Annotated in this window: 50 protein-coding genes and 4 tRNA genes (2 of these 54 cut by a window edge); 26 read left to right on the top strand and 28 right to left on the bottom strand. The window is 59.7% G+C overall.

Translation table 11 applies throughout. The features are described from left to right. The 3 genes from A7J50_RS18075 to ctlX all read right to left on the bottom strand — a co-directional run. On the bottom strand, window positions 1–167 hold the 5' portion of the coding sequence (locus A7J50_RS18075) for an ABC transporter substrate-binding protein (protein WP_064453043.1). Its footprint begins 613 nt before the window's first position; the window shows 167 of its 780 coding nt (coding positions 1–167); it begins with the start codon at window positions 165–167; its stop codon lies off the left edge, out of view. A gap of 255 nt (window positions 168–422) precedes the next feature. Beyond that, window positions 423–1,469 (bottom strand): ornithine cyclodeaminase, encoded by a 1,047-nt coding sequence (locus A7J50_RS18070; protein WP_064453042.1) that lies wholly within the window; start codon window positions 1,467–1,469, stop codon window positions 423–425. 11 nt (window positions 1,470–1,480) lie between these two features. Then, window positions 1,481–2,407, bottom strand: coding sequence for a citrulline utilization hydrolase CtlX (gene ctlX / locus A7J50_RS18065; RefSeq protein WP_064453041.1), 927 nt, complete (start codon window positions 2,405–2,407; stop codon window positions 1,481–1,483). Window positions 2,408–2,694: 287 nt separating this feature from the next. Between ctlX and A7J50_RS30825 the strand changes: the two genes are divergently transcribed. Next, complete coding sequence (locus tag A7J50_RS30825) at window positions 2,695–3,588, top strand: GNAT family acetyltransferase (RefSeq protein WP_082895916.1); 894 nt, start codon at window positions 2,695–2,697, stop codon at window positions 3,586–3,588. A gap of 127 nt (window positions 3,589–3,715) precedes the next feature. Here the strand turns inward: A7J50_RS30825 and A7J50_RS18055 are convergent, their stop codons facing one another. From A7J50_RS18055 to A7J50_RS18035, 5 genes are all read right to left on the bottom strand, one after another. Beyond that, window positions 3,716–4,735: a branched-chain amino acid aminotransferase gene (locus A7J50_RS18055; protein ID WP_064453040.1), complete on the bottom strand. Its 1,020-nt coding sequence runs from the start codon at window positions 4,733–4,735 to the stop codon at window positions 3,716–3,718. A 225-nt stretch (window positions 4,736–4,960) separates the two neighbouring features. Continuing rightward, window positions 4,961–6,340 carry a dihydrolipoyl dehydrogenase gene (gene lpdA, locus A7J50_RS18050; protein ID WP_064453039.1) on the bottom strand — a complete coding sequence of 460 codons (1,380 nt, stop codon included), beginning with the start codon at window positions 6,338–6,340 and terminating at the stop codon, window positions 4,961–4,963. A gap of 3 nt (window positions 6,341–6,343) precedes the next feature. Continuing rightward, on the bottom strand, window positions 6,344–7,603 hold the full coding sequence (locus tag A7J50_RS18045; protein WP_064453038.1) for a dihydrolipoamide acetyltransferase family protein: 1,260 nt from the start codon (window positions 7,601–7,603) through the stop codon (window positions 6,344–6,346). Beyond that, window positions 7,604–8,662, bottom strand: a complete 1,059-nt coding sequence (locus A7J50_RS18040) for an alpha-ketoacid dehydrogenase subunit beta (protein ID WP_064453037.1) — start codon at window positions 8,660–8,662, stop codon at window positions 7,604–7,606. It abuts the gene before it with no gap. A gap of 1 nt (window position 8,663) precedes the next feature. Continuing rightward, window positions 8,664–9,899 carry a 3-methyl-2-oxobutanoate dehydrogenase (2-methylpropanoyl-transferring) subunit alpha gene (locus tag A7J50_RS18035; protein WP_064453036.1) on the bottom strand — a complete coding sequence of 412 codons (1,236 nt, stop codon included), beginning with the start codon at window positions 9,897–9,899 and terminating at the stop codon, window positions 8,664–8,666. Between the two features lie 194 nt (window positions 9,900–10,093). Between A7J50_RS18035 and A7J50_RS18030 the strand changes: the two genes are divergently transcribed. The 4 genes from A7J50_RS18030 (at window position 10,094) to A7J50_RS18020 (ending at window position 14,016) form a co-directional block, all read left to right on the top strand. Further along, window positions 10,094–10,576 (top strand): Lrp/AsnC family transcriptional regulator, encoded by a 483-nt coding sequence (locus A7J50_RS18030; protein WP_064453035.1) that lies wholly within the window; start codon window positions 10,094–10,096, stop codon window positions 10,574–10,576. Window positions 10,577–10,738: 162 nt separating this feature from the next. Next, window positions 10,739–10,966: a hypothetical protein gene (locus tag A7J50_RS31415; RefSeq protein WP_084375795.1), complete on the top strand. Its 228-nt coding sequence runs from the start codon at window positions 10,739–10,741 to the stop codon at window positions 10,964–10,966. A gap of 184 nt (window positions 10,967–11,150) precedes the next feature. Continuing rightward, a complete protein-coding gene (locus tag A7J50_RS18025; RefSeq protein ID WP_064453034.1) occupies window positions 11,151–12,776 on the top strand; it encodes a methyl-accepting chemotaxis protein in 1,626 nt (541 codons plus the stop codon). A gap of 25 nt (window positions 12,777–12,801) precedes the next feature. Next, a complete protein-coding gene (locus A7J50_RS18020) occupies window positions 12,802–14,016 on the top strand; it encodes an HD-GYP domain-containing protein (protein ID WP_064453033.1) in 1,215 nt (404 codons plus the stop codon). 4 nt (window positions 14,017–14,020) lie between these two features. On the opposite strand, the gene A7J50_RS18015 is transcribed toward A7J50_RS18020, so the two are convergent. Next, on the bottom strand, window positions 14,021–14,884 hold the full coding sequence (locus A7J50_RS18015; protein WP_064453032.1) for an MBL fold metallo-hydrolase: 864 nt from the start codon (window positions 14,882–14,884) through the stop codon (window positions 14,021–14,023). Between the two features lie 109 nt (window positions 14,885–14,993). On the opposite strand from A7J50_RS18015, the gene A7J50_RS18010 reads away from it, so the two are divergent. From A7J50_RS18010 to A7J50_RS17990, 5 genes are all read left to right on the top strand, one after another. Next, a complete protein-coding gene (locus A7J50_RS18010) occupies window positions 14,994–15,329 on the top strand; it encodes an ArsR/SmtB family transcription factor (protein WP_053256978.1) in 336 nt (111 codons plus the stop codon). A gap of 51 nt (window positions 15,330–15,380) precedes the next feature. Beyond that, the gene (locus A7J50_RS18005) at window positions 15,381–16,625 is read left to right on the top strand and encodes an NAD(P)/FAD-dependent oxidoreductase (RefSeq protein WP_064453031.1); all 1,245 of its coding nucleotides are present in this window, start codon (window positions 15,381–15,383) and stop codon (window positions 16,623–16,625) included. Then, a complete protein-coding gene (locus tag A7J50_RS18000; protein ID WP_064453030.1) occupies window positions 16,626–17,438 on the top strand; it encodes a sulfite exporter TauE/SafE family protein in 813 nt (270 codons plus the stop codon). 198 nt (window positions 17,439–17,636) lie between these two features. Continuing rightward, a complete protein-coding gene (locus tag A7J50_RS17995; protein WP_064453029.1) occupies window positions 17,637–19,283 on the top strand; it encodes an MFS transporter in 1,647 nt (548 codons plus the stop codon). After that, the gene (locus A7J50_RS17990; RefSeq protein ID WP_064453028.1) at window positions 19,280–20,434 is read left to right on the top strand and encodes an HlyD family secretion protein; all 1,155 of its coding nucleotides are present in this window, start codon (window positions 19,280–19,282) and stop codon (window positions 20,432–20,434) included. Before A7J50_RS17995 ends, A7J50_RS17990 begins: the two co-directional genes overlap by 4 nt. 54 nt (window positions 20,435–20,488) lie before the next feature. Here A7J50_RS17990 and A7J50_RS17985 read toward each other — a convergent pair whose 3' ends face one another. The 8 genes from A7J50_RS17985 to A7J50_RS17950 form a co-directional block, all read right to left on the bottom strand. Continuing rightward, window positions 20,489–21,379, bottom strand: coding sequence for an aldose 1-epimerase (locus A7J50_RS17985; protein ID WP_156526290.1), 891 nt, complete (start codon window positions 21,377–21,379; stop codon window positions 20,489–20,491). Between the two features lie 14 nt (window positions 21,380–21,393). Further along, window positions 21,394–22,269: an SMP-30/gluconolactonase/LRE family protein gene (locus tag A7J50_RS17980; RefSeq protein ID WP_064453027.1), complete on the bottom strand. Its 876-nt coding sequence runs from the start codon at window positions 22,267–22,269 to the stop codon at window positions 21,394–21,396. Window positions 22,270–22,299: 30 nt separating this feature from the next. Beyond that, window positions 22,300–23,124, bottom strand: a complete 825-nt coding sequence (locus A7J50_RS17975; RefSeq protein WP_064453026.1) for an NAD-dependent epimerase/dehydratase family protein — start codon at window positions 23,122–23,124, stop codon at window positions 22,300–22,302. A gap of 194 nt (window positions 23,125–23,318) precedes the next feature. Continuing rightward, entirely contained in the window at window positions 23,319–24,581 is a 1,263-nt protein-coding gene (locus tag A7J50_RS17970; protein ID WP_064453025.1) for an OprD family porin, read from the bottom strand. A 184-nt stretch (window positions 24,582–24,765) separates the two neighbouring features. Next, on the bottom strand, window positions 24,766–25,623 hold the full coding sequence (copD, locus tag A7J50_RS17965; protein WP_064453024.1) for a copper homeostasis membrane protein CopD: 858 nt from the start codon (window positions 25,621–25,623) through the stop codon (window positions 24,766–24,768). A 3-nt stretch (window positions 25,624–25,626) separates the two neighbouring features. Next, on the bottom strand, window positions 25,627–25,992 hold the full coding sequence (gene copC / locus A7J50_RS17960) for a copper homeostasis periplasmic binding protein CopC (RefSeq protein WP_064453023.1): 366 nt from the start codon (window positions 25,990–25,992) through the stop codon (window positions 25,627–25,629). Continuing rightward, window positions 25,986–26,453 (bottom strand): GNAT family N-acetyltransferase, encoded by a 468-nt coding sequence (locus A7J50_RS17955; protein ID WP_064453022.1) that lies wholly within the window; start codon window positions 26,451–26,453, stop codon window positions 25,986–25,988. Before A7J50_RS17955 ends, copC begins: the two co-directional genes overlap by 7 nt. 157 nt (window positions 26,454–26,610) lie before the next feature. Continuing rightward, entirely contained in the window at window positions 26,611–27,474 is an 864-nt protein-coding gene (locus A7J50_RS17950) for a sensor domain-containing diguanylate cyclase (protein ID WP_064453021.1), read from the bottom strand. A gap of 348 nt (window positions 27,475–27,822) precedes the next feature. Between A7J50_RS17950 and A7J50_RS17945 the strand changes: the two genes are divergently transcribed. Beyond that, window positions 27,823–28,443, top strand: coding sequence for a TetR/AcrR family transcriptional regulator (locus A7J50_RS17945; protein ID WP_064453020.1), 621 nt, complete (start codon window positions 27,823–27,825; stop codon window positions 28,441–28,443). 121 nt (window positions 28,444–28,564) lie between these two features. Here A7J50_RS17945 and preA read toward each other — a convergent pair whose 3' ends face one another. From preA to hydA, 3 genes are all read right to left on the bottom strand, one after another. Continuing rightward, window positions 28,565–29,839, bottom strand: coding sequence for an NAD-dependent dihydropyrimidine dehydrogenase subunit PreA (preA, locus tag A7J50_RS17940; RefSeq protein ID WP_064453019.1), 1,275 nt, complete (start codon window positions 29,837–29,839; stop codon window positions 28,565–28,567). After that, complete coding sequence (locus tag A7J50_RS17935) at window positions 29,839–31,206, bottom strand: NAD(P)-dependent oxidoreductase (protein WP_064453018.1); 1,368 nt, start codon at window positions 31,204–31,206, stop codon at window positions 29,839–29,841. Before A7J50_RS17935 ends, preA begins: the two co-directional genes overlap by 1 nt. A gap of 147 nt (window positions 31,207–31,353) precedes the next feature. After that, window positions 31,354–32,793: a dihydropyrimidinase gene (gene hydA / locus A7J50_RS17930; RefSeq protein ID WP_064453017.1), complete on the bottom strand. Its 1,440-nt coding sequence runs from the start codon at window positions 32,791–32,793 to the stop codon at window positions 31,354–31,356. A gap of 601 nt (window positions 32,794–33,394) precedes the next feature. Here hydA and A7J50_RS17925 point away from each other — a divergent pair. Continuing rightward, the gene (locus A7J50_RS17925) at window positions 33,395–34,882 is read left to right on the top strand and encodes an NCS1 family nucleobase:cation symporter-1 (protein ID WP_064453016.1); all 1,488 of its coding nucleotides are present in this window, start codon (window positions 33,395–33,397) and stop codon (window positions 34,880–34,882) included. 176 nt (window positions 34,883–35,058) lie between these two features. Then, window positions 35,059–36,342: a Zn-dependent hydrolase gene (locus A7J50_RS17920; protein WP_064453015.1), complete on the top strand. Its 1,284-nt coding sequence runs from the start codon at window positions 35,059–35,061 to the stop codon at window positions 36,340–36,342. A gap of 437 nt (window positions 36,343–36,779) precedes the next feature. Here the strand turns inward: A7J50_RS17920 and A7J50_RS17915 are convergent, their stop codons facing one another. The 4 genes from A7J50_RS17915 to A7J50_RS17900 form a co-directional block, all read right to left on the bottom strand. Further along, entirely contained in the window at window positions 36,780–37,238 is a 459-nt protein-coding gene (locus A7J50_RS17915; RefSeq protein WP_064453014.1) for an REP-associated tyrosine transposase, read from the bottom strand. Between the two features lie 194 nt (window positions 37,239–37,432). Continuing rightward, complete coding sequence (locus A7J50_RS17910) at window positions 37,433–38,851, bottom strand: efflux transporter outer membrane subunit (RefSeq protein ID WP_064453013.1); 1,419 nt, start codon at window positions 38,849–38,851, stop codon at window positions 37,433–37,435. Then, entirely contained in the window at window positions 38,835–40,001 is a 1,167-nt protein-coding gene (locus tag A7J50_RS17905; RefSeq protein WP_064453012.1) for an efflux RND transporter periplasmic adaptor subunit, read from the bottom strand. Before A7J50_RS17905 ends, A7J50_RS17910 begins: the two co-directional genes overlap by 17 nt. Next, on the bottom strand, window positions 39,991–43,212 hold the full coding sequence (locus tag A7J50_RS17900) for an efflux RND transporter permease subunit (RefSeq protein ID WP_064453011.1): 3,222 nt from the start codon (window positions 43,210–43,212) through the stop codon (window positions 39,991–39,993). Before A7J50_RS17900 ends, A7J50_RS17905 begins: the two co-directional genes overlap by 11 nt. 215 nt (window positions 43,213–43,427) lie before the next feature. Between A7J50_RS17900 and A7J50_RS17895 the strand changes: the two genes are divergently transcribed. Beyond that, the gene (locus A7J50_RS17895) at window positions 43,428–43,847 is read left to right on the top strand and encodes a hypothetical protein (RefSeq protein ID WP_064453010.1); all 420 of its coding nucleotides are present in this window, start codon (window positions 43,428–43,430) and stop codon (window positions 43,845–43,847) included. Here A7J50_RS17895 and A7J50_RS31680 read toward each other — a convergent pair. Further along, entirely contained in the window at window positions 43,844–44,005 is a 162-nt protein-coding gene (locus A7J50_RS31680) for a hypothetical protein (RefSeq protein ID WP_167353706.1), read from the bottom strand. The genes A7J50_RS17895 and A7J50_RS31680 overlap by 4 nt on opposite strands. Window positions 44,006–44,202: 197 nt before the next feature. On the opposite strand from A7J50_RS31680, the gene A7J50_RS17890 reads away from it, so the two are divergent. Continuing rightward, window positions 44,203–44,865 carry a peptidase C39 family protein gene (locus A7J50_RS17890; RefSeq protein WP_064453009.1) on the top strand — a complete coding sequence of 221 codons (663 nt, stop codon included), beginning with the start codon at window positions 44,203–44,205 and terminating at the stop codon, window positions 44,863–44,865. Window positions 44,866–45,001: 136 nt separating this feature from the next. On the opposite strand, the gene pbpG is transcribed toward A7J50_RS17890, so the two are convergent. Both pbpG and folD read right to left on the bottom strand, forming a co-directional pair. After that, a complete protein-coding gene (gene pbpG / locus A7J50_RS17885) occupies window positions 45,002–45,925 on the bottom strand; it encodes a D-alanyl-D-alanine endopeptidase (RefSeq protein WP_064453008.1) in 924 nt (307 codons plus the stop codon). 207 nt (window positions 45,926–46,132) lie between these two features. Next, window positions 46,133–46,987, bottom strand: a complete 855-nt coding sequence (folD, locus tag A7J50_RS17880) for a bifunctional methylenetetrahydrofolate dehydrogenase/methenyltetrahydrofolate cyclohydrolase FolD (RefSeq protein ID WP_064453007.1) — start codon at window positions 46,985–46,987, stop codon at window positions 46,133–46,135. Between the two features lie 275 nt (window positions 46,988–47,262). Between folD and A7J50_RS17875 the strand changes: the two genes are divergently transcribed. The 4 genes from A7J50_RS17875 (at window position 47,263) to A7J50_RS17860 (ending at window position 47,741) form a co-directional block, all read left to right on the top strand. Continuing rightward, window positions 47,263–47,339: transfer RNA gene (locus A7J50_RS17875), tRNA-Arg, on the top strand. Window positions 47,340–47,371: 32 nt separating this feature from the next. Next, window positions 47,372–47,447: transfer RNA gene (locus tag A7J50_RS17870), tRNA-His, on the top strand. Between the two features lie 56 nt (window positions 47,448–47,503). Then, a tRNA-Leu gene (locus tag A7J50_RS17865) sits at window positions 47,504–47,588 on the top strand. A 77-nt stretch (window positions 47,589–47,665) separates the two neighbouring features. Next, window positions 47,666–47,741, top strand: a tRNA-His gene (locus tag A7J50_RS17860). A gap of 3 nt (window positions 47,742–47,744) precedes the next feature. Here the strand turns inward: A7J50_RS17860 and A7J50_RS31410 are convergent. Next, window positions 47,745–48,062, bottom strand: coding sequence for a hypothetical protein (locus A7J50_RS31410; RefSeq protein WP_156526289.1), 318 nt, complete (start codon window positions 48,060–48,062; stop codon window positions 47,745–47,747). A gap of 246 nt (window positions 48,063–48,308) precedes the next feature. Here A7J50_RS31410 and tig point away from each other — a divergent pair, with 246 nt between their 5' ends. From tig to A7J50_RS17825, 7 genes are all read left to right on the top strand, one after another. After that, on the top strand, window positions 48,309–49,619 hold the full coding sequence (gene tig / locus A7J50_RS17855) for a trigger factor (protein WP_064453006.1): 1,311 nt from the start codon (window positions 48,309–48,311) through the stop codon (window positions 49,617–49,619). Window positions 49,620–49,710: 91 nt separating this feature from the next. Beyond that, entirely contained in the window at window positions 49,711–50,346 is a 636-nt protein-coding gene (clpP, locus tag A7J50_RS17850; RefSeq protein ID WP_003238276.1) for an ATP-dependent Clp endopeptidase proteolytic subunit ClpP, read from the top strand. 112 nt (window positions 50,347–50,458) lie between these two features. Then, entirely contained in the window at window positions 50,459–51,742 is a 1,284-nt protein-coding gene (clpX, locus tag A7J50_RS17845; protein ID WP_017136464.1) for an ATP-dependent Clp protease ATP-binding subunit ClpX, read from the top strand. 191 nt (window positions 51,743–51,933) lie between these two features. Continuing rightward, on the top strand, window positions 51,934–54,330 hold the full coding sequence (lon, locus tag A7J50_RS17840; RefSeq protein WP_064453005.1) for an endopeptidase La: 2,397 nt from the start codon (window positions 51,934–51,936) through the stop codon (window positions 54,328–54,330). A 148-nt stretch (window positions 54,331–54,478) separates the two neighbouring features. Next, a complete protein-coding gene (locus tag A7J50_RS17835) occupies window positions 54,479–54,751 on the top strand; it encodes an HU family DNA-binding protein (protein WP_003174819.1) in 273 nt (90 codons plus the stop codon). 231 nt (window positions 54,752–54,982) lie between these two features. After that, entirely contained in the window at window positions 54,983–56,857 is a 1,875-nt protein-coding gene (locus A7J50_RS17830; protein WP_064453004.1) for a SurA N-terminal domain-containing protein, read from the top strand. Window positions 56,858–57,019: 162 nt separating this feature from the next. Continuing rightward, on the top strand, window positions 57,020–57,410 hold the 5' end (the start) of the coding sequence (locus A7J50_RS17825; protein ID WP_064453003.1) for a DUF2242 domain-containing protein. It continues 416 nt past the right edge of the window; only the first 391 of its 807 coding nucleotides appear in the window; the start codon lies at window positions 57,020–57,022; its stop codon lies off the right edge, out of view.

The raw sequence follows: 57,410 nt of genomic DNA, 5'->3' as shown, positions 1-57,410 counted from the left end.
CCCAACTCGATATCAAAGCCTTGCAGGCTGCCGTCGGCGGCCACGGATTCGAAGGGCGGGTATTCGGGGAATACGCCGAAGCGGATTTCTTTCCAGTCCTGGGCGTGGGCGGCGCTGGCGCACAGAGGCAACAGCAATGCAGCGAAGAGTGATCGCAGTGGAGTCATGGGGCGTCCCTATATTTTGTAATTGATGTCAGGGCAGTGAAAGGGTGCAGCGTGCATTCATTTGCTGACTCTTTGGTCGGGCTCAGAATGCTTCATGGTGGTGCGTTTTTTGTGTCGTTTATCCGGTGCATAAAGCGCGAATTGCGCTGTTAAAAAGCGCAATGCAGCGGAATCGGCTGCTGCACGCGCAAAATCGGCTTTTTGCGGGTGAGGTTCTGGCCTGCCATCGGCGCAAAGCGGCAGACCAGAGCGGTCTCAGGCGCGCTTTTTCTGCTGTGCGCGCGGCTGTTGGGCCAAGCGTGCAAACAAGTCTTTCGGGTCGGCCAGGTCCGGCACCAGTTCGAGTGTGCTGCCCACATCCAACGCGTTGGCCACATCGAACACATAGCGCAGTGCCGAATAATCTTCGATGGCAAAACCCACCGAGTCGAACAGCGTGACCTGGCGTGCGTTTTCGCGACCCGGCTTCTGGCCGTTGAGGACCTGCCACAACTCGGTGACCGGCGAATCTTCCGGCATGTGCTGGATTTCACCTTCGATGCGGCTTTGCGGTTCGTACTCGACGATCACGCGGGCGCGTTCGACGATACGTCGGTCCAGCTCGGTCTTGCCGGGGCAGTCGCCGCCCACGGCATTCAGGTGCATGCCGGGTTCGATCATGTCGTCGGTGAGGATGGTCGCGTAGGCCTTGTCGGCGGTGACGGTGGTGACGATGTCCGCGCCTTTCACCGCTTCGGCAACGCTGCCGGCCACGATCACTGTGATTGCCGGGAAGGCCTTGAGGTTGGCAGCCAGCTTGGCGGTGGCCTTGGCGTCGATGTCGAACAGGCGGATTTCGTTGATGCCGAGCATGGCGTGGAAGGCCAGGGCCTGGAACTCGCTTTGCGAGCCGTTGCCGATCAGCGCCATGCTGCGGCTGTTGTCGCGCGCCAGGTAGCGAGCGACCAACGCTGAAGTGGCCGCAGTGCGGATGGCGGTGGTCAGGGTCATTTCCGCCAGCAGTACTGGTTTGCCGGTGTCCACGTCGCCCAGCGCGCCGAAGGCCATCACCGTGAGCATGCCGGCCAGGGTGTTCTTGGGGTGGCCGTTGACATATTTGAAGGCGTACAGCGCGGCGTCGGACACCGGCATCAGCTCGATCACGCCATCCGGCGAGTGGTTGGCCAGGCGCGCGCATTTTTCGAAGTCCTGCCAGCGCAGGTAGTCGGCGCGGATGTATTCGGCCATTTCGGTGATGCAGGTTTGCAGGCCTTTTTGCGAGACCAGGTAGCTGAGATCGTTGACGTCGATATAACGGGTCATGGCAAGACTCCTTATTGAAATGAGGGGCGGGCGGGCAGGTGCACTTCCGCCAACATGCAGCGGGCACTGCCGCCGCCGATGCGTTCGATGTTGTCGATGTTCACCACCACCGGCCGCGTGTGGCGTTCCACCTGTTGGCGCTGATTCGGTTGCAGGGCGCCCCAGGCGCTGGCGGACATCACCAGCAACGGCTGGCCCTCGCGGTCGTGGACTTCGAGCATGTTGCCGGCGAAGGCTTCGAGCTGGTTGAAGTCAAGGGCGAGGATGTCTTTGCCGGTGTCGCGCAGTGAGCGTTCCAGGCCCAGGCGTTCGCTGGCGTCGGGCAGGGCTTGCAGGCACACCACCGAGAGGTCGCGGCCGACGCTCATCATCACATTGCTGTGGTAGATCGGCGCGTGATGGCGGTCGACGGCGTGGAACACACAGAGTTGATAGTCGAGGTGTTCGGCGAACTGGCGCAGGGCGTCCTGGTGCGTGCGCCCGGAGTGGCAGGCGTAGCTGATGCGGTGCTGGCGGTCGAGCACCATGCTGCCGGTGCCTTCGAGGAAGATGTTCTGTTGTTCGAGGTGGCTGAGGTCGATGGTGTGGTGGATCGCAAAGCGCTGCTCCAGCACTTGCAGCACGCCTTTGCTGCGCTCCAAGCGTCGGTTCTGGCCTTCCATCGGGTACAGCACCAGGCTGCCGTCGGCGTGGCTGCTCCACCAGTTGTTGGGGAAGATCGAGTCGGGCGTGTGAGGCGCGGGAGTGTCCTGCACCACCAGCACTTCGACGCCGTGTTGGCGCAGGGTGTCGACGTAGCCGTCGAACTCCTCCAGCGCTTTCTGCTGCGCGCTGAGTGGGTCGAGGGGCGGGCGTTGGAAGCGGTTGTTGATCGCGGTGTCCGGGTTGAAGGCAAAGCGCGCCGGGCGAATCATCAGGACAGTGTTTGTTGTTTGCATGGGTGCACGGGTCCATGGGGGCTGAGCTGTGGGAGTATTTTGTGCGTTGTGGTGGGGGAATCCCGGCTGAAACAGAGGGGCGGCTCAGCCGGGAAAGCTGAAAAGTAGGGTGGGGCAGCCGAATCGGCTGGAGAGGCTGGAATGAGGTCAAACTGTGGGAGCGGGCTTGCTCGCGAAGGCGGTGGGTCAGGTTCAGATGCATTGACAGGAAGACTGCATTCGCGAGCAAGCCCGCTCCCACATTGGTATTGTTGCGTCTGTTGTAACGCCGTCAGCCAGGAGGAATCATGTCTACCGCCGTTCGTCTCGCCCAGGCAGCCGATGCCGAGGGGATCAGCCAGGTCATCCTGGCAGCCTTGCACAGCAGCAATGCGCGGGATTACCCGGCGGATGTGATTGCTCGGGTCGCGAGTAATTTTACGCCTGACGCTGTGCTGGCTTTGCTCCAGCGGCGGGTGGTGCTGGTGGCGATTCAGGATCAGGTGATCGTCGCCACTGCTGCCCTTGACGGCAATGTGGTGCGCTCGGTGTTCGTCAACCCGGCGCTGCAAGGGCAGGGCATCGGGCGGCTGCTGATGATCGAAATCGAACTGCGTGCCCGCGAAGCCGGGGTGACGGTCTTGAACGTGCCGTCTTCGCTGACGGCCGAGCCGTTCTATACCAAGCTGGGGTTCCACACGGTGCGCGATGTCTATCACGGCAACGAGCGCACGCTGGTGATGGAGAAGGCGTTGCTATCCCGCCATCCCATTGGGCCGTATCGCGACCGTCAGCACCGTGCGCAGGTGGTGGCCTTGTGGCAGGAGGCGTTTGGGTATGACACCGCGCACAACCTGCCGACGTTGGCGATTGATAAGAAACTGGCGGTCAACGATGGGTTGTTCTTTGTGGCGACGGATAAAAAAGCCGTGATCGGCAGCATTCTCGCCGGCTACGACGGGCATCGTGGCTGGCTGTATTCGGTGGCGGTGCACAGCGATTATCGGCGGCAGGGTTTGGGCGCGTCGTTGGTGCGGCATGCCGAGCAGGCGTTGACGGCGCTGGGGTGTATGAAGATCAATTTGCAGATTACGGGCGGGAATGACGCGGTGGTGGGGTTTTACGAGGCGTTGGGGTATGGGGTGGAGCCGAGGATTAGTATGGGGAAGAAGATTGGCGTGAATATCCCGACTCAATCTTGAAAACACTGTAGATCAAATGTGGGAGCGGGCTTGCTCGCGAATGCGCAGTGTCAGTCACCTGATTCAGTGCTGACAGACCGTATTCGCGAGCAAGCCCGCTCCTACATTGGGTTATGCGTGTGGGCTGTTAGACCTTGACGATCCAGCCTTCCGGCGCTTCAACGTCGCCGGTCTGCACACCGGTCAGCTCTTTGTAGAGCTTCTGGGTGATCGGGCCCACTTCGGTTTCGCTGTGGAATACGTGCAGTTTGCCGTTGTACTGGATACCGCCGATCGGCGAGATCACCGCAGCAGTGCCGCAGGCACCGGCTTCCTTGAACTGGTCCAGTTTGTCGATGAAGACTTCACCCTCGACCACTGTCAGACCCAGGCGCGACTGGGCCAGTTCGATCAGCGACAGGCGGGTGATGCCTGGCAGCACCGAAGGCGACTTCGGCGTGATGAACTGGTTGTCGTGGGTGATCCCGAAGAAGTTGGCCGAACCGACTTCTTCGATTTTCGAATGGGTCATCGGGTCCAGGTAGATTGCATCGGCGAAACCGGATTTCTTCGCTTCGGCACCCGGCATCAGGCTGGCAGCGTAGTTGCCACCCACCTTGGCGGCACCGGTGCCCTGTGGCGCGGCGCGGTCGAAGGTGGAAATCTGGAAGTTGTGTGGCACCAGGCCGCCCTTGAAGTAGGCGCCGACCGGGATTGCGAAGACCGAGAAGATGAACTCCGGCGCGGTACGCACGCCGATGTTGTCACCGGTGCCGATGACGAACGGGCGCAGGTACAGCGCGCCGCCGCTGCCGTACGGCGGGATGAACCGCTCGTTGGCCTTGACCACTTGCTTGCAAGCGTCGATGAACGCGTCGGTCGGCACGTGCGGCATCAGCAGGCGGGCACAGCTGCGCTGCATGCGCGCGGCGTTCTGGTCAGGACGGAACAGGTTGATCGAACCGTCCTTGCAGCGGTAGGCCTTGAGGCCTTCAAAGCACTGCTGGCCATAGTGCAGGGCAGTGGAGCCCTCGCTGATGTGCAGCACGTTGTCGTCGGTCAGGGTGCCGGCTTGCCATTCGCCGTTTTTCCAGACCTGGAGAAACCGCTTGTCGGTCTTGATGTAGTCAAAACCCAGCTTGTCCCAATTGATGCTTTCGTTACCCATGACACCCTCTATCTCTGGTCAACCGCCTGGTCGAAGACAGGCTTGTCGGTTTTTTTCTGGATGGGCGCAACAATACTTCATTCTTGGCCGGTGTGGGAGCGGGTGGGCGGGCCATTCAGCAGGTGTGTTGGCTGATCCACCGCTATCGCAGGCAAGCCAGCTGCCACCTTTGGAATGTATTCCTCTGTGGGAGTCGGGCTTGCCCGCGATGGCCTCACCGCGGTTTTAAAGGTGCAGCGCGTGACCCAAGGCCCTTAAAGCAGCTTCCTGCACAGCTTCGCCGAGGGTCGGGTGGGCGTGGATGGTGCCTGCCACGTCTTCCAGGCGCGCGCCCATTTCCAGGCTCAGGCCGAAGGCCGTGGACAGTTCCGACACACCCACGCCTACGGCCTGCCAGCCGACAATCAGGTGGTTGTCACGTCGCGCGACCACACGCACGAAGCCGGTTTTAGACTCCAGCGTCATTGCCCGGCCATTGGCCGCAAACGGGAAGCTCGACACGATACAGTCCAGGCCCGCCGCCTTGGCTTCGTCCGGGGTCTTGCCGACCACCACCAGTTCCGGGTCGGTAAAGCACACCGCCGGGATGGCCGCCGGGTTGAATTCGCGGGATTTACCGCTGATCAGTTCGGCAACCATTTCACCCTGGGCCATGGCCCGGTGCGCCAACATCGGCTCGCCGCTTACGTCGCCGATGGCATACACGTTGCGCATGCTGGTCTGGCAACGGCTGTCGATCTTGATCGCCGAACCGTTCATCTCCAGGTTCAGCGCTTCGAGGTTCCAGCCCTGGGTGTTGGGTTTGCGACCCACGGCCATCAGCACCTGATCCGTCTCCAGCGACAGGGTGTCGCCATTCGGGTCACGCACTTGCAGGCTGTTGTTCTCAAAACCGGTCACGCTGTGCTTGAGGTACAGCTTGACGCCCAACTGCTTGAGGGATTCTGCCACGGGCAGTGTCAGCTCGCCGTCGTAAGCGGGCAGGATACGTTCCTGCGCCTCGACCACACTGACCTCGGCACCGAGCTTGCGGTAGGCAATGCCCAGCTCCAGGCCAATATAGCCGCCACCCACCACAACCAGTCGCTTGGGGACGCGGGTGGGCGCCAGCGCTTCGGTAGAGGAGATGATCGGCCCGCCAATTGGCAGCATCGGCAAGTTGACGCTTTTCGAACCGGTGGCCAGCAGCAGGTGTTCGCATTGGATGCGCTGGTCGCCGACGTCGACGGTTTTGCCGTCCACTACTTTGGCCCAGCCGTGGATCACCTGCACTTTGTGCTTCTTCAGCAGCGCGGCAACGCCGGTGGTCAATCGGTCGACGATGCCATCTTTCCATTCCACGCTTTTGCGGATGTCCAGGGTCGGCACATCCACTTCGATGCCCAACTGTGAGCCCTGGCTATGGTGCACGGTTTGCTGGAACTGCTCGGCCACATGGATCAACGCCTTGGACGGAATGCAGCCGATATTCAGGCACGTGCCGCCCAGCGCCTGGCCTTCTACCAAAATGGTCGGGATACCCAGTTGACCCGCCCGAATCGCGGCCACATAACCACCAGGGCCGCCGCCGATAATCAGCAGCGTCGTGTTCAATGTCTGAGACATGCCTTACTCCAAAAACAGGCTGGCGGGTTGTTCGAGCAGGCCGCGAATGGCCTGGATGAATTGCGCCGCGTCCATGCCGTCGACCACGCGGTGATCGAAGGAACTGGAGAGGTTCATCATCTTGCGCACCACGATTTGGCCTTTGATGACCATTGGCCGCTCGACAATGCGGTTGACGCCGACAATCGCCACTTCCGGCAGGTTCAGCACGGGAGTGCTGACGATGCCGCCCAGCGCGCCGAGGCTGGTCAAGGTAATGGTGGAGCCGGACAGCTCATCACGGCTGGCTTTGCCATTGCGTGCAGCGGTGGCCAAACGTGCGATTTCCTCGGCATTGCGCCACAGGCTGCGTGCTTCGGCGTGGCGCACCACCGGCACCATCAAGCCCACGTCGCTCTGGGTGGCGACGCCTACATGCACCGCGCCGAGGCGGGTGATGACCTGGTTTTCGTCGTCGTAACGCGCGTTGATCTGTGGGAAATCGCGCAGCGCCACGACCATGGCGCGCACGATGAATGGCAGCAGGGTCAGCTTGCCGCGTGTAGCGCCATGTTTCTCATTGAGGTGCACGCGCAGCTCGTCGAGGGCGGTGACGTCGATTTCTTCCACGTAGCTGAAATGCGCGGCGCGGCGGGTGGCGTCCTGCATACGCTGGGCGATCTTGCGGCGCATGCCGATCACCGGGATCTGTTCTTCGCTGTTGCGTTCGGCGTAAGGGTTGCTCGCCGCAGACGATTTTGCCGGACCCTGAAGCAAGTAAGCCTCCAGGTCTTCGTGCAAAATGCGGCCCGCCGGGCCAGTGCCCTGGACCAGACGCAGCTGAATCCCGGCATCCAGCGCATGCTTGCGCACGGCAGGGGAGGCCAGTGGGCGTTCGTCGGCTTCGCGGGCCATAGGTGCTTGAGTCGCCACGACCGGCGCGGGTTTACTGGCGGCTGGCGCAGGCTTGGCTTCCGCCACCGGCGCCGGTACCGCTTTTACCGGTTCAGCCACTGCCGGCGCCTCTTTTGCATTGCCCGCGCCTTCCACTTCGATGCTGATCAAAATACTGCCCACGGCCATGACTTCACCCGGCGCGCCGCCGAGGGAAATCACTTTGCCGTGCACCGGCGAGGGAATGTCCACCATCGCCTTGTCGGTCATCACATCCGCGAGCACCTGGTCTTCAACCACCAGGTCGCCAACCTTCACGTGCCATACCGACAGTTCAACTTCTGCGATGCCTTCGCCAATGTCCGGCATCTTGATAACGTGCGTGCCCATTCAGACCTCCATAACCCGTTTCAACGCCGCGCCCACTCGGGACGGCCCTGGGAAATACGCCCACTCTTGCGCGTGCGGGTAGGGTGTGTCCCAACCAGTGACGCGTTCGATCGGCGCTTCCAGGTGGTGGAAGCAATGCTCTTGCACCAGCGCTACCAGCTCGGCACCAAAGCCGCAGGTGCGGGTGGCTTCATGCACCACCACGCAACGACCGGTCTTCTTCACCGACTTGACGATGGTTTCCAGGTCGAGCGGCCACAGGCTACGCAGGTCGATGACTTCGGCGTCGATGCCGGTTTCTTCGGCGGCCACTTGCGACACATACACCGTGGTGCCGTAGGTCAGCACGGTGACGGCCGAGCCGGGGCGCACGATAGCGGCGACGTCCAGCGGCACGGTGTAGTAACCGTCCGGCACTTGTGCTAGCGGGTGTTTCGACCACGACGTGACCGGGCGATCGTGGTGGCCATCGAACGGGCCGTTGTACAAGCGCTTGGGCTCGAGGAAGATCACCGGGTCATCGTTTTCGATGGAGGCGATCAGCAGGCCCTTGGCGTCATACGGGTTGGACGGCATTACCGTGCGCAGGCCGCAGACTTGAGTGAACACCGCTTCGATACTCTGGCTGTGGGTCTGGCCGCCGTAAATGCCGCCGCCGCAAGGCATGCGCATGGTCAGCGGGGCAGTGAACTGGCCGGCCGAACGATAACGCAGGCGCGCCGCTTCCGAGATGATCTGGTCGGTGGCGGGGTACACGTAGTCGGCGAACTGGATTTCCGCGACCGGGCGCAGGCCGTAGGCACCCATGCCCACGGCCACGCCGACGATGCCGCTTTCCGAGATCGGCGCGTCGAAGACCCGCGAGCTGCCGTACTTGTTCTGCAACCCTTCGGTGCAACGGAACACGCCGCCGAAGTATCCGACGTCCTGGCCGAAGACCACCACATTGTCGTCACGCTCAAGCATCACATCCATGGCCGAGCGCAGGGCCTGGATCATGGTCATGGTGGTGGTGGTCATGGCGGTTTCCAGTTCAATGCTGTTGTTGTGATCGTTCATGTCAGATCCCCAACTCTTGACGCTGGCGCTTCAAGTGCTCCGGCATCTCTTTATAGACGTCTTCGAACATGGTCGCGGCGCTTGGAATCTGGCCACCGGCCAGGGTGCCGTACTGTTCGGCTTCTTTTTGTGCCGCAATGACTTCGGCTTCAAGTTCGGCACTGACCGCCGCGTGTTCCTCTTCGGACCACTGGCCAATCTTGATCAGGTGCTGCTTGAGACGGGCAATCGGGTCGCCTAACGGGAAGTGGCTCCAGTCATCGGCGGGGCGATATTTGGAAGGGTCATCGGAGGTGGAGTGTGGACCGGCGCGGTAGGTGACCCACTCGATCAGGGTTGGCCCGAGGTTGCGGCGCGCGCGCTCGGCAGCCCAGGCTGAGGCGGCGTACACCGCGATAAAATCGTTGCCGTCCACACGCAGGGAGGCGATACCGCAGCCGACGCCGCGTCCGGCGAAGGTGGTGGCTTCACCGCCGGCGATGGCCTGGAAGGTGGAGATGGCCCACTGGTTGTTGACCACGTTGAGAATCACCGGCGCACGGTAGACGTGGGCGAAGGTGAGGGCGGTGTGAAAGTCGGATTCGGCGGTGGCGCCGTCGCCAATCCAGGCCGAGGCGATCTTGGTATCACCCTTGATCGCCGAGGCCATGCCCCAGCCCACGCCCTGTACGAATTGGGTGGCAAGGTTGCCGGAAATCGTGAAGAAACCGGCGTCTTTGACCGAATACATGATCGGCAACTGACGGCCCTTGAGCGGGTCGCGCTCGTTGGACAGCAGTTGGCAGATCAGGTCGACAAGCGGCACTTCCCGGGCCATCAGGATGCTTTGCTGACGATAGGTGGGGAAGCACATGTCGTCGATGTTCAAGGCCAGGGCCTGGGCGCTGCCGATGGCTTCTTCGCCAAGGCTTTGCATGTAGAACGACATTTTTTTCTGACGTTGGGCGACCACCATGCGGTTGTCGAAAATCCGCGTCTTGAGCATGGCGCGCATGCCCTTGCGCAGGATCTCGACCGGTACGCCTTCGCCCCACGGGCCAAGGGCCTGGCCCTGGTCGTCGAGCACGCGAATCAGGCCTTTTGCCAGGTCGGCGGTGTCGGCGGGTTCTACATCGATGGCGGGTTTGCGCACCAGGCCGGCGTCGGTCAGACGCAGGTAGGTAAAGTCGGTCTTGCAGCCTGGGCGGCCCGAGGGTTCGGGAACGTGCAGGCGCAATGGTGCATATGGCTGATTCATGGCTTTCTACGCTCGATCTTGTGAATTCTTGTAGTGGGCGCGCTAGCTGACAGTCAGTCTCCGGGTAGGAGAAATCTTGTCCTACAAACATCATAGGCGTGGCGTAGAAGAATATTTATCTGTGTTTCGTTGCGCTCGCGATCATTTGCGGATAAAAAAACTGCATAACCATAAAAAACAGGTGATTTTGTCTCATGCGCAAACTGGACCGTACCGATATCGGCATTCTCAACGCCTTGCAGGAGAACGCCCGCATCACCAACGCCGACCTGGCTCGCTCGGTCAACCTGTCACCCACACCGTGTTTCAACCGGGTCAAGGCGATGGAGGAATTGGGCCTGATACGCGACCAGGTCACGCTGCTCGACGCGGATTTGCTCGGGCTGCACGTCAACGTGTTCATCCACGTCAGCCTGGAAAAGCAGAATGAACTGGCCTTGCAGCAGTTTGAAGGCGCAATCTCGGACCGCCCGGAAGTGATGGAGTGCTACCTGATGGCTGGCGACCCCGATTACCTGATCCGCGTGCTGGTGCCGACAATCCAGTCACTGGAACGCTTCATGATGGACTTTCTGACCAAGGTACTGGGCGTAGCCAACATCCGCTCAAGCTTTGCGCTCAAACAAGTGCGTTATAAGACGGCGTTGCCTTTGCCGCCGGATGGCTTGATGGTCTGATTAAAGGTAGACGGCGGCGCTAAGTTGCGCTGCCGAGTCAAATGCTGACCGTGTCCAGAGACGTTTCCATCTTTTTATTGATGCTCATCAATATAATCAGGACTTTCATCTGAGCGTTCCAATGCACCTGCTAAGCTGAATTTTTAAATGGCGGGATACGTCATGGATAATCAGCAATTAATATGCCGTGCGCTCTACGACTTTAATCTAACTCAGCTTTCTATTGCCGCAGCACTGGAAGATATGGCCGCGCTGATCGAAACGCTAAGTTGCCTGCCGCCGCCGATCAGTGCGTCATTGAAACGCCACCTGGAAACGGTCGGCCGAAACTGTGATCGCTCCTGTAATGCGATGTATTCGCTACTTAGTGAAGAGGCTGAAGTCGAATGACCTGGCGGGTTGTACGCAAGGGTGGGGCAACTTTGTTTGTTAGCTAAGTAACAGAAAAGTCTGAACGTTGTTTGCCGAAATAATAAATTTTTACGTGAGTGCTCACATATTTTTCACACATGACTACACACGATGGTAGCTATAAGCCACTTAACTAATAAGACCAGGCAAGAGGTGAGTAGCTATGTCCATGAGATCCTTAAAGTTAAACCTCCGTGCCGCCCTTTGTTTTGGCGTCGTGTGCCTTCTGCTATTAATTCAGGGGGGCATGACGCTGGTAAAAGTCGATACCATTTATGCCTCGACGGTTGAAATTGAAACCAACTGGCTGCCGAGTGTTCGTCTGGCCGGGAAAATCGACTCCGCCCTGTATAAGCTGCGCCTGGAGTTGCGCGGCTTTGCGATGGACGTGGTCATGAAAACTCAAGGCTCACCGGAGACAATCCAGAGCATCCGGGCGGACCTGACCAAGGTCGCCGAGAGTTATGCGGCCATGGTGTCGAGTGCCGAGGAGCAGGCTAAATATGACGAGGTCCTCGGTGGTATTCGAAGTTACAACCAGCAGGTCGACGGCTTTCTTGCGATCGCTGCCACAGGGGACGCTGCACGGCTCGCGGTCTACATGCATGACGTGCTGAGCCCCATCGCCGTAAAGGTACAGGGTTCGATCAGCGAATTGATCCAGTTGAACGAGCGCGGCTCGCAGCAGGCCGTGCAGGTCGCCGCCAGCGAGCACACTGCGACGCGTCTGTTTACCTGGGGGCTGATGGCGGTTTCACTGCTGTTGGCCGTGGCAGTCGCCGGCCTGTTTACCCGCAGTATCATTAAACCGGTACGTGAATTGCTCGTATCGACCGCGAAGATCGCTGAAGGCGACCTACGCGTGGCGATTACCGTGGATGGCAAGGATGAGCTAACGGCGCTTCAGCAGTCCACGGCGGCCATGCAGATGAACCTCAAGACCACCTTGCAGAACATCTCCGAAGCTTCCGGGCAATTGGCTTCGGCTGCCGAAGAGATGAGTTCGATTACCCGTGAGTCCAGCGCAGGCATTGAGCGCCAGAGCCAGGAAACCGATCAGGCCGCCACGGCGGTCAATCAGATGACGGCTGCCGTGGAAGAAGTGGCCCGCAACGCGGTCTCGGCCTCCCAATCGACCCAGGACTCCCAGCGCTCGGCGAAAATCGGCCAGGAGCGTGTCACCCAGACCATCGCTGCGATTGAAAAACTCAGCACCACGGTGCAGCAGACCGGTGTGGAAGTCGAAGGCCTGGCCAGGCAGGCGCAGGACATTGCCCGGGTGGTGGAAGTGATCCGCTCGATTGCCGAACAGACTAACCTGCTGGCACTGAACGCCGCCATTGAAGCAGCGCGGGCCGGTGAGCAGGGGCGCGGCTTTGCGGTAGTGGCCGACGAAGTGCGGGCATTGGCCCACCGCACTCAGACTTCGACGCAGGAAATCGAGCAGATGATCGCGAAGATCCAGACCTGTTCCAGCGACGCCGTCGCCTCCATGAGCATGAACCGCAGCGAAGCGGTGGACTCATTGAAAATTGCTCATGAAGCCGGCCAGGCCATCCTTCAGATTACCGAGGCCATTGCCGATATCAATGACAGAAACCTGCTGATCGCGACTGCTTCCGAGGAGCAGGCCCATGTGGCCCGTTCGGTGGATCAGAACCTGATCAGTATCCGCGACCTGTCGATCCAGAGTTCGTCGGCCGCCGGGCAAACGTCGATTGCCAGCCACGAGCTGTCTAAGCTGGCGATGGACCTCAAGCACATCGTGGCCCGTTTTTCCATAGCCTGACGGTGCACGCAGTGGGGGATGGCCTATGTTGAAACGCATTCCTGCGTCGCAAGCGATTTTGGGCATGTATATCCATAAACTCGAGGGTGCCTGGATCGAGCATGGTTTTTGGAAAAACCAATTCTTACTGGAGCGCGCCGAGGATCTGCAGCGCCTGCAGGCGTCGCAGATTCAGAATGTATGGATTGATACACTCAAGGGTTGCGACGTGACACCCGTTGTCGCGGCCACGTTGCACTCGGCACCGGCGCCGGCCAAGCCCCGAGAGGTGCTAATCCGTCACGAGATGAAGGCGGAAGTGGCTCGCGCGGTAAAGTTGTGTGGGGTTGCCAAGCGTGCGGTTATTACCATGTTCGGGGAGTTGCGCATGGGCGGGGCGGTCGCGCCCACGCAGGTGACCCAACTGGTGGACGACATCTCCCAGTCGCTGCTGCGACACCCTCATGCCTTGCTCAGCCTGGCCCGCCTGAAGACCGCCAATGAATACACCTACATGCACTCGGTGGCTGTGTGTGGGTTAATGATCGCACTGGCACGCCAGCTGGAGATGTCGCCCGACATGATCCAGGAAGCGGGCTTGGCCGGGTTGTTTCACGATGTTGGCAAAATGGCCGTTCCCGACGCGATCCTGAGTAAACCCAGCACGTTGACCGAGCTTGAGTTCGCCTCGGTGCGCCAGCACCCGGCGCAGGGCGCAGCCATGCTGCGACAATGCCCACAGATCAGCGCACTGGTGCTGGATGTGTGCTGGCATCACCATGAAAAGTGCGATGGCAGCGGCTACCCGCATGGGCTGGTCCAGAACCAGATCAGCCTGTTCGCACAAATGGGGGCGGTATGTGACGTGTACGATGCCATCACGTCCGAACGCCCCTACAAGCGCGGATGGGGCCCCGCCGAAGCGATTCAGAAAATGGCCGAATGGAAAGGCCATTTTGACGAAAGGGTGTTTCAGGCGTTTGTCCGGTGCGTGGGCATATACCCGGTAGGAACCCTGGTGCGCCTGGAGAGTGGGCGTGTCGGCGTCGTTATCGAACAAACGCCCACTTCACTGCTCACGCCGCTGGTAAAGGTGTTCTTTTCCGCACGTTCCCGTTTGCCGATTAGCCAAGTGGTGGTCAATCTGGCCAAGCAACCCGACAAGATTGTGGCGCGCGAGAACGCCGAGGAGTGGGGCTTCAAGCACGTCGACGAATTGTGGTCGGGGCTCGCGCGCACCAAAGGGTCCTATTTCGATTAGCCGCTCACAGCTGATTCAACGGAATCTTCAGATAGACCACGCCATTCGCCTCCGCTGGCGGCATATTCCCCGCCCGCACATTCACCTGGATCGCCGGCAGTAGCAGCGTCGGCATTCCCAACCCGGCATCGCGTGTCGTGCGCATCGCCACAAACGCCGCTTCCTCCACCCCGTCATGCACATGGATATTCCCCGCGCGTTGTTCTGCCACGGTGGTCAAGCACTTGGCTGCACGGCCCTCAGGTGGATAGTCATGGCACACGTACAGCTCGGTCTCCAGTGGGAAGGCCAGCAACTTGCGCATCGACGCATACAATTGGCGCGCATCGCCGCCGGGGAAATCGCAGCGGGCGGTGCCGACGTCGGGCATGAACAGGGTGTCGCCCACCAGGATCAAGCGGCCGTCGATCAAATACGCCATGTCGGCCGGGGTATGCCCGGGCACATGCAGTGCCTGGGCCTTTAAATTGCCGATATGAAAGATCTCATCCGGCGCAAACAGGTGGTCGAACTGCGAGCCATCGACGCGAAATTCCGGCTCCAGGTTGAATAAATTCTTGAATACGCCCTGCACCTTGCTGATCGATTGGCCGATGGCGATCTTGCCACCCAGCGTACGCCGCAGGTAGGGCGCGGCGGACAGGTGGTCGGCATGGGCGTGGGTTTCCAGCAGCCATTGCACCTGCAAGCGATGCTCGCGCACAAAGGCGATGACTTTGTCGGCTTGGGCCGTATCCGTGCGCCCGGAAGCCGGGTCGTAGTTGAGCACCGAGTCGACGATGGCGCACGGGCCGCCGTCGTTTTCATAGAGGACATAGGTGAAGGTCGACGATGCCTCGTCCAGAAAGGCTTGAATCAACGCTGGCATGGCGGCTGTCCCTGTTGAGGAAAAAAATGAAGAAGAAAAATGTGGTTACAATCAGTTTACGATTACACATAATGTTTTGAGCTTAAGTGACGTAAAGGACCCGAGGCAAATGGAATCTACTCTGAGTGAGGGCGAAGTCGCCCAGTTGCGCGCGTCGGCGTCCAAGGCTTGCTCCTTGCTCAAGGCGCTGGCCAATGAGGACCGCTTGTTGATCTTGTGCCAGTTGACCCAGGGCGAGCGCAACGTCGGCGAGCTGGAAACCATGACCGGCGTGCGCCAGCCCACGCTGTCTCAACAGTTGGGCATCTTGCGTGACGAAGGGTTGGTCGCCACCCGTCGGGAAGGCAAATACATTTTCTACGGGCTGGCCAGCCACGAAGTGATTCAAGTGATGAAAACCTTGTCCGGGCTGTACTGCGGCGCGGTCATGAAAAGCTGGGCGTGACGCCATCCGGCAGCGACCCTTGTGTGCATTGACTATAAAAGGCAAAAGACCATGACCGAGCAACACTGTGGACCAACCATCAGTGGCGACATCGTAGTCATCGGCGGCGGCTCGGCAGGTATCGGCCTGCTGGCCAGCTTGCTCAAGCGCGACCCGCACCTGAACATCACCCTTATCGAACCGAGCGAATTCCACTGCTACCAGCCAGCCTGGACCCTTGTCGGCGGCGGTGCCTACGACCTGAAAAAGACCCGGCGCCCACTGGCCGACGTGCTACCCAACGGCGTCACCTGGGTGCAGGCCACCGTCACCGAGTTGCTGCCCGACGAACACACCCTGGTGCTCGACAGTGGCCAGCGCGTCACCTGGCAAAACCTCATCGTCTGTCCCGGCCTGCGCCTGGCCTGGGAGAAAGTCGAAGGCCTGCAAGACACCCTCGGCCAGAACGGCGTCACCTCCAACTACAGTTACCAGCACGCTGCCTACACCTGGCAATTGGTGCAGCAACTCAAGGGCGGCAAGGCGATTTTTACCCAGCCGGCCATGCCGATCAAATGCGCGGGCGCGCCGCAAAAGGCCATGTACCTGTCCTGCGATCACTGGCTCAAGCAAGGCCACCTGAAGAACATTGACGTGGAATTCAATCTGGCGGGAGCGGCCCTGTTCGGGGTGGCGACCTTTGTGCCGCCGCTGATGAAATACATCGAGAAATACAACGCGCACCTGGCGTTCAACTCAAACCTGATCAGGGTTGATGGCCCGGCACGCAAGGCCTGGTTCGAAGTAAAGAACGCCGAGGGCACTGTCACGGTTGAAGAGAAAACCTTTGACCTGCTGCACGTGGTTCCGCCGCAAGTCTCCCCGGACTTCATCCGCCAAAGCCTCCTGGCCGATGCCGCCGGCTGGTGCGAAGTGCACCCCCACAGCTTGCAGCACTTGCGCTACCCGCACATCTTCGGCCTCGGCGATGTATGCGGCACCACCAACGCCAAGACTGCCGCCGCCGTGCGCAAACAGATCGTGGTCGTCGCGGAAAACCTGCTGGCCCTGCGCAAGCAGGCGCCGCTGCCGCTCAAGTACGACGGCTATGGTTCGTGCCCGCTGACGGTGGAGAAGGGCAAGGTGGTGCTGGCCGAGTTCGGTTACGGCGGCAAACTGCTGCCGACCTTTCCATTGGACCCGACCCGGGCGCGCCGCTCGATGTGGTTTCTCAAGGCCACGCTGCTGCCGTGGTTCTACTGGAACGGCATGCTCAAGGGCCGCGAATGGCTGACCCGCCTGAGCAAGGTGGATTAAATGCTGCTGGCGAGTGTGTTGGGGTTATTGATGGGCCTGGTCATGGGCCTGACTGGCGCGGGCGGCGGCATCCTCGCGGTGCCGGCGTTGGTACTGGGGCTGGGCTTGACCATGACCCAGGCGGCGCCGGTGTCGTTGCTCGCCGTAGGTGCGGCGGCGGCGGTCGGGGCGGTCCATGGGTTGCGTCACGGCCTGGTGCGCTACCGTGCCGCGTTGTTGATTGCCTTGCTCGGCGCGCTGTTTTCACCGCTGGGTGTGTTTGTCGCACACCAGTTGTCGGAGCACCTGCTGATGGGCTTGTTCAGCGCGTTGATGGTGCTGGTGGCCTGGCGCATGTTGCAACGTGAAAAGGTCGAGGCCGGGCCCAGCGACCATGGTGCCGCGTCCTGGGGCCAAAAAAACTGCATGCTCAACCAGCAAACCGGGCGCCTGGCCTGGACCGCCAAATGCACGGCCACCCTGGCAGCGCTGGGCGCAGTGACCGGCGCGGTGTCGGGCTTACTCGGCGTGGGCGGCGGGTTTCTGATCGTGCCGGCGTTCAAGCAACTGACCGATGTGCAGATGCGCGGCATTGTGGCTACGTCGTTGATGGTGATCAGCCTGATTTCGCTGATCGGCGTGGCGGGTGCGATGCACGCCGGTGTGACTATCGGGCCCGTGGGCTGGATGTTCATCAGCGCCAGCATTGTCGGCATGCTGGCGGGGCGGCGTTTGTGTTCGTTGATCAGCGCACGAACCTTGCAGGTAGGCTTCGCGAGCCTGTGTGTGCTGGTGGCTGTCGGAATGCTCATCAAGGCAACACTCTCACCCTGACCTGGAATACAGTCCAACTGTGAGAACTGGCTTGCCTGCGATAGCGGTGTGGCTGACCCACCGCGATCGCAGGCAAGCCATCTCTCACAGTGTTGACCGTGTACATATTTGACATGGCAAGATGAACGCCTCTCAGGTTTACTAGGCCCTGAGTCACGGATTCACCGGCCTTGCACGTCGGATCATCAAGGTCATGCAATGGACAAATACACCCCCCACACCTGGCAGCCCCACGAGCGACCGAGCCTGCCCGGCTCGCCGTCGACGCCGCTGCACCCCACGCACAAGCGCTGGCTGTTTGCGCTGGTCGGCGTATTGGTCGCGATTACCGGCGGGCTGGGCAACGCCCTGGTGATCGCCAACCTGCAATACCTGCAGGGTGCTCTCGGCGCGACCACCGCCGAAATGGCCTGGCTGCCCGCTGCTTATGTCATGACCAACGTGTGCATGAACCTGTTGCTGGTGAAGTTTCGCCAGCAGTTCGGCTTGCGTGCGTTTACCGAGGTGTTCCTGGTGCTGTATGCACTGGTGACCTTCGGCCATTTGTTCGTCAACGACCTCAGTTCGGCGATTGCGGTGCGGGCGGCCCACGGTATGGTGGGTGCGGCACTGAGTTCGTTGGGCTTGTACTACATGATCCAGGCGTTCCCGGCGAAGTGGCGCATGAAAGCCCTGGTGCTGGGGCTGGGCACCGCGCAGTTGGCGTTGCCGCTGGCGCGATTGTTCTCCGAAGATTTGCTGCAAATCGCCGAATGGCGCGGGTTGTACCTGTTTGAACTGGGCCTGGCACTGATCTGCCTCGGCTGCGTATTTCTGCTCAAGTTACCGCCCGGCGATCGCTTCAAGACTTTTGAAAAACTCGACTTCCTCACCTTCGGCATCCTCGCCACCGGCGTGGCACTGCTCTGCGCGGTGCTGTCCCTGGGGCGTATCGACTGGTGGCTGGAAGCGCCGTGGATCGGCGTCGCCTCGGCCTGTTCCCTGGTGCTGATCATGGCTGGCCTGGCCATCGAGCATAACCGCAAAAACCCGTTGCTGATGACCCGTTGGTTGGGCAGTGGCGTGATGATCCGCCTGGCGCTGGCGGTGGTGCTGATTCGCATGGTGCTGTCGGAGCAGTCCACCGGCGCCGTGGGGTTCATGCAGATGTTGAACATGAGCTACCAGCAGATGCACACGTTGTACGTGGTGATGCTGGCCGGGGCGATTGCCGGGCTGGTGGTCAGTGCGCTGACGATCAACCCGGCCCACTTGCTGATGCCGTTGATCATCTCCCTGGCGCTGATGGCCACGGGTTCGGTGATGGACAGCTTCTCCAGCAACCTGACCCGTCCGCAGAACCTGTACATCAGCCAGTTCCTGCTAGGCTTTGGCGGCACCTTCTTTCTCGGGCCGACGATGGTGCTGGGCACGAAAAACGTGTTGACCAACCCGCGCAACCTGGTGAGTTTCTCGGTGATGTTCGGCATTTGCCAGAACCTTGGGGGCTTGATTGGCGCGGCCTTGCTGGGCACCTTTCAGATCGTGCGCGAGAAGTACCACTCCAGCATGATCGTCGAGCACCTGACCCTGCTTGACCCGCTTGTGGCCGCGCGGGTGCAGAGCGGCGGTTCGGCCTATGGCGGCGTCATCGCCGACCCGCAATTGCGTAACCTGATGGGCATCCGCAGCCTGGCCACTGCGGCCACGCGTGAGGCGAACGTGATGGCCTACAACGATGTGTTCATGTTGATTGCGATCATCGCGATCCTCACCATGCTCTGGATATTTATCCGCAGTCTGTGGCTGATGAGTACCACCAAGACAGCAGCCCCTCTCGTTCAACCCAGCGGCGTTACTTCATGACCGAACCGACCACCAGCACCACGACCACCACTAACGCCATCGCGTCCACCCCGGAAGGCACCACGCCGCCGGGTGCATCGGTCACCGAGCCGCGCTCGCTGCGGGTGCGCATCATCTCGTCCCTGGGCTTTGCCGCGATCGCGATCGTCGGTGTGCTGATCGTGCTGTATGCCTGGCAGTTGCCACCGTTCAGCAGCGCGGTGGAAACCACCGAGAACGCCCTGGTGCGCGGGCAGGTGACGATTATCGGCCCGCAACTGAGCGGCTATGTGTATGAAGTGCCGGTGCAGGACTTCCAGTTCGTCAAGGCCGGCGACCTGTTGGTACGCCTGGATGATCGCATCTACAAGCAACGCCTCGACCAGGCACTGGCGCAACTGGCCGTGCAGAAAGCTTCATTGGCCAACGTGGTGCAGCAACGCAACAGCGCCGAAGCGACGATCAAACTGCGCCAGGCCGCACTGGTGGACAGCCAGGCCCAGGCGCGCAAAAGCACTGCCGATTTGCGCCGAAACGAAGAATTGATCAGCGACGGTTCGGTGTCCAAGCGTGAGTTGGATGTGGCCCGCGCCGCGAATGCGCAGACCATCGCCGCTGTGGCCCAGGCCCAGGCCAGCCTGGAAATTGCCCGGCAGGACCTGCAAACGGTGATCGTCAATCGCGGTTCGTTGGAAGCCGCTGTGGCGAGTGCCGATGCGGCCGTGGAACTGGCGCGTATCGACCTGTCCAACACCCGCATCATCGCGCCGCGTGACGGCCAACTGGGGCAGATTGGCGTACGCCTCGGTGCCTACGTCAACTCCGGCGCGCAGTTGATGGCCCTGGTGCCGCCCCAGTTGTGGGTGATTGCCAATATGAAAGAAACCCAGATGGACAATGTGCAGGTTGGCCAGCCGGTGACCTTCACCGTCGATGCGCTGAACCACCGCAAGTTTCACGGCACGGTGCAGCATATTTCCCCGGCGACCGGGTCGGAGTTCAGCCTGTTGCAGGCGGACAATGCCACCGGCAACTTTGTGAAGATTGCCCAGCGGGTGCCGGTGAGGATTACGGTTGACCCCGACCAGGCCGAGATCGAGCGCCTGCGGCCGGGGTTGTCGGTGGTGGTGAGTATCGACACGGCAGGGCGCCTCAAAAACACACCGCCCTGACACAGACATGTGGGAGTAGGCATTGCGAATGCGGTGTGTCAGTCGGTGGGTGTGTTACTGATCCACCGCATTCGCGAGCAAGCCCACAGTTGGATGGTAGTTGAGGTTGAAATCGAGTTGGATTGATTGGCCTTGTTCTAACAGTTTGAGGCCAGGCCGCCCTGGCAGATGATGGGCATTCACCGGATGGCTCACCGGCTCAATGCAAAAGAACCCCAACCCCGGCGGGCAGTACAACAGGAAGTAATCGGCGCCGGTCGCCCGGCACTCCAGCACATACCCCAGCTCTGGCTGCTCAATCCGGCAATGCCCGTCCCATTGGCAAAACCCATTGTCCACCAGGCCTGCGGGCAGGGCTTTTGAGACCTTGAAGTCCCAATTTTCCGGCACTGGCGCCAGCCCGGTAGGCAGCTTCGACGCATCACTCAACCACACCTGCTTAGCCCTGGCCTGCAACCGTGTGCCTGGCTGACGCGGCAAGTAGGGGTGCAAGCCCAAACCGTGCCACGCCGCGTGCTCAGCCAGATGCGTCACGCGCAACGCGATGCTCAGCTCACCGTTATTCAAGCGAAACCGCTGCTCGGCGCGGTAGGCGAACGGTGTGCCGCACACCACCTCGAGCACCACTTCATCCGCCGTCTGGCTGACCACCTGCCACGCCTGTTGCCAGGCTGAGCCATGGATCGGCAGCGGATCGGTGAGGCTGTTGGGCGTCAGGTCCAGCCAGCCATCGGGGTTGTCAAAACCGCCCAGGGCGATCCGGTTGGACCAGGGCGCCAAGGGATAACAGCCCAGCTTGCCCGGCAAACCGCTGTTCAGCGCGTGCTCATCCGTGTGTCGCAACAGCGCTTGCCCGGTGGCGCGTACGCGCCAGTTGACGATGCTCCCGCCCACGGCCGGAGCCAGGGTAAGGTGGGTCAGGTTATCTTCGAGTTCAATCAGCATCGCAGTCCAACCCATTAGAGGGCAAAGGTCGGTTCGGGCAGGCCCTGGACGCCAGGGTCCAGGGCGAATACGCCGCCGGCCAGTGACTGTTCACTCTGGTCGTCACGGATCGAGGTGACGAACAACGTGTCCAGGCGGCTGCCGCCAAAGGCGCACATGCTGGGTTTTTTCACCGGCACGCTCAGGGAACGGTCGAGGCGACCCTCGGGGGTGAAGCGGTGAATCAGCCCGGCGTCATTGGCGCAGATCCAATAGCAGCCGTCGGCATCTACCGCTGCGCCGTCGGGGCGCCCGGGGTACTGCTGCATATCGACAAACACACGGCGATTGGACGGCGTGCCGGTTTCGATGTCGTAATCGAAGGCCCAGACCTGCTGCACCAGCGGATGGGAGTCCGACGCGTACATTGTGCGGCCGTCAGGGCTGAAGGCCAGGCCATTCAGGGTGATAAAACCGCTTAACTGAGCCTGCGGCGCCGCACCTGAGGCGTAGCGGTAAAGGGTGCCCTCGGCCGCGTTCAACCCCATGTCCAGCACCATGCTGCCGGCCCAGAAACGGCCCTGGCGATCACAGCGGCCATCGTTGAGGCGCATGTCCGGGCGCGGGTGCTCGACACTCGCCAGAAGCGTAGTGTCGAGGCTGCCATCGTTGTGCGGGGTCAGTTGGAAAAAACCGCTTTCCATGCCGGCGAGCCAATTGCCCGTTGTGGTGCGGGCAATGCACGCAAGCATTTGCGGCGCTTTCCAGGCGGCGACATGGCCGGTGGCGGCGCTCCAGCGTTGCAGGCCGCCGTTGGGGATATCCACCCAGTACAGCGCGTTTTCCTGCGGCACCCACACCGGGCACTCGCCCACGGCATTGCGGGCGTCGACAATCAATTCGGCACTCATGGTCACTCATTCCCTTGGGTTGCTGTGCACTCAGTCACCGAACGGTCCCGCCGCGCAGAATGCGCCGCCTTGATAGCGCTTCGCCGGGTCATCGGCAGCGACGGGTGGCAGCGTTTCGACCTGCGCCCTGAACACTTCAGAAGTGTCCTTGGGCGCAAAACCCAGGTGCGCGGCGTAGCGGTTGTCCCACCAGGTGTCGAGGTTATCCGACATGCCATAGACCACGGTGTGGCCGACGTTCGGCGTGTACAGCGCGCGTTCGAGCAATTGAGTCAGGTCATCGAAACTCAGCCAGGTGTGCATCATCCTGCGGTTTTGCGGCTCGGGGAACGAGGAGCCGATGCGGATGCTCACGGTCTCGATGCCATAGCGATCAAAGTAGAAACTCGCCATGTCTTCACCGTAGGACTTGGACAACCCGTAGTAGCTGTCCGGGCGGCGCGGCGAATGTGCGTCGATGGTTTCGCCTTGCTTGTAGAAACCGATCACGTGGTTGGAGCTGGCGAAGATCACGCGCTTTACACCCTGGCGGCGGGCGGCTTCATAGATGTGGAAAATGCCGCAGATATTCGCGCCGAGCACTTCTTCGAACGAACGCTCTACCGAAACGCCGCCGAAATGCAGGATGGCGTCGACGCCCTCTACTAGCTGTTGCACGGCTTGTTTATCGGCGAGGTCGCACGGCTGCACTTCTTCGCCGGCATCGACGGCCGGGGCCATGTTGGCGATGTCCGACAGGCGCAGCACCTTGGCGTAAGGGCGCAGGCGTTCGCGCAAGACTTTACCCAGCCCGCCGGCGGCACCGGTGAGCAGCAGGCGGTTGAATGGAACAGGTGCGGTTGTGGTGGTGGTCATGAGGGTTCCATTGTTGTTGTAGGTTGTCGTATGACTTGATGAAAGTATCGTTTTGCATTCCCTACGTTGTCAACGTTCTTCCTGATGACAAGTGACTCATTGTGGGAGCTGGCTGGCGATGGTGGTCGGTCAGTTGATATTGCGGTTACTGATACACCGCTATCGCAGGCAAGCCAGCTCCCACATTGACCGAGTTACAACAAGGAAATCGGGTAACTGATAAAGATCCGATTTTCATCGAATTCATTGTTGCTGAAATCCCGACGCAGGGTCGAATTCCTCCAGCGCACGTTCAAATCCTTCAACGCGCCACTCTGCACGGTGTAGGCCAGTTCCGATTCGCGGCCCCATTCCTTGCCATCCGTGATCGCACCGGTGTGTACGTTACTGCCGCTGATATAGCGGTTCATCATGGTCAGCCCGGGAATGCCGAGCACTACGAAGTTGAAGTCATGGCGCACTTGCCAGGACTTTTCCCTGGCGTTGTCATAACTGGAGTTGTAGCTGTCGTTGGCCAGGGTGCCGCCGCTGGTGCCATTAACCCTCATCCACAAGCTATCGCCGGTCAGTTTCTGCAAGCCCACATAGAAGGTGTTGCCGTTGTATCGGGCCGAGAGCAGTGCGGAGAGGGTCTTGTTGTTCAAGTCTCCGGCCAGGGCACTGCCGTCTTCCTTGCCGTTGAAGTAACCGAGGTTGGCGCCCAGGGTCCAGTCGCCCACGGGCTGGCTGTGCGTCAGGTTGAAAAACTGTTGCTGGTAGATATCGCTCAGCTCGGCGTACCACACGCCGACTTGAGTGTGCTTGTCGTTGAAGCTGTATTCGCCGCCGCCGAAATTGAAACGGTTGGAGGTGAACGCGGCTTTGCCGTTCATGAACATGTCTTCCATGCTCCCATCGTTACGCGGGCTGTTACTGCGAAACTGCCCGCCATAGAGTGTCAGCCCGGCGATTTCATTGGAGGTAACCTGGCCACCGCGAAAGGTCTGGGGCAGGGAGCGACCATCGTCCGAACGCAGGATCGGCAGCACCGGCATCCATTCGCCGACTTTCAATTCGGTCTTCGACAGTTTGGTTTTCAGCGCCACGCCCAGGCGCCCGAAATTGTCAGCGGGGCGGCCGTCACTGCCGATCGGTAGCAGTTGGGTGCCCCCGGTGCCTTTACCGCCATCGAGCTTCTGCGAATACAGCCCCAACACATCAAGCCCGAAACCCACGGTGCCCTGGGTGAAGCCCGATTTGGCATCGAGGATGAAGTTCTGCGTCCACTCTTCGGCCTTGGCCTGGGGATAGGTCGGGTTGGTGAAGTTACGGTTGAAGTAGGCGTTGCGCAGGTTGAGCGTGGCCGTGGCGTCATCGATAAAACCGTCGGCCTGGGCGTTGAGGGGAAGAGTGAACGCCAGGCTGCTTAGACCGATAAGGCCGATACGTGAGGAGGAATTGCGGGCGAATTGACTCACAGTGAGGCTCCGTTTCGTTTGTTGTTTTTATTATTTGTCGTACGTCGTCGTACAACATTTGGCGAGATATTTGCGGGGTTTTCGCGGGGTGTCAAGCAGAAGTTATACGATGACTTCGTGTTGATCGGTCTGAAGTGGGCGCGTCAGTGTGGGTAATCGACGTGGGCTTGAGCGTGCCGTGAATTCAGCCGGCCATCACCATCGGAGGAAGGGTGCCAAGCAGGGAAACAGCGGCGACTGCACAAACGCCTAACAGCCCTTCCAGCATCACGCTGGCCTTCAAGCTCCCCAGCCGTTGCTCGCAATGCTCGATGCGTAGCCGGTTCAGCAGCGCCAGCGCCAACATGCCCAGCACCAGCAGCACTTTGATCAACAGAATCAGGGCAAACCCGTTGAACAGCGGCGTGGGCCACAGCTGCCCGGTCAGCACGCGCACGTTGATCAAACCCGTCACCAGCAGGCCGGCGACCAGGGCGTAACCCACGCCGCTGAAGCGTTGGAGGATAGGTTGCAGCACGCGCGCTTGTGACTGCCTGAGGATCAACACCAGCAACAACAGCCCGCCGAGCCAGGCACCGACGCAGACTAAATGCACCACCTGGTTCAGAATCAGCAATTGCCCGCTCAGCCCATTGAGCATGGCGCCGTGGCCAATGGGGGCCAGCGTCGCCAGCAGCAGTGCGCTCACCGGCAGGCGCACTACCGGCCAGGGTTTGATCAACACGATTACCAGCAGCAGGTTCAGCAATAAATGCCAGACCCACACCTGGCCGAAAAAGGTTTTGCCCAGCACCAATTGCACGGTTGCCGGTTGCAGGGCCGCATCCCAACTGCCGGCCATGCTCGCCGTGATTAACAGCAACCAGGCCACGCCGGAGCCCAGCCCCAGCCACGCCAAGGCACGGGTGATGCGCAGCAGTTGCCGGTCCAGTGTCGGCTGCGGTTCAGCGCCCAAGAGCCAGGGCCTGAACACACAGGCCCCGAACATCAACAGCACGACGATGAAATGCAGGAAACGGCACAGCACCAGCAGGGTCGCCATGGGTTATTGGCCGACCTTGAAGCTGTATTCACCGTTGCTCTTGTGGGTGTCGACCGACACCGCGTTCCACACCACTTTGTAGGTGCCGGCGGCCAGTGGGGCGGCAGGCGTCACCACCAGGGTTTTCTTGTCGGCGTCGGGCGTTTCCAGGCCTTTGACCGCGACTTCGGTGCCGTCCTTGCTCAGGGACACCTTGGTGAAGGTTGCTTCGACGCCTTCGCTGAAGGTCAGGCGCACGTCAGCGGGCGCTGCGACAGTGCTGTCGGCGGCGGGCGTTTCGCTTTTCAGGTGGGCATGGGCAAATGCCGCCGAGGCGCCCAGCAGAGAAGCGAGCAGAGTGACGGTGGTCAGGGCTTTCTTGATCAACATTGTTCAGTACCTTCAGTGGAGGGAGTCGGTAATGCCATGTGCAGCACAGGAAAGGGTTTGCCCTCGCCATCCAGCGGCGAGCGCGCGACCTGGATAAAACCATAGTGCAGGTAGAACCCCACGGCCTGCGGGTTTTGTTCGTTTACGTCCACGATCAGCGTGCCGAGGCGTGCGCGGGCATGGTCGAGCAATTGCCGGCCGATGCCCTGGCCACGGCGGTCGGGGTCGATAAACAGCATTTCCACAGTGTGCCCGCCGGTGCCGATAAAACCGGCGATGCCTGCGTTATCCTCGAACACCCACACGTCGATGGCAGGCATCGGCAGGTAGGTGTCGCGTACCAGGGGCAGTAAACGTTGAATGTCGTCCTCAGTGAGGAAGTCATGGGTGGCCCGTACCGAGCGCTCCCACAGTGCTCCCAGCACGGTGTCGTCGGCGGCCACGCGAGGTCGAGTAGTCATTGCAATGATCCTTCATGGGGATCGCGATCCTAACCAATCCGTTTTTGGGGGGAAAGGTTCGCGTAAGAAGTTTCATTATGCCCGGTCGCCTTGATCCTGAGCCGACGTCAGTCTTGAGGCCATGGAGCTGTCGGAGGATCGCCCCGCGCGAAGTTCGTCACTTCACGGCAAAGCGCTGCCTTTTTATCCGGTACATATCGCTGTCTGCGTGGCTGAGCAGCGTATCGGCGTCCTCACCGTTCGCCGGATAAAACGCCACACCCACACTGCAAGACGGCATTTTTACCCCGTCAAACTCGGCGCCCAGCGGTTCGGCCATGACCGCGAGTATCTGCGCCACTTTCGCGCAAACAGCTTCTTGCGATTGGATATCCGTCAGCAGCACCGTGAATTCATCCCCGCCCATCCGGGCCACCAGGTCGCTCTCGCGTACGCAGCGTTCCAGCCGTCGTGCGATCACACAGAGCACCCGATCGCCCACGGCATGGCCATGCACGTCGTTGATGCCCTTAAAGTCATTGACGTCCAGAAACAGCAACGCAAACGTGGTGGTGTGGCGCTGTGCTGCTTGCAGGGCCGACGCCAGCCCATCATTGAACAGTGAGCGGTTGGTGAGGGCCGTCAGCGGATCATGATGGGCAAGGAACCGTAACTCTTCCTCAGCCTGTGTGAGGGCCGTTACGTCCCTCGCAACACCGATCCGCGCACCGACTTCTTCGGACCAGAATGCCGCCCACAGGATATGTACGACACTGCCGTTCTTGCGGATATAGCGGTTGCGGAAGTCGACGTGAGGCTGGCCGTTCATGACCCGCACGATCGAGGCCCGGGTGCGCGGCAGTTCTTCTGGGTGCATGTAGTCGGTAATGAGTGTGCCGGTCAGTTCGTCGGCACGGTAACCGAGCAGCGCTTCACAGGCATCACTCACAAAGACGATCAGGTTATCGCTGTCGACCACGAACACCGTGTCCAGCATCAGGTGTATCAACTTTGGATAGAGGGCTTGCAGGTCAACGGCCATAGGTCAGGAGCGTCCGGTTCAGATTCGCCGATCATAGCCCGATCGCGAAGGACGTTGCCGAGGAATCCTGCAGACTTTCAGGCGCCAAGCCCGATCTGTCGATCAACGGCGTTCAAAGGCCAGCGCCACCGTTGCGCAGTCGAGCGATCTGCTCGGCACCTCATGATGGCGTGTAGCCTAATGAGGCGGTTCGTGATGTGATGGAGGGCATTCATCACGCGATGCCTTTACAGCACGCTTATAACGCTCGCGGCGCACACGTTCGTGGGAACGCGCAGAGCAAGAGCGGTAGGGGTTTGAAGTGTCGAAGGTAAATTGCATATAACAGTGAGTGGGCTTCCAGCATCTATGGGCAATCACAAGATCAGCATTCGTCGGGTCAACGTCGAAAAAATCCTGCTGGCGGCGGAGAAAATCTTCGCTGAGAAAGGCTATGGCAGCACCGCCATGGCTGACATCGCCGAAGAGGTGCAACTGCCGCGCTCCAACCTGCATTACTACTTCACCACCAAAAGCGAGCTGTACAGCGCGGTGCTGTTCGACCTGCTGGAGCTGTGGAAGCAGGATGCCCTGAGCTTTGAAACCTTCGATGACCCACGGGTGGTGCTCAGCAGCTACATCCGCGCCAAGATGCAGCGCTCGCGTACGCGGCCGTATGGCTCGAAAGTCTGGGCCAATGAAATCATCCACGGCGCGCCGACACTGGGTGAGGCGCTGGACGAAAGCCTGTATGACTGGGCCAAGATGAAGGAAGCGAAAATTCGCCAGTGGGTCGAGGACAAACGCATCCTGCCAGTGGAGCCGTCGAGCTTGCTGTATATGATTTGGGCGTCGACCCAACACTATGCGGACTTTGATCACCAGGTGAAAATTCTGAATGATCACCAGCCGTTGTCGGATATGCAGTTTGAGAAAGCGATCCAGACGGTGACGGGGGTGATTCTGCGGGGGATTGGGTTGGAGCCTTAAGAGGTGTGGTGAGGCTTAGGGCCCTTCGCGAGCAAGCCCGCTCCCACAGTTGACCGCGTTTTGTTTGAAGCAGTGCAGTCGAATGTGGGAGCGGGCTTGCTCGCGAAGGCGGTCCAAGAAGCTACACCGCCTCCCGGTAAGGATTACGCGGGTCTTGCGTCCAATTCAAAAACGGTTTACCCGTCTCTATCGGCACCATCTCAATGCAATCGGCCACCGGGCAGGTGATCTGGCACAAATTGCAGCCCACGCACTCATCGTCAATCACTTCGTATTTGTGCGTGCCATCCGCCTGTTTCAAGCTGGCGATGGCCTGGTGCGACGTGTCCTCACAGGCAATATGGCAACGTCCGCAGCCAATACACGCGGCCTGATCAATCTTGGCGATCACCTGATAGTTGATGTCCAGGTACTTCCAGTCCGTGGTATTGCCCACCGCCCGCCCGGAAAATTCCTGCAAGCTTGTGTAGCCTTGGCTGTCCATCCACCGCGACAGCCCATCCTTCATCTCCTCGACAATTCGAAACCCATGCAGCATCGCAGCCGTGCACACCTGCACTGCGCCGCAACCCAGGGCGACGAATTCCGCCGCGTCGCGCCAGTTGCCGATGCCGCCAATCCCGCAAATGGGCAGGCCCTGGGTCTGTGGGTCGCGAGCGATTTCCGCGACCATGTTCAAGGCGATCGGCTTCACCGCCGAGCCGCAATAACCGCCATGGGTACTTTGGGTGCCGACTATCGGCAGGGCGACCATGCGTTCAAGGTCCACGCTGGTGATGGAGTTTATGGTGTTGATCAACGACACCGCATCCGCACCCCCGCGATATGCAGCCCGCGCGGCCACGCGAATGTCGGTGATATTCGGCGTGAGCTTGACGATCACCGGCAGCGAGCAATACGTCTTGCACCAGCGCGTCACCTGTTCCACATACTCCGGCACTTGGCCCACCGCCGCGCCCATGCCACGTTCGGGCATACCGTGGGGGCAGCCGAAGTTGAGCTCGATGCCGTCGCAGCCGGTGGCCTCCACCAACGGCAGGATGTTTTTCCAGGATTCTTCAACGCAGGGCACCATCAACGACACGATCAGCGCGCGGTCGGGCCAGTCCTTTTTGACCTGGGTGATTTCCCGCAGGTTGATCTCCAAGGAACGGTCGGTGATCAGCTCGATATTGTTGATGCCCAGCACTTCACGGTTGGCGCCGTAATGCGCCGAGTAGCGTGACGACACGTTGACCGCCGCCGGGTCTTCACCGAGGGTTTTCCACACCACGCCGCCCCAGCCCGCTTCGAAAGCGCGGACCACGTTGTAGGCCTTGTCGGTGGGCGGCGCGGAGGCCAGCCAGAACGGGTTGGGGGCTTTGATACCGGCGAACACAATCGAGAGATCGGCCATTACGCAGCCTCCACATTCAGCATGAGTTGGGCGTGCATGGCTTCGGCGGCCAGTTTGCCGTGTTGCACCGCTTGTACCGTGAGGTCCTGACCGAGGCTGACGCAATCGCCGCCGGCGTATACCCCGGGAATGCTGGTGCGCAGGTGTTCGTCGACGAAAATTCTTTCGCCCACGCGGTGCAGTTGCTGGGCCAGTGGGTCGTGCAGCGCCTCGTTATCGAAACCTTGCCCGATGGCTTTGAAGATCGCGTCGGCGGCCAGCTCGAAGGTCTCGCCAGTGCGCTGCAGTCGACCGTTTTCCATGCGTGTACGGGCAAAGCGCATGCCGCGTACGTGGCCCTGATCATCGAGCAAGACCTCATCGGGCTGGGCCCAGGTCAGCAGCCGCACCTGATTGGCTTTGGCAATGTCCTGTTCATGCTGGGTGGCGCCCATGTCGGCAAGGCCACGGCGGTACACCAGGTTCACGTCGCGGGCCCCGAGACGGGCCATTTGCACGGCCATGTCGATGGCGGTATTGCCCGCACCAAGCACGATACAGCGGTCGGCCAGAGGCAGTTGCGAGAGGTCATCGGCCTGGCGCAGTTCGCGAATATAGTCGGTGGCGGCGAGCAGGCCGGGGGCGTCCTCGTGGGGTAAGCCGAGCTGTTTGCTGGCGGCGAGGCCCAGGCCGAGGAACACCGAATCGAATTGCTGGTGCAGTTCGCTCAAGGTCAGGTTGTCGCCCAGGCGTTGGCCGTGGCGGATCTCGATGCCGCCGATCTGCAGGAGGAAATCCAGTTCCTTCTGGGCGAAGTCATCGACCAGTTTGTATTTGGCGATCCCGTATTCATTCAGGCCACCGGCTTTTTCCCTGGCTTCGAAAATCACCACGTCGTGGCCGTGCAAGGCGGCGCGATGGGCACACGCCAAACCCGCCGGCCCGGCGCCGACCACGGCGATGCGTTTGCCGGTCGGTGCAGCGCGTTGGAACGGGTGTTCGCTAAAGTGCGCGTTGTCGATGGCGTAGCGTTGCAGCAGGCCGATCAGCACCGGCGCGCATTCTTCGGCGTTGTTACGCACGCAGGCTTGCTGGCACAGGATCTCGGTGGGGCACACCCGCGCGCAACTGCCGCCGAGGATATTCGCCGAGAGGATTTTCTGCGCCGCGCCCTGTACGTTTTCGGTGTGGATATTGCGGATGAACGACGGGATATCGATCTCGCTGGGGCACGCATTCACGCAGGGCGCGTCGTAGCAATACAGGCAGCGCGAGGCTTCCAATTGGGCCTGGCGGGCGTTGAACGGCGGCGCCAGGTCGGTGAAATGGCTGGCGAGAGTCGCCCCATCTTCGTGGGGATGGGGGAGGTGGGTCAGGGTCTGGATCACGGTTTTGGCCTCACGGTTTTTTTTGGATTGCCTCTAGCGGGCATCTTTGTTGCCTGTGCTGGCGCCATCGCAGTCAAGCCAGCTCCCACATTTGGAATGTGTGAACCCGATCAAATGTGGGAGCGGGATTGCCCGCGATTGGCGGTCTCAGCGTTTCACGGCAGTGGGCCTGGAATGCTCCGCCCGCTTGCTCAACTGCTCAAACACCGACGGGTACGCAGGTCGTTCCACATAGCGGCCGGCACCGCGTTCGGCGCGCAAATCGCCATCGGCCCAGACCAGCTTGCCCTGGCTGATGGTGTGGCTCGGCACGCCGCGCACGGTCTTGCCTTCGAAGATGTTGAAGTCGACGTTCTGGTGGTGGGTCTTGGCGGAAATCGTGCGCGTGCCCTGGGGGTCCCACAGCACCAGATCCGCATCGGCTCCCACGCGTATCGCACCTTTACGCGGGTAGAGGTTGAAGATTTTTGCGGTATTGGTCGACGTCAGCGCGACAAACTCCTGCATCGACAAGCGCCCGGTGTTCACGCCTTCATCCCACAGCAGCGCCATGCGGTCTTCGATACCGGCAGTGCCGTTGGGGATCTTGCTGAAATCGTCGCGACCGGCGGCTTTTTGCTCGGCGCAGAAGCAGCAGTGATCGGTGGCGGTGGTGTGCAGGTTGCCCGATTGCAGGCCGTGCCACAGCGCTTCCTGGTGCCCGCGCGGGCGGAATGGCGGGCTCATCACGTAGCCCGCAGCGGTTTGCCAGTCGGGGTGCTGGTAGACGCTGTCGTCCAGCAGCAAGTGGCCGGCGAGCACTTCGCCGTACACCGGCTGGCCCTTGCCACGGGCGTAGGTGATTTCGTCCAGTGCTTCCTTGGTTGATACATGCACCAGGTACAGCGGCGTACCGATCGTCTCGGCGATGCGGATCGCGCGGCTGGCCGCTTCACCTTCCACCTGGGACGGGCGCGACAGCGGGTGCGCTTCCGGCCCGGTGAAGCCCTGGGCCATCAACTTGCGTTGCAGGTGGTACACCAACTCGCCGTTTTCCGCATGCACGGTGGGCACTGCGCCCAATTCCAGGCAACGTTCAAAGCTCGCGACCAGGGTGTCGTCAGCCGCCATGATCGCGTTCTTGTAGGCCATGAAATGCTTGAAGCTGTTGATGCCATGGTGGCTGACCAGCTCGGCCATTTCCTCGCGCACTTGCTCGCTCCACCACGTGATCGCCACGTGGAAGCCGTAGTCGGAAGCGGATTTTTCCGCCCAGCCGCGCCACTGGTGAAAGGCTTCCATCAAGGACTGCTGCGGGTTGGGGATCACGAAATCGATGATCGACGTGGTGCCCCCTGCAAGGCCTGCCGCCGTGCCGCTGAAAAAGTCCTCACTGGCCACGGTGCCCATGAAGGGCAATTGCATATGGGTGTGGGGGTCGATGCCGCCGGGCATCAGGTATTGGCCGCTGCCGTCGAGTACCTCAGTGCCGGCGGGAACATCCAGCCCCGTGCCAATAGCGCGAATGAGACCGCCTGCGCATAAAACATCGGCGCAGTAACTTTCATCATGGGTAATAACGGTGGCGCCACGGATCAACAGCGACATGTCGAGTTCCTCACAGGCTTGACCGGCTTGTGCCAGTTCTAAGTGTTGTAGTGCTGCATGCCGATGGTCGGTTAAAACCTGTCATCGGTGACAGGAATAGAAACTAGCCCGAGTTTTTATAATGAGCAAGAACATTTTTTATAAGCTTATATCGTATTTAAACTATTGATTAATAAGAATAAAAAACATAAATCACCAAAATGTAGCGACCTCTCACCATTTTGACGCACTTGACAGGTTATCAATTTGAGCAACATTTCTTATTGCAAATCAGACGCTTGAGACATGCCCCTTGACGAGGGCGGGAAATAAAAATAATTGTGTTGCACCAGATTGAGCCCTGAGGCGTCGGACAACGTCTGCGTTATTTAGCCTGAGTCGCGCGGACAGTATCGAGGGGGCAATCGGGTAAGGAAATAAAGCTGATAAACATCAGCAGGTTATATAAGCGGTGCGGGTTCAGGGGCGGTTGTCGGCACGGTTATTGAGTGCAGTGGCGGCTGGCCGGACCCGTGATGTCATGTTGTTTACGAGGTACTCCGGCCACCCCGCACTTAGCGTGGGGTGAGCAAAAATAATTCGAAAAAACCGTGGAGCGGCCATGCAACAGAACAGATCGCAAGTCATTGAGCGCAACGGCCTGTACGAACTCGACGCCGGCCCCGACGTCCTCGACAGCCCTCGCTACAACCACGACATGGCACCGACCAAGGTGCACGAACGCACCTGGAACAGATGGCACATCACCGCGCTGTGGGTCGGGATGTCGATTTGCGTGCCCACCTATACGTTGGGCGGGGTGCTCACCGCCTACTTCGGGTTGTCGGTGGGCGAGGCACTGATGGCGATCCTGCTGGCCAATATCGTGGTGCTGATTCCGCTGACCCTTAACGCGTTTCCCGGCACCAAGTACGGCATTCCGTTTCCGGTATTGCTGCGTTCCTCCTTTGGCATTCTCGGTTCCAACGTGCCGTGTCTGATTCGGGCGCTGGTGGCGTGTGGCTGGTTTGGTATTCAGACGATGTTTGGCGGGTTGGCGATTCACCTGTTTCTGGGCTCGATTTTCGAGGGTTGGAAAGCCCTCGGCGGCACCGGTGAAGTGATCGGCTTCATGATTTTCTGGACCCTGAATTTGTGGGTGGTGCTGCGCGGCGCCGAGTCGATCAAGCGCCTGGAAACGCTGTCGGCGCCGTTGTTGGTGGCGGTGGGGATTGGCCTGCTGGTTTGGGCGATGCCGAATGTATCGCTCAGCGAGTTGATGGCGATTCCACCCAAGCGCCCCGAAGGCGCGAGTCTCACCGGCTACTTCATGGCGGGGCTGACTGCGATGGTGGGCTTCTGGGCCACCTTGTCGCTGAATATTCCAGACTTCAGCCGCTACGCAAAAAGCCAGAAGGACCAGATCCTCGGGCAGATTTTCGGCCTGCCGCTGACCATGTTCCTGTTCGCCGCCCTCGGCGTGATCATGACCGCCGCGTCGGTGAAACTGGTGGGTGTCAGCGTCTCTGATCCGGTGACGCTGATCGGGCATATCCAGAGCCCGGTGTGGGTGGCCATTGCCATGCTGCTGATCATCATCGCCACGTTGTCCACCAACACCGCAGCCAACATCGTCTCGCCCACCAACGACTTCCAGAACATCGCGCCCAAGCTGATCAATCGCACCACGGCGGTGATACTTACCGGTCTGGTCGGTCTGGCGCTGATGGGGCATGAGCTGCTGAAAAAACTCGGGCTGATCGTTTCGAATGTCAGCCTGGAGACCGTCTATTCCAACTGGTTGCTGGGTTACTCAAGCCTCTTGGGGCCGATTGCCGGGATCATGGTGGTGGACTACTTCATCACCCGCAAACAGCAGTTGGACCTGGCCGGCCTGTACCGCGATGACGTGTACCCGGCGTGGAACTGGAGTGGCTTTGTCGCCTTCGGCGTGCCGGTGGTGCTGACCCTGTTGTCGTTGGGCAGCGATGCCTTCAGCTGGTTCTACAGCTACGGCTGGTTCACCGGTTCGGCGTTGGGCGGTTTGTTGTACTACGGGCTGAATGCCAAGCGCAGAGCCAGCGCGGTGGCGCTGAAAACACCGCTATAAAAGGTTGAAATGCAAGCCAAATGTGGGAGTGGGCTTGCTCGCGAAAGCAATGAGTCAGTCAGCACATCAGTCGCTGACAGACTGCATTCGCGAGCAAGCCCGCTCCCACATGGATGACCTCATTCCAGTGCTGGAATCGAGTCAACTCATAAGAAATGTAGCCTGAGGAGATCCCCATGAACGCTGCCCTGGACGTTCTGCAATCCACCCATCAGCACATCAACCGCGACCGCTTGTGGCAATCCCTGATGGACCTGGCCAAGCTCGGCGCAACGCCCAAGGGCGGCGTATGCCGCCTGGCCCTCACCGACCTTGATCGCAAGGCTCGCGATCTGTTCGTGCAGTGGTGTGAGGAGGCCGGTTGCACCGTGACCGTCGACGGCATCGGCAACATCTTCGCGCGCCGCCCGGGACGCAATCCCAACCTGCCACCGGTGATGACCGGCAGCCATATCGATACTCAGCCCACGGGCGGTAAATTCGATGGGTGCTTCGGCGTGTTGGCAGGTGTCGAGGTGCTGCGCACCCTCAACGACCTCAACGTCGAAACCGAGGCGCCGCCGGAAGTGGTGGTGTGGACCAACGAGGAAGGCTCGCGCTTCCCGCCGTGCATGATGGGCTCGGGCGTATTCGCCGAGAAATTCACCCTGGCCGATACCCTGGCCAAAGTCGACGTGGACGGAGTCAGCGTGGGCGATGCATTGAATGCGATTGGCTATGCGGGCACGCGGCCGGAGAGCGGGCACAAGGTCGGCGCCTATTTCGAGGCCCATATCGAACAAGGCCCGATTCTTGAGGATGAGAAGAAAACCATCGGCGTGGTGTTGGGGGCCTTGGGGCAGAAGTGGTTCGACCTCAAACTGCGCGGCGTTGAAGCCCATGCGGGGCCGACGCCGATGCACCTGCGCAAGGATGCTCTGGTGGGCGCGGCAGCAGTGGTGGCTGCCGTGAATGCGGCGGCGTTGGGGCATCAGCCGCATGCGTGCGGCACCGTGGGTTGTTTGCAGGCCTATCCTGGCTCGCGCAATGTGATCCCGGGTGAAGTGCGCATGACCCTGGACTTTCGTCATCTGGAACCGACGCGGCTGGATTCGATGATTGCCGAGGTGCGCAAGGTGATTGACGACACCTGCGCCAAGCACGGCTTGAGTTTTGAAATGGAACCCACCGCCGACTTCCCGCCGCTGTATTTCGACAAAGGCTGCGTGGACGCTGTGCGTGACGCGGCGAATGGGTTGGGGCTGTCGAACATGGACATCGTCAGCGGGGCAGGGCACGACGCGATCTTCGTCGCCGAACTCGGCCCGGCCGGGATGATCTTTGTGCCCTGTGAAGGCGGCATCAGCCACAACGAAATCGAGAACGCCGCACCGGATGACCTGGCGGCAGGGTGTGCGGTGTTGTTAAGGGCAATGGTGGCTGCTTCGGCGGCAATCGCCAGCGGCAAACGGGCAGCCTGAAATGCCGTAAGTAAATGTGGGAGGGGGCTTGCTCCCGATAGCGGAGTATCAGCTACAGATAAGCTGACTGACCCATCGCCATCGGGAGCAAGCCCCCTCCCACAATTGATCGCTTTGTCCTGTCGAATATTGATCAAAATGTGGGAGCAGGCTTGCCCAATGATCGCCAGCGGCAAACGGGCTGCCTGAAATGCCGTAGGAAAATGTGGGAGGGGGCTTGCTCCCGATAGCGGAGTATCAGCTACGGCTGAGCTAACTGACCCACCGCCATCGGGAGCAAGCCCCCTCCCACAATTGATCGCCTTGTCCTGTCGAATATTGATCAAGATGTGGGAGCAGGCTTGCCCAATGATCGCCAGCGGCAAACGGTCTGCCTGAAATGCCGTAGGAAAATGTGGGAGGGGGCTTGCTCCCGATAGGGGCGACTCGGTCTCGACCTATACCCAAATCGCATCCCACAACGGATAGTCGCCAATCTTCTTCACTAATCCCGCCCGCAATGGATTGGCCACCACATACCTGGCCATTTTCACCAAGTCGTCTTCCTTGCGTAGCGCCCGGTCATGGAAGCTTTCCTGCCAAATCCGTCCTTTGCGCCCAGTGACGCCGTTAACGTTTCGCGTGCTTTTAGACTTCACCTGACACATCAGGTCCGCCAGCGAGCCTTTTTGCAGTTCCAGCAGCCAATGGAAATGGTCCGGCATGATTACCCATGCCAGGGAGTTTGCCAGCCCTTGGTGCTGGGCGACCCGCAATTGCCAGACAACCAAGCGACCGAGGTGGAAGTCGCTGAATATCGGTGTGCGTTCGTGAGTGTTGGTGGTGATCAGGTAGGTACGGTTTGGTTCGCTGAATCGACCGATGCGCAAACGGTGTGAAGCGGGTAGTTCAGGCATTCCTTGGCCTCTCTCAGGGGGTGTGTTGAGAGGCTAGATCTGGTGTTGCGAGGATGGTCGACAGGTTTTTGGCAGGATGTGTCTCAGAGGTCGCTAACGGGAGCAAGCCCCCTCCCACAGGGGGCAGCGGTGTTCATACATTGTGTGTCTAACGCAGTGTTGATGTGGGAGGGAGCAAGTCCCTCCCACATTTATCAGGCGCCGGGTTGCCAGCCGCCGCCAAGTGCCGTCACCAACCCTACACTCGCCTGCAGTTGCCGGGTCTGCACCGCCTGCAACGTCCTCTGTGCCTGCAACGCCGCCGTCTGCGCCGTCACCACATCCAGGTAACTTACCGCTCCCGCCTGATAGCTGTTCATCGCCAGTGACTGCGTGTGCTGCGCCGCATCCGCCGCCGCTTGTTCATCTTGCGCTTCCTGCTGCAAGTCGCGCAGTTGCGCGAGGTTATCTTCCACCTCGCGCACGGCTTTCAGTACATGGCTGCGGTACTGCGCCGAAGCCTCTTCAAACTCGGCCTTGGCCTGACGCTCATTGGCACTCAAGCGTCCACCGTCAAAGATCGGCAAATTAACCAGCGGCCCCAGCGCCCAATAACGATTACCGGCGGACAGCAGATTGCCAACCCCTTGTGTCTGGCCGCCAATCAATCCGGTCAAACTGAAATCCGGATACCACGCGGCTTTCGCCACGCCGATATTCGCGTTGGCTGCGAACACCCGGCGTTCCGCCGCGGCAATGTCCGGACGACGTTGCAGCAGGTGGCTCGGCAGTTGAGAGGGAATCCCCGGCAACGCGATCAATTGCTGACTCGCCGGCAACGTGAAGTCGCTGGCTGCGACACCCACCAGTTCACCAATCGCATGCTCGGTCAGGTTGCGCTGGCCGCGCACCTCGTCCAGTTGCGCCTTGGCTTCGGCCAGTTGATTTTGCGCGCGGGTCAGGTCCAGCTCCGAGGCAATCTGGCCCTCATAACGACTACGCGTCAGTTGCAACGCCTGGCTGAAATCATCCAGCGAGCTGTTCAGAATCCGGCTCTGCGCATCCAGCCCATTGAGTTGCACATACAGCGTCGCCAATTGATGCTGCAGGCTCAGGCGCGCCACCGCCAGGTCATCCCCGGAGGCTTGCGCCTGGGCATCACCCGCCGCGACCTGGTTGCGGATTTTGCCCCACAGGTCCAGGTCATAGCTCAACGAAAAGCCCGCCGTATTGCTGTTGTAGACCGACGGCTGCGTATCACCTCGCAGCGGCCGCGAATCCGATTGACGCTGGCGCAACGGCTGCGCGCTGGCGGTAATCTGCGGGAATAACCCGGCATGTAACTGGCTGGCATAGGCCTGGGACGCATCGAAGTGCGCCAGCGCTGCCGCCAGGTCCGGGTTGGCCTTGAGCAGTTGTTGTTGCAGGTCGTTGAGGCGCGAATCGTTGTAGAGCTTCCACCATTCGGGCGCCAGTTGGTCGGACGGTTGCGCACTGTGCCACGGGCCATCGCTGGTCTGTTCGCGGTAGTCGGCCGGGAGGTCGACCGATGGCACTGTGTAAGTGGGCGCCAGCGAGCAACCCTGCAAGGCCAGCAGCACTAACGCCGCGAGGGGTTTAAGCCTTGGGCGCATGCGCACCTCCGGCGTCGGCCAACTGCACGGGGTCGCCTTCGCGCAGGGCGTCGGGCGGGTTATCGACGACGCGGTCGGCGGGTTTCAGGCCTTGGTCGATTACCAGGCGCTCGCCGAGGTCCAGGCCGATGTGGATGTCTTGCAAGTGCACATGATTCTGCGCATCCAGCACCGCGACCTGGGTGCCCTGGGCGCGGAAGATCAGGGCGCTGGCCGGGATGCTCACGCCATGGGTGTCCGCGGGAATCGGCAAGGTGGCTTCGGCGTAATCGCCGGGCAGCAATTCGCCGTTGGGGTTGTCGGCCACGAACTGGGCGAGCAAGGTGCCGGAGCGGCGGTCGATGGCGGTGGAGTCGCCGATCAGGTGCGCCTTGAAGTGCTCGCCGGGGTGCTCGGGCACGGTCAGTTCGGCTTCGAGGCCGGGGTGGATGACCGCCGCGTAGTTCTGCGGCACCGGCACGTAGAGGCGCAACTGGTGAGTGTCGGCGATGTTGAACAGCTCGGGATCACTGTCGGTGTCGGCCTTGATCAACTGGCCAATATCGGTGTTGCGCGCGGTGATGGTACCGGCGAACGGTGCGCGAATGGTCTTGTAGCTTTCCAGGGCCGACAGCCGCGCATAGTCGGCACCCGCCGCCTCGGCGTTGGCCTTGGCTGCGGCGGCGTTGGAGGTTTTTTCATCGGCCTCCTGACGCGACACCGAGTGGCTGGCCAACAGGTTTTGCCAGCGCGTGGCGGTGGTTTCGGCCAGGCGTGCATTGGCCTGTTCCTGCACCAGGCGGGCGTGAGTTTGCGCCAGTTGCTGGTCGAGGTCCGGGCTGTCGATTTCGGCGAGGACTTGCCCGGCTTTGACTTGGGTACCGATGTCGGCTTTCCAGTCTTTCAAGTAGCCGCTGACCCGCGCGTGAATCGGCGCCTTGCTCCAGGCCTCGAGGTGTGCGGGCAGGCGCAAGGTGTCACCGGCCACGTTCTGTTTCGGTTGGAACACCATCACTTGCGGGATGGCGGCGGTTTCGGTCCAGGCGGTGACCGACTGTTCGTGCATCGTACGGGCGTGCAGGCCGTTGGCGACCAACAGGGCGGCCAGTGTCAGGCCGCCGACACCCATGAGCATCAGACGCTTGCGCGAGGGTTTGTGATCAGACGACATGTGGGGTTTCTCCAGCAGCTGCGCGAGTAGGGTGACGACCGTGGACCAGGCTGAAGACCACGGGAACAAACAACAAAGTGGCGACGGTGGCGAAGATCAAGCCACCGATAACGGCACGGCCAAGCGGGGCGTTCTGCTCCTCGGAAATCGCCAGCGGCAGCATGCCGATGATCATCGCCAGGGCGGTCATGCACACCGGCCGGAAGCGCGTGTAACCGGCCTCCATGGCGGCCTTCAGTGCATCGCCATGTTCGGCTAGGCGTTCACGGCAGAAGCTCACCACCAGGATCGAGTTGGCGGTGGCCACGCCCATGCACAGGATGGCGCCGGTGAGGGCGGGCACCGACAGCGAGGTACCGCTGAGAAACAGCATCCACACGATCCCCGCCAACGCTGCGGGCAGCGCGGTGATGATCACAAACGGGTCGGCCCACGACTGGAAGTTGACCACGATCAGCAGGTAGATCAGCACCACGGCGCCGAGCAGGCCGAAGCTCAAACCACTGAAGGCTTCATGCAGCGCATCGATCTGCCCATGCAGGCTGATCACCGCGCCTTTGGGGCGCATGGAAGCGGTGTCATCCAGCACTTTTTGCACGTCGCGGGCCACGCCGCCGAGGTCGCGGCCTTGCACGTTGGCGTACAGGTCCAGGGTCGGTTCGATGTTGTAGTGGGTCACCACCGCCGGGCTTTGCACGCGGGAGATGGTAGCCACGCCGCCGAGGATTTGTGATTGGCCATCGGCGCCGGTCACCGGCAAGGCTTCCAGTGACGGCAGGCTGTCGAGACGGTATTGCGGGGTGGCGGCCACGATCGAGTACGACACGCCGTTGGCCGGGTTGAGCCAAAAGGTCGGCGCGGTTTGCGAGCTGCCGGCGAGGGAGGCGACCATGCTGTTGGTCACGTCACGCTCGGTGATGCCCAGGCCATTGGCGCGCATGCGGTCGACGTTAACTTGTAGCGACGGGTAGCCGGTGGACTGCTGGATGCGCAGGTCGGCAATGCCCGGCACGTGTTGCAGGCGACGTTCAAGTTCCACGGCGTAGGCGCGGTTTTCTTCATCGCTGCGCCCGGAGATTTTCACGTCGAGTGGGGCAGGTGCACCGAAGTTGAGGATCTGGCTGCTGATATCCGCAGGCAGGAATGCGAAGTGGCTGCCGGGGAAACTTTCCGGCAAGGCTTCACGCAGCTTTTTTACGTAGTCGGCAGTCGGTGCGTGGTCCTTTTTCAGGGTGACCTGAATGTCGCCATCCTGCGGGCCGATGGTGCCGCTGCTGCTGTAGGCCATGTCGATGCCGCTGAGCGGAATGCCGATGTTGTCGACGATGGTGTCCAGTTCTTCGGCCGGGATCACTTCGCGAATCCGCGCTTCAATCCGGTCGAAGGCCGCGGCGCTTTCCTCAATACGTGTGCCCAGCGGCAAGCGTACGTGGAGGGCGAGGGCGCCGGCGTCGGTGGCCGGGAAGAAGTCCTGGCCCAGGCTCGGTAGCAGCAGGAACGACGCCAGCACGCAGGCCAGGAAACCGACGATAAAGCGCTTGCGGGCGCCCAAGGCCAGCGTCAATAGACCGAGGTAGGTATCGCGGATATTCGAGAAGTGCCGCTCGAACCCTTGCTGGAAATTCAGCACCGATTGCAGCGCGCGATTGCGGGGTTTCTTGTGTTGCTCACCCTCGTGGTGGTTGATGAATTGATCTTCCGGGTGATGCCCAGCGCCTTGCTCAGGCGTATGCGGCTTGAGCAGAAACATCGCCAGGGTCGGCACCAGGGTGCGCGAAAGGATGAACGAGCTGGCCATGGCAAAGATCACCGCGAGTGCCATCGGCCGGAACAAGTAACCGGCGATGCCTTGCAGCAGGAACATCGGCACAAACACGATGCAGATGCACAGCAGCGAGACGAATGCCGGGCCGACAATTTGCGCGGCGCCGTCGAGGATCGCGGTCTTCACCGCCTTGCCTTGCTCCAGGTGCCAGTTGATGTTTTCGATGGTCACTGTGGCGTCGTCCACCAGAATCCCCACCGCCAACGCCAGCCCGCCTAGGGTCATCACGTTGAGGGTTTGCCCGGTGACGGCCAGCAGCGCGATGGCCGACAGCACCGCGAGGGGAATCGACGCGGCGATGATCAGCGTCGAGCGCCAGCTGCCGAGAAAGAGCAGGATCATCGCACTGGTCAGCAGCGCGGCGATGATGCCTTCCTGAGCCACGCTGCCTACCGACTGCTTAACGAACACCGAGGCGTCACCCAACAGCGAAGTTTTCAGCGACGGCGGCAGGGTTTCGTTGATACGCGGCAGCATCTGGCGGATGCCGTCGATGATCGACAGGGTCGAGATGCTGCCGTTTTTCAAGGCCGGCATGAGTACTGCGCGGTGACCGTCGACGCGCACGATGTTGGTCTGTGGCGGCGAGCCGTCACGCACGTGGGCCACTTGGCCAATGGTGATGATGGCGCCGTCGACGGTCTTGATCGGCAGGTCGTTCAGCTCGTCAATCGCTTTGGGGCTGTTGTTGAGCAGGATCGTGTATTCGTTGGGGCCGAGTTTGGCGGTGCCCACCGGGATGATTTGGTTCTGCAATGCCAGGGCGTTACCCACGTCCTGCGCCGACAAGCCTTTTGCGGCCAGAGCCTGGGGGTCGAGGTCGAGGGTGATCTGGCGTTGCTTGCCGCCCATTGGCGTGGGCATGGCCAGGCCGGGCAGGGCACTCAAGGGCAGGCGGATATTGTTCTGCACCAGGTCGCGGATCTTGGCTTCCGAGAGGCTGGGGCTGGAGAACGCCATCTGCAGGATGGGCACCGTGGAGGCGCTGTAGTTGAGAATCAGCGGTGGCGTGATGCCCGGCGGCATCTGCTTGAGCACGGTTTGTGAAACCGCCGTCACTTGGGCGTTGGCGGTGCGGATATCCACGCCGGGCTGGAAGAAGATCTTCACGATGCCCATGCCGGGCAGCGATTGCGATTCGATGTGTTCGATGTCGTTAACGGTGGTGCTCAGGGAGCGTTCATAGGTGTAGATCACCCGACCGGCCATGGCGTCCGGTGACAGGCCGTTGTACTGCCAGACCACGGCGACCACAGGGATGCCGATGTCGGGGAAAACATCCGTAGGGGTTCTGAGGGCCGCCATCGGCCCGACGATGCAGATGAATATGGCCAACACGATAAACGTGTACGGCTTTTGCAGTGCGGTCTTTACCAGCCCGAGCATGCGTGAACCTCCGGAGAACAGGATTGCAAACCCCGGCAGTCTTGCCCGACCCACCTAACACGCACCTTTCAGCCAAGTGAAGGAACATTTAGTTAACGGCTGAAGATCGTTTCATATGTATTCATTTGTTCTACAAAGGGTGGGTCTCCAAGCTTGTCATCCATCGGACTCGACACTTTTCAGATCCGGACAACGTTGTTTTTTGGAGCCCTGCCATGTCATTTAAAACACTTAAACCCCTGCTGTTGATTCCCGCCCTCGGTGCTGTTTTGTTGTTGTCGGCCTGTGCCGGCCCGATGCCCAAGGCTGACCCGAGCGAAGCGTGGATTGGTTTGAAAGAAGAAGCACCGAACGACCTGATGGCTGAGCGCGTCGATGGCAAACGTGTGGATGACGGCCGCTACTTTGAAGTGACCCCGGGCGACCACCGTCTGGACGTGACGTTATTTGAAGAGGAGGCGGGCGACGACAACCAGCAAGACTGCCAGGGCCGGGTCGAGTACAAGAACTTCAAGGCAGGTGAGCACTACACCTTGGTGGAGTCGAGCCTGGGCACCACCGTACGTGCCGTCCTCAAGGACGGTCACGGCAAGGAAGTCGCGGCGACTCAAGACTTCAGTTGCATGCCTGGCTAAGCGTGGTGCACCGCCGCCTTGTGGGGCTTGGCCGGTGCAGCAGGGTTGACGTGGGGGTGATGATGCCGGCGAGTCACGCGCATCACGCCCCACAACATGGCGCTGGCCACCGCCAGCCAACCGCAGACCAACAGGAAAATCGTTGTTGCAAGGCTCATTCGGGCCTCCTTTCGCCCCACTGGGGGCACACACAGTCTTCTCAATGGACAGTCTAGCTAGCTGGCGGTTGCCTGCTATTGACCAATGGTCGAGTCCATCCAACTTGTTTGCTATATCCGCACCCCCTCTCTGTTACCTAAACGCGATTGGGCTATGATCAGGGCCCTCACCGGCCGTTGATCAAGAGAGTAAAAAATTGCGGTTACGTTCGAACGTTAAAACCTCTTTGCTCCTGGCATGCGCCTTCGGGCTTGCCGCCTGCTCCGGGCACCCGTCGAAACTGGCGGGCTTGCCGGAGCGTGTCGAACTCACCGGAGTGCCGGCCTTTCGCAGTGAGGCTTACCTGAGCGGTCCATCGGCTTTAGCCAGCATGCTGTCGCAACAAGGCATTGTCATGACACCCGGCTTGCTGGATAAACCGCTGCACTTGCCGAGCGGTGAAGCTGATCTTGAGCGCAACATGCAGGTACTCGCGCGCGAATACGGGCTGATGGTGTACCCGCTGGATACCAGGCTTACGGCGGTACTGGAACAGGTGGCCGCGGGTTACCCGGTGATGGCGCGGATCGACTCAAGCTTTTGGTCCGGCGCGCGGTACGTCGTGGTGGTGGGATTCAATCAGCAGAAGAGCACCGTGCTACTGCGCTCGGGCAAGGATCGACGTTTGTTGATGAGCTTCAGCGATTTTGAATCGGCGTGGAAGAGTGCCGGTCACTGGGGCATCCTGACCCAGCGTCCGAGCCAGTTGCCGGCAAATGTAGATGCGCAGCGCTGGCGAGAGGCTGCCAATGCTACGGCACAGGCCGGTCAGGAGCAGTCGGCGGCGCAGGCACTCAAGGTGCTGGCAGAAAGGAAGTAACGTACCCAAGGTTCAAAAATGTGCGAGCGCGCTTGCCCGCGATGCAGGCAACTCGGTTATCTGTTGCACCGCGTTGCAGCCATCGCAGGCAAGCCAGCTCCCACACAAGCCAGCTCCCCTCGTCGAACTGCGTGGTTCAACGACGTACTTCGGCAGCGTTCGGGCGATTCTTCAGGTTCTTGTCAGCCTTGTAGCGCAAGGCGACGTCCGGCACCGAACCGCTGCTGCCGGTCTCAACCCAATTGCGGATACGCGTGGCATCGGCGAAGTGGGTGAACTTGCCGAAAGCATCAAGGATTACCAACGACACCGGGCGGTTACCCATGCTGGTTACCAGTACCAGGCAGTGGCCGGCCTGGTTGGTGAAGCCGGTCTTGGTCAGTTTGATATCCCATTTGGCACGGTTGATCAGGTGGTCGGTGTTGGAGAAACCCAGGGTGTAGTTGGGTTTGCGGAATGACACGGTCTTTTCTTTGGTGGTGCTCAGTTGGCTGAGCAGCGGGTACTTGCGCGCGGCGGCCAACAGCTTGCTCAGGTCACGGGCGGTGGACACGTTGTGAATCGACAGGCCGGTAGGCTCGACGTAGTGAGTGCTGGTCATGCCCAGCGCCTTGGCTTTGGCGTTCATTGCGGCAATGAAGGCCGGATAGCCGCCAGGGTAGTGGTGCGCCAGGCTCGCAGCAGCACGGTTTTCCGAGGACATCAGGGCGATCAGCAGCATTTCCTTGCGGGGCATTTCGCTGCCGATTTTCACCCGGGAGAACACGCCTTTCATTTCCGGCGTGTCTTTGATGTTGATATCGATGTACTCATCCATGTTTTGCTTGGCTTCCAGCACGATCAGGCCGGTCATCAGCTTGCTCACGGAAGCAATGGGCACCACGACATCGGGGTTGCTGGAATAGATGACTTTGTTGGTCTGCAAGTCGACCAGCATGGCGCTGCCGGAAGCGATTTGCAGTTTGGAGGTATCACGCGGGGCCAAGGTGGTTTCGGCTGCGTGCGCGAAGGTGCCTGTAAATGCGAAAAATAGGCTGACAATAGAGAGACGAATTTTCACGCGGATGAACTCGCTAAAAAGTAAGGAAATACCGTTTGGGAACGGGTTTTATGACAAATGCCGTTACATTTTAGGAGTATGGATCAGAAACTGTCGAATGTTCTTCGAGAACCAGACGAAAGTGCTTAAAAACTAACAAAAAACGGGTTTTATGCGGGCATTAAAAAGCCCTGCTATAAGGCAGGGCTTTTTCAGTACGGCGGGTTATTAGCCGTGCAGCGTTTCTGCCGCATACAGCGTATTTTCCAGCAGGCACGCACGGGTCATCGGGCCGACACCCCCGGGTACTGGGGTGATCCAGCCCGCGCGGGGCAGGGCGGTTTCGTACACCACATCGCCTACCAGCTTGCCGTCTTCCTGGCGGTTGATGCCCACGTCGATAACGATGGCGCCTTCCTTGATCCACTCACCCTTGACCAGGCCCGGCTTGCCGGCGGCAACCACCACCAGATCGGCACGGCCGACGTGGCCGGCGAGGTCCTTGGTGAAGCGGTGGGTGACGGTCACGGTGCAGCCAGCCAGTAGCAGTTCCATGGCCATCGGGCGACCGACGATGTTGGACGCGCCGACCACCACGGCATCGAGGCCGTACAGATCGACACCGGTGCTTTCCAGCAGCGTCATGATGCCTTTCGGCGTGCAGGGGCGCAGCAGCGGGATACGCTGGGCCAGACGGCCGACGTTATAAGGGTGGAAGCCGTCGACGTCCTTGTCCGGGCGAATGCGCTCCAGCAGTTGGGAGGCGTCCAGATGCTCGGGCAGCGGCAGTTGGAGCAGGATGCCGTCAATGCTCGGGTTTTCGTTGAGGCTGTCGATCAGGTCGGTAAGGGCCTGCTGTGTGGTGTCTTCCGGCAAGTCGTAGGCTTTGGAAATAAAGCCGACTTCTTCACAGTCTTTACGCTTGTGCGAGACATAAACCTGAGAGGCAGGATCGCTGCCGACCAGGATCACCGCGAGGCCAGGCGTGCGCAGGCCTTGCTGGCTACGCTCGGTGACGCGTTTGGCGATCTGCTGGCGCAGGCTGGCGGCGATTGATTTGCCGTCGATAAGTTGTGCAGTCATTACGCGTGATTAACCATCGAGAGGGGGAAGAAAAGTGCGCGTATTCTCGCACGCCAGGACGTGAGGGCAAAGGCGCTTGGTCTGCAAATTGGCCTAACCCCTTAAATAAAATGAATTTTTTTCAAAAAAGATTTGACGGGTTTCAAGGCCCTCTATACTATTCGTCGCACTTGTCGGGCACAGCCTAGCACTGCTTAAGAAGGTCGAGCAGAATTGCTGTTCTGTAAGGCTGGAAGCACTTAGTTTGTAATCCTCCAAGAGTACAGATTAATAAGGCGCCCGTAGCTCAGCTGGATAGAGCATCCGCCTTCTAAGCGGATGGTCGCAGGTTCGAGTCCTGCCGGGTGCGCCATTAGGCAGCTTTGGCACAAGTAGCGCTATATGGTGGGCGTAGCTCAGTTGGTAGAGCACGGGATTGTGACTCCCGTTGTCGAGGGTTCGATCCCCTTCGTCCACCCCATATTTAGAAAGGCGCCAGATTAATCATCTGGCGCCTTTGCTTTAAGAGCTTCAAGCGCGGATGTGGTGGAATTGGTAGACACACTGGATTTAGGTTCCAGCGCCGCGAGGCGTAAGAGTTCGAGTCTCTTCATCCGCACCAATTCAAGCGTTGCCGGGCCGTCAGGCGCGGTAGGGCTCAACAAAGAAGATGTGTGAGTTCTTTGTTAATGCAATATGGTGGGCGTAGCTCAGTTGGTAGAGCACGGGATTGTGACTCCCGTTGTCGAGGGTTCGATCCCCTTCGTCCACCCCATATTCAGAAAAAGCGCCAGATCAATGATCTGGCGCTTTTTTTTGCGTCAGCAATTTCCCATTGGTTGTGCGAGTCAACTTGACGCCAAGAAAAAACAAGCATTCTCAATGCCTTGGCGTTAGAATCGTTGCCGGTTTTGAGCGTGTAGAACTGATCCGAGGCTATACCAGGGTCAGTACAGCTATTTAATAGCGATAACGGCGCAGTACCTGAAAAAGGGCTGTGCCGTTTTTGTTTAAGTGTTTTGAGTTTCAGGGCGGGGCGTTTCGTCGTATTTGTGTTTCTCGATGCTGCCGCCGTGCCCTCCGGTCTTGTTTGCAAGGTCGGTCGCCAGGGGAGTGCGTTCCGACGCTTCTATATATAGAAGGGTTGATGCAGAGCCCTGGCGTGTTGAGCTGTATTTGCTAACGGGATGAGGTGCATGCGTGCACTTGAACCTATAAATGGCCTGCTGTTTTTCTACCCGTTTTCAGTAGGGTGACTTCTTGAGTTTGACCCACTAGAATGCATGCCCTTGATTCTGGGGTCGGAAACGGCCGGCTAACGTCTGTGCAACGAGGAATATCCATGCAAGTTTCTGTTGAAAATACTACTGCTATCGAGCGCCGCCTGAGCATCACCGTGCCGGCAGAGCGTATTGAGACTGCGGTCAACAAGCGTCTGCAGCAGACTGCCCAAAAGGCCAAGATCGCTGGTTTCCGTCCAGGCAAAGTGCCAATGAGCGAAATCAAGCGTCGTTTTGGTGCCGATGCGCGTCAGGAAGCTGTGGGTGACGTGATCCAGGCTTCTTTCTACGAAGCTGTTGTTGAGCACAAGCTGAACCCGGCTGGCTCGCCTTCGATCGAGCCTAAGTCCCTGGAAGCCGGTAAAGACCTGGAATACGTTGCCGTATTCGAAGTGTTCCCGGAGTTCACCGTTGCCGGTTTCGAAGAAATCGCTGTTGAGCGCCTGAGCGCTGACGTGGCTGATGCCGACCTGGACAACATGCTGGAAATTCTGCGCAAGCAGAACACTCGTTTCGAAGTGGCCGATCGCGCCGCCCAGAACGAAGACCAACTGAACATCGATTTCGTTGGCAAGGTTGACGGCGAAGCATTCGCTGGCGGCTCCGCCAAGGGCACTCAGCTGGTGCTGGGTTCCAACCGCATGATCCCTGGTTTCGAAGACGGCCTGGTTGGCGCAAAAGCCGGCGAAGAGCGCGTTCTGAACCTGACGTTCCCTGCTGACTACCAGAACCTGGACCTGGCCGGCAAAGCCGCCGAGTTCACCGTGACTGTCAACAGCGTGTCCGAGCCTAAGCTGCCAGAGCTGAACGAAGAGTTCTTCGCTCAGTTCGGTATCAAGGAAACCGGTATCGAAGGCTTCCGCACCGAAGTTCGCAAGAACATGGAGCGCGAGCTGCGCCAGGCTATCAAGTCCAAGGTCAAGAACCAGGTAATGGACGGCCTGCTGGCTGCCAACCCGATCGAAGTGCCTAAGGCCCTGCTGTCCAACGAAGTGGATCGCCTGCGCGTTCAAGCGGTCCAGCAGTTCGGTGGCAACATCAAGCCTGACCAACTGCCGGCCGAGCTGTTCGAAGAACAAGCCAAGCGCCGCGTTGTGCTGGGTCTGGTCGTGGCCGAAGTGGTCAAGCAGTTCGACCTCAAGCCTGACGAAGATCGCGTTCGCGAAATGATCCAGGAAATGGCTTCGGCCTACCAGGAGCCTGAGCAGGTTGTAGCTTGGTACTACAAGAACGACCAGCAGCTGAACGAAGTACGTTCGGTTGTGCTGGAAGAACAAGTTGTGGATACTGTTCTGCAGAAGGCTAAGGTGACCGACAAAGCGGTCTCTTACGAAGAAGCAGTCAAACCGGCGGAAGCAGCACAAGCCGACTGATTGTCCAACTCGTTCGAAATACAACCATAAGCCAGCCTCGCGCTGGCTTATGCGTTTTCAAGACATGACTATTTGGGAGTAACTGCAGAGCATGTTCCGTAATTCCTATATTCAGCAGAACTCTGATATCCAGGCCGCTGGCGGCCTGGTCCCGATGGTTGTCGAGCAATCTGCTCGTGGCGAACGCGCCTATGACATCTACTCGCGCCTGCTCAAGGAACGAGTGATTTTTCTGGTCGGCCCTGTAGAGGACTACATGGCCAACCTGATCTGCGCGCAGCTGCTGTTCCTTGAAGCGGAAAACCCGGACAAGGACATCCATCTTTACATTAACTCCCCGGGCGGCTCGGTGACGGCTGGCATGTCGATCTACGACACCATGCAGTTCATCAAGCCAAACGTGTCGACCACGTGCATCGGCCAGGCCTGCAGCATGGGCGCGTTCCTGCTGACCGCAGGTGCCGAGGGCAAGCGCTTCTGCCTGCCGAACTCGCGCGTGATGATTCACCAGCCATTGGGTGGTTTCCAGGGCCAGGCGTCGGACATCGAAATTCACGCCAAGGAAATCCTGTTTATTCGTGAGCGCCTCAATACATTGATGGCCAAGCACAGCGGGCACACCCTGGAAGAAATCGAGCGTGACACCAATCGCGACAACTTTATGAGCGCGGAAGCTGCGCGCGCGTATGGGTTGATCGATGCGGTGATCGAAAAGCGCCCCGCTTAATATAAGCAGCTCAAAATAGGGCTGGTCGGCGTGTCCGACCACCGGCGGGCTTGAAAAAGCCCGCATAAGCCTTCATCTTGTGTTGCAAGCCTATCGGATTTGGATCGAACGAATGACTGACACCCGCAACGGCGAGGACAACGGCAAGCTGCTCTATTGCTCCTTCTGCGGCAAAAGCCAGCATGAAGTGCGCAAATTGATTGCCGGCCCCTCGGTGTTTATCTGCGACGAGTGCGTCGACCTGTGCAATGACATCATCCGCGAGGAGGTGCAGGAAGCCCAGGCCGAGAGCAGCGCGCATAAATTGCCTTCGCCTAAAGAAATCAGCGGCATCCTTGACCAATATGTGATTGGTCAAGAGCGTGCAAAGAAGGTTCTGGCCGTAGCGGTGTACAACCACTACAAGCGCTTGAATCAGCGTGACAAGAAAGGCGACGAGGTCGAACTCGGCAAGAGCAACATCTTGCTGATCGGTCCTACTGGCTCGGGTAAAACCTTGCTTGCGGAAACCCTCGCTCGCCTGCTGAACGTTCCGTTCACCATCGCCGACGCCACCACCCTCACCGAGGCTGGCTACGTGGGTGAAGACGTCGAGAACATCATTCAGAAATTGCTGCAGAAGTGCGACTACGACGTAGAGAAGGCCCAGATGGGTATTGTCTATATCGACGAAATCGACAAGATTTCGCGCAAGTCGGACAACCCGTCGATCACCCGGGACGTTTCCGGTGAAGGCGTGCAGCAGGCCCTGTTGAAACTGATCGAAGGCACGGTAGCTTCCGTACCGCCACAAGGCGGCCGCAAGCACCCGCAGCAGGAATTCCTTCAGGTTGATACGCGCAACATCCTGTTCATCTGTGGCGGTGCGTTCTCCGGTCTGGAGAAGGTTATTCAGCAGCGTTCCACGCGTGGCGGCATCGGTTTTGGTGCGGAAGTACGCAGCAAGGAAGAAGGCAAGAAGGTGGGCGAGTCCCTGCGTGAAGTCGAGCCTGACGATCTGGTCAAGTTCGGTCTGATCCCGGAATTCGTTGGCCGTCTGCCCGTCCTGGCCACGTTGGACGAGTTGGATGAGGCTGCTCTGATTCAGATCCTCACCGAGCCGAAAAACGCCCTGACCAAGCAATATGCCAAGTTGTTCGAAATGGAAGGTGTAGACCTCGAGTTCCGTACCGACGCACTCAAATCAGTGGCCAAGCGGGCACTGGAGCGCAAGACCGGTGCACGTGGTTTGCGCTCGATCCTCGAAGGCGTGTTGCTCGACACCATGTACGAAATCCCCTCGCAGTCTGAGGTGAGTAAGGTGGTGATCGACGAAAGCGTTATCGAAGGCAAGTCCAAGCCACTGTATATCTACGAAAACAGTGAGCCGGCTGCCAAGGCTGCACCAGACGCGTAAGCGTTTAGCCGTCGCAGTACAAGCAAGGGGCCTTTCGGGGCCCCTTATTTATTTTGGGGCGATTTTGACGCGTTGTTTTTTTAATTCCCGTTTATTCATGCGTTTAACTGCTGGCATTGAGCTTGTTTTTTTTGCATGCAGCCCCCATCTTGGTTTCAAGCTAATTTTTCAACTGTCATAGAGGCGAAATCATGAAGACAACCATTGAATTGCCTCTCCTGCCGTTGCGTGATGTCGTCGTCTATCCGCACATGGTTATCCCGCTGTTCGTGGGGCGCGAGAAGTCTATCGAAGCCCTCGAGGCCGCGATGACGGGCGACAAGCAAATTTTGCTGTTGGCCCAGAAGAATCCTGCTGATGATGATCCAGGCGAAGACGCCCTGTATCGCGTCGGTACCATTGCGACCGTATTGCAATTGCTCAAGTTGCCTGATGGCACCGTCAAGGTGCTGGTGGAAGGTGAGCAGCGCGGTGCGGTCGAGCGCTTCATGGAGGTGGATGGCCACCTGCGCGCCGAAGTGGCGCTGATCGACGAAGTCGAGGCCCCTGAGCGCGAATCCGAAGTATTTGTGCGCAGCCTGCTCTCGCAGTTCGAGCAGTATGTGCAGTTGGGCAAAAAAGTCCCGGCTGAAGTCCTGTCTTCCCTCAACAGCATTGATGAGCCAAGCCGCCTGGTCGACACCATGGCTGCACACATGGCGCTGAAAATCGAGCAGAAGCAGGACATCCTCGAAATCATCGACCTGTCGGCCCGTGTTGAGCACGTGCTGGCGCTGCTGGATGGCGAAATCGATCTGCTGCAGGTCGAAAAACGCATCCGTGGTCGTGTGAAGAAACAGATGGAGCGCAGTCAGCGCGAGTACTACCTGAATGAGCAGATGAAGGCCATCCAGAAAGAACTCGGCGACAGCGAGGAGGGCCACAACGAAATCGAAGAGCTGAAAAAGCGCATCGATGCCGCCGGCCTGCCGAAAGACGCCCTGACCAAAGCCAACGCTGAGCTGAACAAGCTCAAGCAAATGTCGCCAATGTCGGCCGAAGCCACTGTGGTTCGTTCCTACATCGACTGGCTGGTGCAGGTGCCGTGGAAGGCTCAGACCAAAGTGCGCCTGGACCTGGCCCGCGCCGAGGACATCCTCGACGCCGACCACTACGGCCTCGAAGAAGTCAAAGAGCGCATCCTCGAATACCTCGCCGTGCAAAAGCGCGTGAAGAAAATTCGTGGTCCGGTGTTGTGCCTGGTCGGTCCTCCAGGTGTGGGTAAAACCTCCTTGGCGGAGTCGATTGCCAACGCCACCAACCGCAAATTCGTGCGCATGGCCCTCGGTGGTGTGCGTGATGAGGCGGAAATTCGTGGTCATCGCCGTACTTACATCGGTTCGATGCCAGGAAGATTGATTCAAAAGATGACAAAGGTTGGGGTGCGCAACCCGCTGTTCCTGCTCGATGAAATCGACAAAATGGGCAGCGATATGCGTGGCGATCCGGCGTCGGCTTTGCTCGAAGTGCTCGACCCGGAGCAGAACCACAATTTCAACGACCATTACCTGGAAGTCGACTACGACCTGTCCGACGTAATGTTCCTGTGCACCTCCAACTCCATGAACATCCCGCCGGCTTTGCTGGACCGGATGGAGGTGATTCGTCTGCCGGGTTACACCGAAGACGAGAAGATCAACATCGCCGTCAAATACCTCGCGCCCAAGCAGATTTCGGCCAACGGCCTGAAAAAAGGCGAGATCGAATTCGACGTCGAGTCGATCCGCGACATCGTTCGCTACTACACCCGCGAGGCCGGTGTGCGCGGCCTTGAGCGTCAAATTGCGAAGATCTGCCGCAAGGCAGTCAAAGAGCACGCGCTGGAAAAACGCTTCTCTGTGAAGGTGGTTGCCGACTCCCTGGAACACTTCCTGGGCGTGAAAAAATTCCGTTACGGCCTGGCTGAGCAGCAGGATCAGGTAGGGCAGGTGACTGGCCTGGCGTGGACCCAGGTGGGCGGCGAATTGCTGACCATCGAAGCCGCGGTGATCCCGGGTAAAGGTCAGCTTATCAAGACCGGTTCGTTGGGTGATGTGATGGTCGAATCCATCACTGCCGCGCAGACCGTGGTGCGCAGCCGCGCGAAGAGCCTGGGGATTCCCCTGGACTTCCACGAGAAGCACGACACTCACATCCACATGCCGGAAGGGGCTACCCCGAAGGACGGCCCTAGCGCCGGTGTAGGCATGTGCACGGCACTGGTGTCGGCATTGACGGGCATACCGGTACGAGCCGATGTCGCCATGACAGGGGAAATTACCCTGCGTGGTCAGGTATTGGCCATCGGTGGTCTGAAAGAGAAATTGCTTGCTGCACACCGAGGCGGTATCAAGACGGTGATCATTCCTGAAGAGAATGTTCGCGACTTGAAGGAAATTCCTGACAACATCAAGCAGGATCTTCAGATTAAACCGGTTAAATGGATTGACGAAGTCCTGCAAATTGCGCTGCAATACGCGCCGGAGCCCTTGCCAGATGTGGCTCCGGAGATTGTCGCGAAGGATGAAAAACGCGAGTCTGATTCCAAGGAAAGAATTAGTACACATTAATGCCGTTAAGCCTGGGGGCTTCCTTGACAGCTTTTTAGAGCCCTTGTTATAAAGCGGCTCTTAAGTGTCTGTAGGCCATTCAGCACTGGTTTTTGCTTTCACCAAAAAACTTAGAACCATACTCAATAGATATATAAGGGGACTTAGAGTGAACAAGTCGGAACTGATTGATGCTATCGCCGCATCCGCTGATATCCCGAAAGCTGCTGCTGGCCGTGCGCTGGACGCAGTAATCGAATCCGTCACTGGCGCTCTGAAGGCCGGCGACTCCGTGGTACTGGTAGGCTTCGGTACTTTCTCTGTGACTGATCGCCCAGCTCGCACTGGCCGTAACCCACAGACTGGCAAAGCACTGCAAATCGCTGCCGCCAAGAAACCAGGTTTCAAAGCCGGTAAAGCCCTGAAAGAAGCTGTTAACTAAGTTTCGCTCAAGCCTTACCTACCCGGGTCGGACGCAGGTCTGACCTGGCAGCGGAGCGGCAGCTGACCCAAGTATCCATCGGGTCGCCACGCCGGGGGTGTGGGTTCAAACCCCCGTCCGCTCCGCCAGTTACGAGAAGGCGCATCCTCGGATGCGCCTTTCTTCTATCCGGACTCTACCCACGCTCCACGGTTGCCTAATTTTTGAAGATCAACCGTTTCTGGGGGACGCATGCTGCAGAATATCAGGGACAATTCACAAGGCTGGATTGCCAAAACCATTATCGGGATCATCGTCGCATTGATGGCGTTCACCGGTATCGAGGCCATTTTCCAGGCTTCGACCAATAACAAGCAGGACGTGGCCAAGGTCAACGGTGAAGAGATCACCCAAACCGAACTGAGCCAGGCCGTCGACATGCAACGTCGCCAGCTGATGCAACAGCTGGGCAAGGATTTTGATGCTTCTCTGCTGGACGAAAAACTGCTGCGCGAAGCGGCCCTCAAAGGGCTGATTGATCGCAAGCTGTTGCTGCAAGGCGCAGCTGATTCCAAGTTCGGCTTCTCTGAAGCTGCCCTGGATCAAGTGATCCTGCAGACGCCGGAATTCCAGGTGGACGGCAAGTTCAGCCCTGAACGCTTTGACCAGGTGATCCGTCAGCTGGGCTACAGCCGTATGCAATTCCGTCAGATGTTGAGCCAGGAAATGCTGATCGGCCAGGTTCGCGCAGGTATTGCCGGCAGCGGTTTCGTTACCGATGCCGAAGTGCTGGCATTTGCCCGTCTGGAAAAGCAGACCCGCGATTTCGCTACCGTCAACATCAAGGCTGACCCTGCGGCGGTGAAACTCACCGACGACGAGGTCAAGGCTCACTACGACCAGCACGCCAAAGAGTTCATGACCCCGGACCAGGTGGTCATCGACTATCTGGAACTGAAGAAGTCTTCCTTCTTCGACCAGGTCACCGTGAAGGATGATGAGCTGCAGGCTGCCTATCAGAAAGAAACCGCCAACCTCGCTGAACAGCGTCGTGCCGCGCATATTCTGATTGAAGTGAACGACAAGACTACCGACGCTCAAGCCAAGGCGAAGATCGAAGAAATCCAGGCACGCCTGGCCAAGGGTGAGAAGTTCGAAGCCCTGGCCAAGGAGTTCTCCCAGGATCCAGGTTCGGCCAACAATGGCGGCGACCTCGGTTTTGCCGGCCCTGGCGTCTACGATCCTGACTTCGAAACGGCCCTGTATGCCTTGAACAAGGACCAGGTGTCGGCACCGGTGCGCACCACATTCGGTTGGCACCTGATCAAGCTGCTGGGCGTAGAAGCACCGCAAGTGCCATCGTTTGCCAGCCTGAAAGACAAGCTGACCCGCGAGCTCAAGACCCAACAGGTTGAACAGCGCTTTGTCGACGCCTCCAAGCAATTGGAAGATGCGGCATTCGAAGCGTCCGACCTGGCCCAGCCGGCGTCCGACCTGAAGCTGACCGTGCACACCTCCGCGCCGTTTGGCCGTGAAGGTGGCGAAGGTGTCGCGGCCAACCGCGCCGTGGTGACTGCTGCGTTCAGCCCGGAAGTGTTGGATGAGGGTGCCAACAGCACCGCCATCGAGCTGGACCCGGAAACCATCATCGTGCTGCGGGCCAAAGAGCACTTGAAACCTACGCAACTGCCTCTGGAAAGCGTCTCTGCGGCGATCCGCACACAGATGACCAAAGAGCGTGCCAGTGCAGCAGCCAAAGCCCATGCCGACGAGTTGATCGCCAGCCTGCGTGATGGCAAGACCCCACTGAACCAGGCGATTGATGGTCAGGCATGGAAAGTCACTGCATCGGCTACCCGTAGCCAGGAAGCGATTGACCCTGCGGTGTTGCAAGCCCTGTTCCGCATGCCCAAGCCTGCGAGCAAGGACAAGCCGACCTTCACCACGGTTACCCTGGCTGACGGTAGCCTGATGATCGTGCGCTTGAATGCTGTCAACGAAGCGGCTGCGCCTACGGACGAAGAAAAGGCGCAATACCGCCGCTTCCTCGCTTCCCGTATCGGCCAGCAAGACTTTGCTGCGTACCGCAAGCAGTTGGAAACCAAGGCTGACATCAAGAAGTTCTGATGTTGGTCTGAATAAAGAGCCCCCGGTCTGCAAGGATCGGGGGCTTTTTTATGCAGCAGGCCCCGTCCTGTAAGGCTGTGACGTTTTACCGACAGGAATGCGCGCGCCAGGACCCCGTTCTGTTGCACAATACCGCCCTGACTGTTTTCCTCAGGATTTTCGATGTCGACATCATTTCACTTGCGTAGCCTCGGGCTGGCGCTGGTGCTGGCGGGCGCCGCGGGCTGCTCGTCACCCAAGACCGCCATTTATGAACATGAGAATTTCGACGATTCCGGTACGTTCTCCCGGGATTACCCGGTCAGTGACGTGGCAGCCTGCGAGGCCGCACGGCGCGCGCTGTTGAGCCAGGGCTACATCATCACCAGCAGCGATCCTAAGTTGGTCGTGGGTAACAAGAGTTTCCAGCAGACTGGCGAGACCCACCTGCAGATCAGTTTCAATGTGGTGTGCGCCGATGATGGCAAAGGTAATAACCACTCGACGATGTTTGCCAACGCCTTGCAGGACCGCTACGCGTTGAAGAAGGTCAACAACTCCGCAAGCCTCGGCG

This window comes from Pseudomonas antarctica, from assembly GCF_001647715.1.
GTDB lineage: Bacteria > Pseudomonadota > Gammaproteobacteria > Pseudomonadales > Pseudomonadaceae > Aquipseudomonas > Aquipseudomonas antarctica_A.
Note: the sequence above shows the minus strand (reverse complement) of the source record. Positions and strands in the feature narration are given on the sequence as shown.

Excerpts from the sequence above, each read along its gene's own strand:
- A7J50_RS18070 (WP_064453042.1), bottom strand. The coding sequence starts at position 1,469 with ATGACCCGTTATATCGACGTCAACGATCTCAGCTACCTGGTCTCGCAA.
- ctlX (WP_064453041.1), bottom strand. The coding sequence starts at position 2,407 with ATGCAAACAACAAACACTGTCCTGATGATTCGCCCGGCGCGCTTTGCC.
- A7J50_RS30825 (WP_082895916.1), top strand. The coding sequence starts at position 2,695 with ATGTCTACCGCCGTTCGTCTCGCCCAGGCAGCCGATGCCGAGGGGATC.
- A7J50_RS18055 (WP_064453040.1), bottom strand. The coding sequence starts at position 4,735 with ATGGGTAACGAAAGCATCAATTGGGACAAGCTGGGTTTTGACTACATC.
- lpdA (WP_064453039.1), bottom strand. The coding sequence starts at position 6,340 with ATGTCTCAGACATTGAACACGACGCTGCTGATTATCGGCGGCGGCCCT.
- A7J50_RS18045 (WP_064453038.1), bottom strand. The coding sequence starts at position 7,603 with ATGGGCACGCACGTTATCAAGATGCCGGACATTGGCGAAGGCATCGCA.
- A7J50_RS18040 (WP_064453037.1), bottom strand. The coding sequence starts at position 8,662 with ATGAACGATCACAACAACAGCATTGAACTGGAAACCGCCATGACCACC.
- A7J50_RS18035 (WP_064453036.1), bottom strand. The coding sequence starts at position 9,899 with ATGAATCAGCCATATGCACCATTGCGCCTGCACGTTCCCGAACCCTCG.
- A7J50_RS18030 (WP_064453035.1), top strand. The coding sequence starts at position 10,094 with ATGCGCAAACTGGACCGTACCGATATCGGCATTCTCAACGCCTTGCAG.
- A7J50_RS31415 (WP_084375795.1), top strand. The coding sequence starts at position 10,739 with ATGGATAATCAGCAATTAATATGCCGTGCGCTCTACGACTTTAATCTA.
- A7J50_RS18025 (WP_064453034.1), top strand. The coding sequence starts at position 11,151 with ATGTCCATGAGATCCTTAAAGTTAAACCTCCGTGCCGCCCTTTGTTTT.
- A7J50_RS18020 (WP_064453033.1), top strand. The coding sequence starts at position 12,802 with ATGTTGAAACGCATTCCTGCGTCGCAAGCGATTTTGGGCATGTATATC.
- A7J50_RS18015 (WP_064453032.1), bottom strand. The coding sequence starts at position 14,884 with ATGCCAGCGTTGATTCAAGCCTTTCTGGACGAGGCATCGTCGACCTTC.
- A7J50_RS18010 (WP_053256978.1), top strand. The coding sequence starts at position 14,994 with ATGGAATCTACTCTGAGTGAGGGCGAAGTCGCCCAGTTGCGCGCGTCG.
- A7J50_RS18005 (WP_064453031.1), top strand. The coding sequence starts at position 15,381 with ATGACCGAGCAACACTGTGGACCAACCATCAGTGGCGACATCGTAGTC.
- A7J50_RS18000 (WP_064453030.1), top strand. The coding sequence starts at position 16,626 with ATGCTGCTGGCGAGTGTGTTGGGGTTATTGATGGGCCTGGTCATGGGC.
- A7J50_RS17995 (WP_064453029.1), top strand. The coding sequence starts at position 17,637 with ATGGACAAATACACCCCCCACACCTGGCAGCCCCACGAGCGACCGAGC.
- A7J50_RS17990 (WP_064453028.1), top strand. The coding sequence starts at position 19,280 with ATGACCGAACCGACCACCAGCACCACGACCACCACTAACGCCATCGCG.
- A7J50_RS17985 (WP_156526290.1), bottom strand. The coding sequence starts at position 21,379 with ATGCTGATTGAACTCGAAGATAACCTGACCCACCTTACCCTGGCTCCG.
- A7J50_RS17980 (WP_064453027.1), bottom strand. The coding sequence starts at position 22,269 with ATGAGTGCCGAATTGATTGTCGACGCCCGCAATGCCGTGGGCGAGTGC.
- A7J50_RS17975 (WP_064453026.1), bottom strand. The coding sequence starts at position 23,124 with ATGACCACCACCACAACCGCACCTGTTCCATTCAACCGCCTGCTGCTC.
- copD (WP_064453024.1), bottom strand. The coding sequence starts at position 25,623 with ATGGCGACCCTGCTGGTGCTGTGCCGTTTCCTGCATTTCATCGTCGTG.
- copC (WP_064453023.1), bottom strand. The coding sequence starts at position 25,992 with ATGTTGATCAAGAAAGCCCTGACCACCGTCACTCTGCTCGCTTCTCTG.
- A7J50_RS17955 (WP_064453022.1), bottom strand. The coding sequence starts at position 26,453 with ATGACTACTCGACCTCGCGTGGCCGCCGACGACACCGTGCTGGGAGCA.
- A7J50_RS17950 (WP_064453021.1), bottom strand. The coding sequence starts at position 27,474 with ATGGCCGTTGACCTGCAAGCCCTCTATCCAAAGTTGATACACCTGATG.
- A7J50_RS17945 (WP_064453020.1), top strand. The coding sequence starts at position 27,823 with ATGGGCAATCACAAGATCAGCATTCGTCGGGTCAACGTCGAAAAAATC.
- preA (WP_064453019.1), bottom strand. The coding sequence starts at position 29,839 with ATGGCCGATCTCTCGATTGTGTTCGCCGGTATCAAAGCCCCCAACCCG.
- hydA (WP_064453017.1), bottom strand. The coding sequence starts at position 32,793 with ATGTCGCTGTTGATCCGTGGCGCCACCGTTATTACCCATGATGAAAGT.
- A7J50_RS17925 (WP_064453016.1), top strand. The coding sequence starts at position 33,395 with ATGCAACAGAACAGATCGCAAGTCATTGAGCGCAACGGCCTGTACGAA.
- A7J50_RS17920 (WP_064453015.1), top strand. The coding sequence starts at position 35,059 with ATGAACGCTGCCCTGGACGTTCTGCAATCCACCCATCAGCACATCAAC.
- A7J50_RS17915 (WP_064453014.1), bottom strand. The coding sequence starts at position 37,238 with ATGCCTGAACTACCCGCTTCACACCGTTTGCGCATCGGTCGATTCAGC.
- A7J50_RS17910 (WP_064453013.1), bottom strand. The coding sequence starts at position 38,851 with ATGCGCCCAAGGCTTAAACCCCTCGCGGCGTTAGTGCTGCTGGCCTTG.
- A7J50_RS17905 (WP_064453012.1), bottom strand. The coding sequence starts at position 40,001 with ATGTCGTCTGATCACAAACCCTCGCGCAAGCGTCTGATGCTCATGGGT.
- A7J50_RS17900 (WP_064453011.1), bottom strand. The coding sequence starts at position 43,212 with ATGCTCGGGCTGGTAAAGACCGCACTGCAAAAGCCGTACACGTTTATC.
- A7J50_RS17895 (WP_064453010.1), top strand. The coding sequence starts at position 43,428 with ATGTCATTTAAAACACTTAAACCCCTGCTGTTGATTCCCGCCCTCGGT.
- A7J50_RS31680 (WP_167353706.1), bottom strand. The coding sequence starts at position 44,005 with ATGAGCCTTGCAACAACGATTTTCCTGTTGGTCTGCGGTTGGCTGGCG.
- folD (WP_064453007.1), bottom strand. The coding sequence starts at position 46,987 with ATGACTGCACAACTTATCGACGGCAAATCAATCGCCGCCAGCCTGCGC.
- tig (WP_064453006.1), top strand. The coding sequence starts at position 48,309 with ATGCAAGTTTCTGTTGAAAATACTACTGCTATCGAGCGCCGCCTGAGC.
- clpP (WP_003238276.1), top strand. The coding sequence starts at position 49,711 with ATGTTCCGTAATTCCTATATTCAGCAGAACTCTGATATCCAGGCCGCT.
- clpX (WP_017136464.1), top strand. The coding sequence starts at position 50,459 with ATGACTGACACCCGCAACGGCGAGGACAACGGCAAGCTGCTCTATTGC.
- lon (WP_064453005.1), top strand. The coding sequence starts at position 51,934 with ATGAAGACAACCATTGAATTGCCTCTCCTGCCGTTGCGTGATGTCGTC.
- A7J50_RS17830 (WP_064453004.1), top strand. The coding sequence starts at position 54,983 with ATGCTGCAGAATATCAGGGACAATTCACAAGGCTGGATTGCCAAAACC.